49 protein-coding genes (1 of these 49 running past the window's edge) are annotated in these 57,671 nt (G+C 64.0%); 26 read left to right on the forward strand and 23 right to left on the reverse strand.

The window, feature by feature from the left end; translation table 11 throughout:
- From L6Q67_RS12605 to L6Q67_RS12620, 4 genes are all read right to left on the reverse strand, one after another.
- Window positions 1–514 (reverse strand): amino acid ABC transporter permease (locus tag L6Q67_RS12605; RefSeq protein ID WP_296569815.1); only part of this gene is annotated, 514 nt, incomplete at its 3' end.
- Window positions 515–652: 138 nt separating this feature from the next.
- Window positions 653–1,729 carry an asparaginase gene (locus L6Q67_RS12610; RefSeq protein WP_296569817.1) on the reverse strand — a complete coding sequence of 359 codons (1,077 nt, stop codon included), beginning with the start codon at window positions 1,727–1,729 and terminating at the stop codon, window positions 653–655.
- 36 nt (window positions 1,730–1,765) lie between these two features.
- A complete protein-coding gene (locus tag L6Q67_RS12615) occupies window positions 1,766–2,854 on the reverse strand; it encodes a porin (RefSeq protein WP_296569819.1) in 1,089 nt (362 codons plus the stop codon).
- A gap of 57 nt (window positions 2,855–2,911) precedes the next feature.
- Window positions 2,912–3,808, reverse strand: coding sequence for a glutamate/aspartate ABC transporter substrate-binding protein (locus L6Q67_RS12620; RefSeq protein ID WP_296569821.1), 897 nt, complete (start codon window positions 3,806–3,808; stop codon window positions 2,912–2,914).
- Window positions 3,809–4,085: 277 nt separating this feature from the next.
- On the opposite strand from L6Q67_RS12620, the gene pyrC reads away from it, so the two are divergent.
- The 7 genes from pyrC to L6Q67_RS12655 all read left to right on the forward strand — a co-directional run bounded on the left by pyrC (window position 4,086) and on the right by L6Q67_RS12655 (window position 11,036).
- Window positions 4,086–5,117 (forward strand): dihydroorotase, encoded by a 1,032-nt coding sequence (gene pyrC, locus L6Q67_RS12625; RefSeq protein WP_296569823.1) that lies wholly within the window; start codon window positions 4,086–4,088, stop codon window positions 5,115–5,117.
- Between the two features lie 14 nt (window positions 5,118–5,131).
- The gene (locus L6Q67_RS12630) at window positions 5,132–5,581 is read left to right on the forward strand and encodes a hypothetical protein (RefSeq protein ID WP_296569825.1); all 450 of its coding nucleotides are present in this window, start codon (window positions 5,132–5,134) and stop codon (window positions 5,579–5,581) included.
- Window positions 5,582–5,628: 47 nt separating this feature from the next.
- Complete coding sequence (locus L6Q67_RS12635; RefSeq protein ID WP_296569827.1) at window positions 5,629–6,480, forward strand: DUF3025 domain-containing protein; 852 nt, start codon at window positions 5,629–5,631, stop codon at window positions 6,478–6,480.
- A gap of 98 nt (window positions 6,481–6,578) precedes the next feature.
- Entirely contained in the window at window positions 6,579–8,237 is a 1,659-nt protein-coding gene (gene gpmI / locus L6Q67_RS12640) for a 2,3-bisphosphoglycerate-independent phosphoglycerate mutase (protein WP_296569829.1), read from the forward strand.
- Between the two features lie 193 nt (window positions 8,238–8,430).
- On the forward strand, window positions 8,431–10,470 hold the full coding sequence (locus L6Q67_RS12645; protein ID WP_296569831.1) for a hypothetical protein: 2,040 nt from the start codon (window positions 8,431–8,433) through the stop codon (window positions 10,468–10,470).
- Between the two features lie 103 nt (window positions 10,471–10,573).
- Window positions 10,574–10,813, forward strand: coding sequence for a DUF4160 domain-containing protein (locus L6Q67_RS12650; RefSeq protein ID WP_296569833.1), 240 nt, complete (start codon window positions 10,574–10,576; stop codon window positions 10,811–10,813).
- On the forward strand, window positions 10,785–11,036 hold the full coding sequence (locus tag L6Q67_RS12655; RefSeq protein WP_296569835.1) for a DUF2442 domain-containing protein: 252 nt from the start codon (window positions 10,785–10,787) through the stop codon (window positions 11,034–11,036). Before L6Q67_RS12650 ends, L6Q67_RS12655 begins: the two co-directional genes overlap by 29 nt.
- A 66-nt stretch (window positions 11,037–11,102) precedes the next feature.
- Here L6Q67_RS12655 and L6Q67_RS12660 read toward each other — a convergent pair whose 3' ends face one another.
- The 6 genes from L6Q67_RS12660 to L6Q67_RS12685 all read right to left on the reverse strand — a co-directional run bounded on the left by L6Q67_RS12660 (window position 11,103) and on the right by L6Q67_RS12685 (window position 17,467).
- Window positions 11,103–11,912 carry an NYN domain-containing protein gene (locus L6Q67_RS12660; RefSeq protein WP_296569836.1) on the reverse strand — a complete coding sequence of 270 codons (810 nt, stop codon included), beginning with the start codon at window positions 11,910–11,912 and terminating at the stop codon, window positions 11,103–11,105.
- Window positions 11,913–12,109: 197 nt separating this feature from the next.
- Window positions 12,110–12,886 (reverse strand): enoyl-CoA hydratase, encoded by a 777-nt coding sequence (locus tag L6Q67_RS12665; protein WP_296569838.1) that lies wholly within the window; start codon window positions 12,884–12,886, stop codon window positions 12,110–12,112.
- 23 nt (window positions 12,887–12,909) lie between these two features.
- On the reverse strand, window positions 12,910–14,055 hold the full coding sequence (locus tag L6Q67_RS12670; protein ID WP_296569839.1) for a CaiB/BaiF CoA-transferase family protein: 1,146 nt from the start codon (window positions 14,053–14,055) through the stop codon (window positions 12,910–12,912).
- Between the two features lie 172 nt (window positions 14,056–14,227).
- A complete protein-coding gene (locus L6Q67_RS12675) occupies window positions 14,228–15,364 on the reverse strand; it encodes an acyl-CoA dehydrogenase family protein (protein WP_296569841.1) in 1,137 nt (378 codons plus the stop codon).
- Between the two features lie 44 nt (window positions 15,365–15,408).
- A complete protein-coding gene (locus L6Q67_RS12680; RefSeq protein ID WP_296569843.1) occupies window positions 15,409–16,605 on the reverse strand; it encodes an acetyl-CoA C-acyltransferase in 1,197 nt (398 codons plus the stop codon).
- 97 nt (window positions 16,606–16,702) lie between these two features.
- On the reverse strand, window positions 16,703–17,467 hold the full coding sequence (locus tag L6Q67_RS12685; RefSeq protein WP_296569845.1) for a 3-hydroxyacyl-CoA dehydrogenase: 765 nt from the start codon (window positions 17,465–17,467) through the stop codon (window positions 16,703–16,705).
- Between the two features lie 226 nt (window positions 17,468–17,693).
- Between L6Q67_RS12685 and L6Q67_RS12690 the strand changes: the two genes are divergently transcribed.
- Together L6Q67_RS12690 and L6Q67_RS12695 are read left to right on the forward strand one after the other, a co-directional pair.
- Entirely contained in the window at window positions 17,694–18,716 is a 1,023-nt protein-coding gene (locus L6Q67_RS12690; RefSeq protein WP_296569846.1) for an AraC family transcriptional regulator, read from the forward strand.
- A gap of 21 nt (window positions 18,717–18,737) precedes the next feature.
- Complete coding sequence (locus L6Q67_RS12695) at window positions 18,738–21,665, forward strand: HD domain-containing phosphohydrolase (protein WP_296569848.1); 2,928 nt, start codon at window positions 18,738–18,740, stop codon at window positions 21,663–21,665.
- A gap of 89 nt (window positions 21,666–21,754) precedes the next feature.
- Here L6Q67_RS12695 and L6Q67_RS12700 read toward each other — a convergent pair whose 3' ends face one another.
- Entirely contained in the window at window positions 21,755–22,852 is a 1,098-nt protein-coding gene (locus tag L6Q67_RS12700) for an acyltransferase family protein (RefSeq protein ID WP_296569850.1), read from the reverse strand.
- 278 nt (window positions 22,853–23,130) lie between these two features.
- Entirely contained in the window at window positions 23,131–24,285 is a 1,155-nt protein-coding gene (locus L6Q67_RS12705; RefSeq protein ID WP_296569852.1) for a LuxR C-terminal-related transcriptional regulator, read from the reverse strand.
- Window positions 24,286–24,519: 234 nt separating this feature from the next.
- Between L6Q67_RS12705 and L6Q67_RS12710 the strand changes: the two genes are divergently transcribed.
- The 12 genes from L6Q67_RS12710 (at window position 24,520) to L6Q67_RS12765 (ending at window position 41,200) form a co-directional block, all read left to right on the forward strand.
- Window positions 24,520–26,652, forward strand: a complete 2,133-nt coding sequence (locus L6Q67_RS12710; RefSeq protein WP_296569854.1) for a hypothetical protein — start codon at window positions 24,520–24,522, stop codon at window positions 26,650–26,652.
- Between the two features lie 10 nt (window positions 26,653–26,662).
- Window positions 26,663–28,102: a hypothetical protein gene (locus tag L6Q67_RS12715; RefSeq protein WP_296569855.1), complete on the forward strand. Its 1,440-nt coding sequence runs from the start codon at window positions 26,663–26,665 to the stop codon at window positions 28,100–28,102.
- 37 nt (window positions 28,103–28,139) lie between these two features.
- Entirely contained in the window at window positions 28,140–28,976 is an 837-nt protein-coding gene (locus tag L6Q67_RS12720; RefSeq protein ID WP_296569857.1) for a hypothetical protein, read from the forward strand.
- Between the two features lie 13 nt (window positions 28,977–28,989).
- On the forward strand, window positions 28,990–29,919 hold the full coding sequence (locus tag L6Q67_RS12725) for a hypothetical protein (protein WP_296569859.1): 930 nt from the start codon (window positions 28,990–28,992) through the stop codon (window positions 29,917–29,919).
- Between the two features lie 29 nt (window positions 29,920–29,948).
- Complete coding sequence (locus tag L6Q67_RS12730; protein ID WP_296569861.1) at window positions 29,949–30,875, forward strand: hypothetical protein; 927 nt, start codon at window positions 29,949–29,951, stop codon at window positions 30,873–30,875.
- Window positions 30,876–30,886: 11 nt separating this feature from the next.
- Complete coding sequence (locus L6Q67_RS12735; protein ID WP_296569863.1) at window positions 30,887–31,807, forward strand: hypothetical protein; 921 nt, start codon at window positions 30,887–30,889, stop codon at window positions 31,805–31,807.
- A complete protein-coding gene (locus L6Q67_RS12740) occupies window positions 31,804–32,421 on the forward strand; it encodes a hypothetical protein (protein ID WP_296569865.1) in 618 nt (205 codons plus the stop codon). Before L6Q67_RS12735 ends, L6Q67_RS12740 begins: the two co-directional genes overlap by 4 nt.
- A 25-nt stretch (window positions 32,422–32,446) precedes the next feature.
- Window positions 32,447–33,913 carry a protein phosphatase 2C domain-containing protein gene (locus L6Q67_RS12745; RefSeq protein ID WP_296569866.1) on the forward strand — a complete coding sequence of 489 codons (1,467 nt, stop codon included), beginning with the start codon at window positions 32,447–32,449 and terminating at the stop codon, window positions 33,911–33,913.
- An 11-nt stretch (window positions 33,914–33,924) separates the two neighbouring features.
- The gene (locus tag L6Q67_RS12750) at window positions 33,925–35,973 is read left to right on the forward strand and encodes a bifunctional serine/threonine-protein kinase/formylglycine-generating enzyme family protein (RefSeq protein ID WP_296569868.1); all 2,049 of its coding nucleotides are present in this window, start codon (window positions 33,925–33,927) and stop codon (window positions 35,971–35,973) included.
- A 119-nt stretch (window positions 35,974–36,092) separates the two neighbouring features.
- Window positions 36,093–37,934 carry a bifunctional serine/threonine-protein kinase/formylglycine-generating enzyme family protein gene (locus tag L6Q67_RS12755; RefSeq protein ID WP_296569870.1) on the forward strand — a complete coding sequence of 614 codons (1,842 nt, stop codon included), beginning with the start codon at window positions 36,093–36,095 and terminating at the stop codon, window positions 37,932–37,934.
- Complete coding sequence (locus L6Q67_RS12760; protein WP_296569872.1) at window positions 37,931–38,959, forward strand: SUMF1/EgtB/PvdO family nonheme iron enzyme; 1,029 nt, start codon at window positions 37,931–37,933, stop codon at window positions 38,957–38,959. The genes L6Q67_RS12755 and L6Q67_RS12760 overlap by 4 nt, the downstream gene beginning before the upstream one ends.
- A gap of 231 nt (window positions 38,960–39,190) precedes the next feature.
- Complete coding sequence (locus L6Q67_RS12765) at window positions 39,191–41,200, forward strand: bifunctional serine/threonine-protein kinase/formylglycine-generating enzyme family protein (protein WP_296569874.1); 2,010 nt, start codon at window positions 39,191–39,193, stop codon at window positions 41,198–41,200.
- Window positions 41,201–41,318: 118 nt separating this feature from the next.
- On the opposite strand, the gene L6Q67_RS12770 is transcribed toward L6Q67_RS12765, so the two are convergent.
- From L6Q67_RS12770 to L6Q67_RS12795, 6 genes are all read right to left on the reverse strand, one after another.
- Entirely contained in the window at window positions 41,319–42,566 is a 1,248-nt protein-coding gene (locus L6Q67_RS12770; protein ID WP_296569876.1) for an SH3 domain-containing protein, read from the reverse strand.
- Between the two features lie 108 nt (window positions 42,567–42,674).
- Window positions 42,675–43,769, reverse strand: coding sequence for a hypothetical protein (locus L6Q67_RS12775; RefSeq protein WP_296569879.1), 1,095 nt, complete (start codon window positions 43,767–43,769; stop codon window positions 42,675–42,677).
- Window positions 43,766–44,674, reverse strand: coding sequence for a hypothetical protein (locus L6Q67_RS12780; protein WP_296569881.1), 909 nt, complete (start codon window positions 44,672–44,674; stop codon window positions 43,766–43,768). Before L6Q67_RS12780 ends, L6Q67_RS12775 begins: the two co-directional genes overlap by 4 nt.
- A 47-nt stretch (window positions 44,675–44,721) precedes the next feature.
- Window positions 44,722–45,807: a hypothetical protein gene (locus L6Q67_RS12785; RefSeq protein WP_296569883.1), complete on the reverse strand. Its 1,086-nt coding sequence runs from the start codon at window positions 45,805–45,807 to the stop codon at window positions 44,722–44,724.
- Between the two features lie 358 nt (window positions 45,808–46,165).
- Window positions 46,166–46,489: a hypothetical protein gene (locus L6Q67_RS12790; RefSeq protein ID WP_296569885.1), complete on the reverse strand. Its 324-nt coding sequence runs from the start codon at window positions 46,487–46,489 to the stop codon at window positions 46,166–46,168.
- A gap of 125 nt (window positions 46,490–46,614) precedes the next feature.
- Window positions 46,615–47,742 (reverse strand): ISAs1 family transposase, encoded by a 1,128-nt coding sequence (locus tag L6Q67_RS12795; protein ID WP_296569887.1) that lies wholly within the window; start codon window positions 47,740–47,742, stop codon window positions 46,615–46,617.
- A gap of 398 nt (window positions 47,743–48,140) precedes the next feature.
- Here L6Q67_RS12795 and L6Q67_RS12800 point away from each other — a divergent pair, with 398 nt between their 5' ends.
- Window positions 48,141–48,656, forward strand: coding sequence for a PEP-CTERM sorting domain-containing protein (locus tag L6Q67_RS12800; protein ID WP_296569889.1), 516 nt, complete (start codon window positions 48,141–48,143; stop codon window positions 48,654–48,656).
- 102 nt (window positions 48,657–48,758) lie between these two features.
- On the opposite strand, the gene L6Q67_RS12805 is transcribed toward L6Q67_RS12800, so the two are convergent.
- The 5 genes from L6Q67_RS12805 to L6Q67_RS12825 are packed head-to-tail and all read right to left on the reverse strand — an operon-like array spanning window position 48,759 to window position 52,169.
- Window positions 48,759–49,325 carry a YceI family protein gene (locus tag L6Q67_RS12805; protein WP_296569890.1) on the reverse strand — a complete coding sequence of 189 codons (567 nt, stop codon included), beginning with the start codon at window positions 49,323–49,325 and terminating at the stop codon, window positions 48,759–48,761.
- A gap of 51 nt (window positions 49,326–49,376) precedes the next feature.
- Window positions 49,377–49,940 (reverse strand): YceI family protein, encoded by a 564-nt coding sequence (locus L6Q67_RS12810; RefSeq protein WP_296569892.1) that lies wholly within the window; start codon window positions 49,938–49,940, stop codon window positions 49,377–49,379.
- 23 nt (window positions 49,941–49,963) lie between these two features.
- The gene (locus tag L6Q67_RS12815) at window positions 49,964–50,503 is read right to left on the reverse strand and encodes a cytochrome b (protein WP_296569894.1); all 540 of its coding nucleotides are present in this window, start codon (window positions 50,501–50,503) and stop codon (window positions 49,964–49,966) included.
- Between the two features lie 2 nt (window positions 50,504–50,505).
- Complete coding sequence (locus tag L6Q67_RS12820; RefSeq protein WP_296569896.1) at window positions 50,506–51,321, reverse strand: class III extradiol ring-cleavage dioxygenase; 816 nt, start codon at window positions 51,319–51,321, stop codon at window positions 50,506–50,508.
- Window positions 51,318–52,169, reverse strand: coding sequence for an NAD(P)H-binding protein (locus tag L6Q67_RS12825; RefSeq protein WP_296569898.1), 852 nt, complete (start codon window positions 52,167–52,169; stop codon window positions 51,318–51,320). Before L6Q67_RS12825 ends, L6Q67_RS12820 begins: the two co-directional genes overlap by 4 nt.
- A gap of 102 nt (window positions 52,170–52,271) precedes the next feature.
- Here L6Q67_RS12825 and L6Q67_RS12830 point away from each other — a divergent pair, with 102 nt between their 5' ends.
- From L6Q67_RS12830 to L6Q67_RS12845, 4 genes are all read left to right on the forward strand, one after another.
- On the forward strand, window positions 52,272–53,180 hold the full coding sequence (locus tag L6Q67_RS12830; RefSeq protein WP_296569900.1) for a LysR family transcriptional regulator: 909 nt from the start codon (window positions 52,272–52,274) through the stop codon (window positions 53,178–53,180).
- Window positions 53,181–53,337: 157 nt separating this feature from the next.
- Window positions 53,338–55,959, forward strand: a complete 2,622-nt coding sequence (locus tag L6Q67_RS12835; RefSeq protein WP_296569902.1) for a cytochrome c — start codon at window positions 53,338–53,340, stop codon at window positions 55,957–55,959.
- A 14-nt stretch (window positions 55,960–55,973) separates the two neighbouring features.
- Complete coding sequence (locus L6Q67_RS12840; RefSeq protein ID WP_296569904.1) at window positions 55,974–56,849, forward strand: hypothetical protein; 876 nt, start codon at window positions 55,974–55,976, stop codon at window positions 56,847–56,849.
- Window positions 56,850–56,873: 24 nt separating this feature from the next.
- Window positions 56,874–57,671 carry the 5' portion of a hypothetical protein gene (locus L6Q67_RS12845; RefSeq protein WP_296569906.1) on the forward strand. 1,269 nt of this gene lie beyond the right edge of the window, so 798 of the gene's 2,067 nt are visible here — the first part of the coding sequence; it begins with the start codon at window positions 56,874–56,876; its stop codon lies beyond the right edge, outside the window.

The following is a 57,671-nucleotide window of genomic DNA, read 5'->3' on the forward strand; positions in this document are numbered from 1 at the left end:
GGGGCGGAATGACCAGCCGGAAGGCCATGGGCAGGAGTACGTGGCGATAGGTTTGCGGCAGCGTGAAGCCGAGGGCGAGGCCGGCGTTCTTCTGGCCGCGGGGCAGGCTGCTGATGCCGGAGCGGACCTGCTCGCAGACCCGCGCGCTGGTGAAGAAGCCCAGGCACACCATGGCCGACACGAATTGCTGGGTGACGGGGTTGAGATCCTGCTTGAAGCGATCCCCCAGTCCGAAGGGGAGCAGCTCCGGCAGCACGAAGTACCAGATGAAGAGTTGCACCAGCAGCGGGATGTTGCGAAAGACCTCGACGTAGGCCGCGGCGATGCCGGAAAGGCCCTTGTGGGGCACGGTGCGCAGTACGCCCATCAGGCTGCCCAGGGCCAGGGCGATGACCCAGGCCGACAGGGACAGCAGGATGGTGGTCTGCAGGCCGGACAGCATCCAGCCCAGATAGCTGCTGTCACCGGAGGCGGCGGGGCTCAGGAAGATGCCCCAGTTCCATTGGTAACTCATGCTTGTTCCTTTTCTTGTAGGGGCAACCTGTAGGGGCGACTTCAGTCGCCCATCCGTGCCTAATGCCAGGCGCCGCTCGTTAATCGAAGTCTGCGGGCGGCTGAATCCGCCCCTACAGGCCCCAGCACACCCGTGCGATCAATACTCCATGAACATCCGCTGCAGTTCCTTGCTGTCCTGGGTCCGGGTCAGGGCCACGGCGGCGAGGATGCGGGCCTTCTGGGGGTTGAGATCGTGGGACACCACCCAGTCGTACTTGTCGTCGGGCTGCTCGGCGTTGCGCAGCACGAAGCCGCCACCCACCACGCGGGACGAGCGGATGATCTGCACGCCCTTGCCGCGCAGTTCCTGCAGGGACGGCACCACCGCGCCGCTGACCGAACCGTTGCCGGTGCCGGCATGGATCACCGCCCGGGCGCCGCCTTCGGCGAAGGCTTTGTAGGCGGTGGGGCTGGCGTTGCCGTAGCCGTAGGCGATATCCACCGGGGCCAGCTTGTCGAGGCTGTCGATGTCGAACTCGCTGGCGGTGGTGTGGCGCTTGGCCGGGGTGCGGAACCAGTAGGTCTTGCCCTCGACGATCATGCCCAGCGGGCCCCAGGGGCTCTTGAAGGCTTCGGTCTTGATGTTGACCGCCTTGCTCACGTCGCGGCCGGTGTGGATCTCGTCGTTCATGGTGACGAGCACGCCCTTGCCGGCGGCGTCCTTGCTGCCGGCCACGGCCACGGCGTTGTACAGGTTGAGCATGCCGTCGGCGGACATGGCGGTGCCCGGGCGCATGGAGCCCACCACCACCACCGGCTTGCTGGTCTTGAGCACCAGGTTGAGGAAGAAGGCGGTCTCTTCCAGGGTGTCGGTGCCGTGGGTGATGACGATGCCGTCCACGTCGGCCTGGCGGGCCAGGGCGGCGACGCGCTTGCCCAGGGTGATCAGGTGTTCGTTGGTGAAGCTCTCGGAGGCGATCTGGAAGACCTGGTCGCCGCGCACCTCGGCCAGGTTCTTGAGTTCGGGTACGCCGGCGATGAGCTTGTCCACCGGCACCTTGGCGGCCTGGTAAGAGGCGCTGTTGGCTACGCTGGCGCCAGCGCCGGCAATGGTGCCGCCGGTGGCCAGGATGACCACGCGGGGCTTGTCGGCGGCGTGGGCGGCGAGGCTGCCGGCAAACCCGGCGGCGAGCAGACAGGAGAGGGCGATGGGGCGGAGGCTGAAGACGGTCATGATCGGATTCCTTTGCAAGTGTGGGGGTTGGGGCGATCAGAAGTTGTGGCGGATGCCGAGGGCGACAGAGCTGTTGTCCAGGCCGGGGGCGGTGCCGAGGAAGCTGTAGGCACCGCCGCCGCCGGTGCGCCTGGCGGCGTCGTTGTCGATCTTGGTGTAGTAGGTATAGAGCTTGGTGCGCTTGGACAGGTTGTAGTTGTAGGCCAGGGTGTATTGGGCGGCGGCGGTGTCGTTGGTGCCGCTGTAGTCGCCGGCGCGGCCGTAGTTGGCGTGGAACTCATGGGGCCCCATCGGCACCATGGCCGAGACGCGCCAGTAGTTGCGGGTCATGTCTTCGGTGAGGGTGCTGCGCTTGGAGCGTTCGAACAGGCCGCCGACCACCACCGGGCCGAAGTTGTAGGCGCCGCCGGCGGTCACCGCGCGGTCGTTGTTGAAGCGCACGCTGGCGCCGGTGCTGTCCAGGTTGGTGGTGTTCTGGGTGGAGGCGTAGCTGACGGCGGCATGCAGCGGGCCGGCGTCGTAGCTGGTCACCAGGCCCAGGTTGTGGGGCGTGCGGGCGGAACCGCTGGCGGCGGGCTCTTCGGCCAGCAGGGCGTAGGTGGCGTCGAAGGTGAAGCCGCCGAGCTTGGGGCTGGTGTACCAGATCTGGTTGTTCATGCGCCCGCCGGCGGCATTGGAGTTGCCGAAGATGGCCGACGACAGCAGCGCGTCCGACGAGGTGCCGGTGTCGTGGTTGTGCATGCTGATGTAGTCGTACAGGGCGTAGTAGATGGGGCCGAGGGAGCGGCCCAGGCGCAGGGTGCCCTGCTGGGTGCGCAGGCCGACCCAGGTGTCGCGCGTGGCCAGGGCGGTGCCGGCGTCGTTGCCATCGACGCGGATGCGGCTCTCGATCTGGTAGATCACGGCCATGCCGCCGCCCAGGTCTTCGGTGCCGCGGAAGCCGATGCGGGAGGCGTTGTCATTGACCATGGTGCGGGAGTGGCCGCCGGAGACGCTGACGTTTTCGAAGGTGGCGTTGAGGCGGCCGTAGATCACCACGCCGTCATCGGCGAGGGCCGGCAGGCTGGCCAGGGCGGAGAGGGTGGCCGCGGCGGCCAGGCTGAGGTGCTGAACGGTCTTCTTCATGATCTTGTTGGTCTCGTGCAAGTGGATGGGGAGGGAGTGCGGGGAGCGGAGCGCGACTTACTCAAAGGCCTTGTCGTTGGGGGCCTTGAACAGCTTGAGCATGGCGTCGGAGGGGGGGAAGTTGAGGTTCAGGCCCTTGGGGGGGATGGGCTGGGTGAACCACTTCTTGTAGATGGCCTCGGCCTCGCCGGAGGTCATGGTCTTGGCGATGGCGGCATCGACGATCTTCTTGAAGGCGGGGTCGTCCTTGCGCAGCATGCAGCCGTAGGCTTCGAAGCTCTGGGGCGTGCCGGTGACGGTCCAGTCGGCCGGGCGCTTGGCCTTGGCGAGTTCGCCGTAGAGGAGGGCGTCGTCCATCATGAAGGCGACGGCACGGCCGGTTTCGAGGGTGAGGAAGGATTCGCCGTGGTCCTTGGCGGAGATGATGCGCATGCCGAGGCTCTTCTCCTCGTTCATCTTGCGGATCAGCCGCTCGGAGGTGGTGCCGGCGGTGGTGACCACGTTCTTGCCGGCGAGGTCGGCAAAGTCCTTCACGCCGGAGTCCTTCTTGGTCATCAGGCGGGTGCCGATGATGAAGAGGGTGTTGGAGAAGGCGACCTGGCGGGCGCGCTCGGCGTTGTGGGTGGTGGAGCCGCACTCGATGTCGACGGTGCCGTTCTGGATCAGGGGGATGCGGTTCTGGGAAGTGACCGGGGTGAGCTTGACGGCGAGGGTGGGGAGCTTGAGCTCGGCCTTGACGGCGTCGACGACCTTGAGCATGAACTCCTGGGAGTAGCCGACGACCTGCTGCTTGTCGTCGTAGTAGGAGAAGGGGATGGAGGATTCCCGGTGCCCCAGGGAGATGGTGCCGCTGCTCTTGATCTTGGCCAGGGTCGGAGATTCCTGGGCCAGCACGGGCTGGGCGAGGAGGGCGGTGGCGATACAGGTGGCGGCGAGCTGGAACGAAGTACGCATGGTTCGGTTCTCCTGCTGGGGTTGAGGGTCCGTCGGCGACCGGGCCGCCGGGTGTCCTTTCCATTGCAGGGGGCGTGCCAGCCCGAAAGGCGCCGGGCCATGTTTGCAAGCCGTTGATTTTTAATGGATGGATTCCGCCGTGTGGTGGCGGACGTTCGGATTTCCGGATACACCTCCGGCGAGGCGCGCGGAAATCCGCACGCTTTCCCGAACGGGTCCGGTGCCCGGGGCTGGTAAAATGCGCCATTCAGCCCTTCGCCCTGTGGACCGACACGCCATGACGCTTACCCTCACCCGCCCCGATGACTGGCACCTGCATGTGCGCGACGGCGCCGCCCTGGCCGCCGTGGTGCCCGACACCGCCCGCCGCTTCGGCCGTGCCCTGATCATGCCCAACCTCAAGCCCCCCGTGACCACGGTGGAGCAGGCGGCAGCCTATCGGGCGCGCATCCAGGCAGCGGTGCCGGCCGGGCTCAAGTTCGACCCGCTCATGACGTTGTATCTCACCGACACCCTCAGTCCTGAAGAGATCGACAAGGCCGCAGCCAGCGGCTTCATCCCCGCCGCCAAGCTCTACCCGGCGGGCGCAACGACCAATTCGGACGCGGGCGTCACCGACATCGCCAGGATCTATCCCGTTCTCGAACGGATGGCGGAAAAGGGCGTAGCCCTGTGTGTTCATGGAGAGGTGACCCATGCTGACGTGGATATCTTTGATCGCGAGCGTGTCTTTATCGATCGCGTACTGGCGCCGCTTGCAGCGCGCTACCCGGCCCTGCGCATTGTCTTCGAGCACATCACCACGGCCGAGGCGGCGCAGTTCGTGACCGAGGCGGGCCCCAACGTGGGGGCCACCATCACGGCTCATCACCTGCTGATGAACCGCAACGCCATCTTTGCCGGCGGTATCCGGCCCCATCACTACTGCCTGCCGGTGCTCAAGCGCGAGACCCACCGGGAGGCCCTGATGAAGGCCGCCACCTCGGGCAGCAACAAGTTCTTCCTGGGCACCGATTCGGCCCCCCACGCCAAAACCACCAAGGAAGCCGCCTGCGGTTGTGCCGGTTGCTACACCGCCCACGCCGGCATCGAGCTCTATGCCGAAGCCTTCGATCAGGCCGGCGCCCTCGACAAGCTCGAGGCCTTTGCCAGCTTCAACGGCCCCGATTTCTACCGCCTGCCCCGCAACGCCGACACCATCACCCTGGTGAAGGAGAGCTGGGACGTGCCCGCCGGCCTCGACTACCTGCCCGGCGACCCGCTGGTGCCCCTGCGCGGCGGCGAACAGATTCACTGGAAGCTGGCCTGACCTCCGTCCCCACCATGTCACCCAAGCTCAAGCCCCTCCTGCTCCTGCTGGCCCTGCCCGTGCTCGCTGCCTGCGAGTACGAGGGCGCGGCCTTCATCGTCAATGGCAACAAGGACGAGAACATCAGCCTGGTGCGCGAGCAGCGCTGGTTCTGGAGCAGCGAGGTGGAGCAGGCCGTGGTCGTGTCGCGCATGCCCACCTGCATGCGCCGCCATGACATCAAGTCCGGCGTGGCCGGCAGCGTGAAGATGGAAGTCTTCGAGGCCGGCAGCAATCTGTGGGCGCTCAAGCAGGGCAAGAACTGGTACCTGGCGAGCACCGAAAAGTGCGAGTTCCAGCGCTGGGCCGAACCTCCCGACGAGCCCCCCGGCCGCCTGGTAGGTACTTTCAGCCGCAAGAACGACAAGCTCGAATTCATCCCCGCCGACAAACCCGCCAAGCCCATCCGCCAGGCGGAGGAGTGATCTGCCTGCGGTATGGGCGTGCCGTTGATCCAGCGGACGCTGCCTGAATGAGCCTGTCCATGCCGGGCACCCACGGCGATTCCCCCGCCGCCTACGCCCACCGCCCCCTCTTCGAACCCATCGCCCACCTGCTGTCCGGATTTCCGGATGGCCTGCCCGACGCGGCGGCGCTGACCGGCTGCCTGCGCGTCCACGCCCCTGGCGCGGTGAGCGGTTCGGGGCATCCCCTGCGCTTCGTCCTGCCCCCCGAGGGGCTCGATGCCTACGAGCAGCACATCCACGCCACCGGCCACGTCCCCACCCGGCCCGGTGACTGGCACGACTTCTTCAATGCCCTGGCCTGGTGTGTGTGGCCCCGGGCCAAGGCCGCCTGCAACGCCCTGCACCTGCGGGAGCAGGCGGCGCGGGCCCAGGCCGGCCTGCCCGGCCGCGGCCCGCTGCGCGATGCCCTGACCCAGTTCGACGAATGCGGCGTGCTGGTGGTGTCCACCGACCCGCACATCCCGGCGCTACTGGCGGCCCACGCCTGGGAGGAGGCCTTCTGGACGCACCGCGCCCGTCTGCTGGAGAGCACCCGCTTCCTGGCGTTGGGTCACGGCAGCTGGGACCAGCTCCGTCAGCCCTTCTTCGGCCTGTGCGCCAAGGCCCTCTACCGGGTGGTGGATGACGGCTGGCTGGCCTTGCCCGCCGCCGCGCAGCAGGCCGATGCCGATGCCTGGCTGGCCGCCCGTCTGCTGGACCCGCTCCAGGCCTTCGGCAAGGCCGGCCTGGCGCCGCTGCCGCTCCTCGGCATCCCCGGGGTGACGCCCGACAACGCCTGTGCCGACTACTACCGGGACACCCGCCAGTTCCGCCCGCCGCGTGGCATCCATCGCAAAGTCTTGCACGCGGGGCTGTGATCGCCCCCCCGATTTGAAGGAAAATAGCGGGCTTGCCGGATGCCGCCCGGGTGAAGCCCGCCGCGCCGGCCCCCGAATTCATCCTTCAGGAACCCGCCATGCTGCAGAAACTCTCCACCTTCCCCGGCGTCACCGGCCCGGTTGTCGTCATCGTCATGGATGGCTACGGCATCCCCAAGAACGACGCCGGCAGCGCCATCGCCGCCGCCCGCAAGCCGACCCTGGATGCGCTGTTTGCCGAATGCCCGCATATCACCCTGCGCGCCCACGGCACCGCGGTGGGCATGCCGTCCGATGACGACATGGGCAACTCGGAGGTGGGCCACAACGCTATCGGCGCCGGCCAGGTTTACAGCCAGGGCGCCGCGCTGGTGGCCAATGCCATCGCCGACGGCGCCATCTGGGCCGGCGACGCATGGAAGGAGATCGTGGCGGGGGCCAAAGCAGGCGCGAACGGCAAGGAAGGCGTGATCCACTTCATCGGCCTGTTCTCCGACGGCAATGTGCACAGCCACATCGACCACCTCAAGGCCATGGTCGCCCAAGCCAAGGCGGAAGGCATCCGCACCGTGCGCATCCACGCCCTGCTCGACGGCCGCGACGTGCCCGAGACCAGCGCCCTGGAATACGTGGTGCCCTTCGAGGCCTTCCTGAAGGACATCAGCAGCGATGGCTTCGACGCCCGCATCGCCTCGGGCGGCGGCCGCCAGTTCATCACCATGGACCGCTACGACGCCAACTGGCCGATGGTGGAGAAGGGCTGGAAGACCCACGTGCTGGGCGAGGGCCCCCAGTTCGCCAACGCCACCGATGCCGTCAATGGCCTGCGCCAGCACCACCCCGGCACCATCGACCAGGACCTCCCCGAATTCATCATCGCCGACGGCGGCAAGCCCATCGGTACCATCGAGGACGGGGATGCGGTGGTGTTCTTCAACTTCCGTGGCGACCGGGCCATCGAGATCACCCGCGCCTTCGTCGAAGACCGCTTCGACAAGTTCGACCGGGTCCGTGCCCCCAAAGTGACCTTTGCCGGCATGCTCCAGTACGACGGCGACCTGCAGCTGCCCAAGCGCTTCCTGGTGGCCCCGCCGGCCATCAAGGACACCTCCGGCGAGTGGTTCAGCAAGGCCGGGCTGGCCCAGTTTGCCTGCTCCGAAACCCAGAAGTTCGGCCACGTCACCTACTTCTGGAACGGCAACCGCTCCGGCAAGTTCGAGGGTGAAACCTGGCAGGAAGTCCCCAGCGACGTGGTGCCCTTCGAGCAGCGCCCGTGGATGAAGGCCGCCGAGATCGCCGACGCCATGATCGCCGCCGTCCAGTCGGGCCAGTACAAGCTCCTGCGCTGCAACTTCGCCAACGGCGACATGGTGGGCCACACCGGCAACTTCCGCGCCGCCACCATGGCCGTCGAGGCCGTGGACCTGGCCCTGGCGCGCCTGCTGCCGGCCATCGAGGCCGCCGGCGGGGTGGCCCTGATCACCGCCGACCATGGCAACGCCGACGAGATGTTCGAGCTCGACAAGAAGACCAAGCAACCGTCCCTTAACAAGGATGGCAGCTTCAAGGCCAAGACCGCCCACACCCTCAACCCGGTGCCCCTGGCGCTCTTCGACAAGGTGAGCGGCGGCAGGCTGGGCCTGCGCCAGACCGACGCCGCCGGCCTGTCGAACATCGCCGCCACGGTGGCCAACCTGGTGGGCCTGGAAAAGCACGCCTGCTGGGACGACAGCCTGCTCGAGATCCGTCAGCCCTGAAAGCGCCCGGTTGACTTGCCCTGCCCGGCTCAGGGCAAGGGGCATCCCGGGCTTCCTCCCCCACCCCGGCTCCCGGTGGTGGGGCATTATTTCGCTCTCCCCGGCTTCCGGCGCTTGACCCGCAAGGGGACGCACCGAATACTCGTCGGCAAATTCGGCTGCCGTTCCGGCTAAACGAACCCCGGTTACTCCCATGCGTCTGCCCTCATCCCTGCGCACCTTGCTCGAACACGACGTGACCCCCGCCGCCGATGCCCAGGCGGCCGCACGGCGCAGCAACCGGCGGCGCCTGCAGGTGTTTGCCGTGGTCTTCCTGATCGTGCTGATCCCCGGCCTGCTGTGGAATTTCCTGCGCCCTGCCGAGTTCCGTGCCACGGCCAGGGTGCAGATCATGCCGGGCAGCACCGAGCCCCGGCCGGGGGCCGCCCCCCTGGCGCTGGGAGGCGGCAGTGGTGGCAGCGAGATCCCGCGCAGTGCGTCCGAGCTGCTGACCCAGGTCCAGGTACTCACCAGTCGCCCCCTCCTCGAGAAAGTGGGGGCCGCCCTGGCCCGTGAGGGCGAGCCCCTGCCCGGAGGCGATCCGGCGGCACGGCTGCGGGAGATGATCAGCGCCGAGGCCGTTGAGGGCACCGAGGTGGTGGAACTGCAGGCCACCGGCACCCGGCCCCGACAACTGGCTGCCGCCCTCAACACCCTCGTGGACATCTACCGGGAGGACATGAAGGCCTCCTACGGCACCGCCGCCGGTGAAGGCCTGGCCCAGGCCCGCCAGGAGGCGGAGCGTCTGGCGGCTGTCGTGCAGACCCGGCGCCAGCGCCTGGATGCCTTCCGCAACTCCACCGGTGTGCTCTCGCCGGAGCGGGAGGAGAACGAGGCCGTAGCCCGCATCAAGGGTCTGACCACCTCCCTCAACGCCGCCACCGAGAAGCTCGCCGTGGCCGAAGCGCGCTTCAAGTCCATGCAGGCCGGTGGGCGGGGTGCTGCCGCCGGCGCCGATGACCCGACCCTGGCCAACATGGAGGCCCGTGCCTCCCAGATTGCCGAAGAGATCCGCCAGATGGAGCGGACCTACACCCCCGAGTTCATGCGCATGGACCCCCGCGCCAAGTCCCTGCAGATCCGCCTGACCGAGATGGAGCGCCAGATCGAGGCCCAGCGCGCCACCAGCCGGCAGGCCGCCCTGGGCGCCGCCCAGGATGAAGTGGCCACCGCCCGGGCCACGGCGGAGCGCCTGCAGGGCGAGATCCGTGCCCAGCGTTCGACCATGCAGGACTTCTCCCAGCGTTTCACCCAAGCCAAGTCCCTCGAGGACGATCTGGCCCAGATCGAGAAGGCCAGCCGCGAAGCCCAGGAGCGCCTGGCCAAGCTGGAGGCCAGCGAGCAGAGCCGCCTGCCCGCCCTCAAGCTCGTGGAGGCCGCCAGCCTGCCCGGCACCCCCTTCCGCCCCGATTACCTGCTCGACGCCCTGATCGTCCTCGGTGCGGCCTTCGGCCTCGGCCTGGCGGCCATCTGGTTCGTCGAGATCTTCAATCGCCAGGTGCCGCTCCAGACGCCCGCATCCACCACCCTGATCATGCCCCCGCCGTGGGCCGGCATGCCGGGCTCCGGTGGTGCCGCGCCGCTGCTGTCCGAGCCCCCGGTCGGCCTGGTTCCCGGTGCTGCCTCGGCCGGCCTGCTGGCGTCCGCGCCCCGGCCTCCCCGAGAGCTCGCCCAGGAAGAAGTGGTGGATCTGCTTGCCGCATCGGCCGGCGAAGGGCGTTTCGTGCTGGGCCTGTTGCTCATGGGGCTCTCCACGGATGAAGCCGCAGCCCTGCGGCAGAGCGATTTCGATGGTACCAGCGGTGTGCTGCAGGTGGCCGGAAACGCTTCCCGCAGCCTGAAGGCCCCCGCCTGGATGGGCGATTGCCGGCCCTCATCCATCGGTGGCATGGACGCTCCCCTGCTGCAGGATGCCGCGGGCGCCCGCCTGCGCCCCGAGGACATCCAGTCCATCCTGGCCTGCGCCGCCTTCGACGCCGGCCTGAGCAGCGCCGGTGGGGTGACCGCCGAGGTGCTGCGCCACACCTGCATCGCCTGGCTCGTCCGCCAGGGCCTGCGTTTCTCCGAGCTCGGCAAGCTCGTCGGCCGCCCCAGCCCCGAAGCCCTGGCCCTCTACGCCGCCATGGCCCCCGAAGGCCCCAAGCTCAGCGCCACCGAGATCGACCCCCTGATGCCGGCACTGCGGGCGATGTAGGGCGACGACAAGGAAGGGCCGTGGGGTAGTACGCATCCATCGACCTCGGGCTTAGCGTTAAGTGCGCTTGGACACATGGCATGGATTGGCTAGAGTGATCGGTATGGCACCTACAGTTGTTCGTGATGGACCGTTCAGGCTGTTTTTCTTTTCCCGTGAGGAGCCGCGCATCCATGTGCACGTCGCACATCCCGACGGTGAGGCTAAATTCTGGCTTACGCCGACGGTTTGCCTGGCAACATCTACCGGCCTGACTCCTCGTCAGATCACGGAGGCGGACGCTGTCGTCAATGCACACATCAAGGAAATAGAAGATGCCTGGAATCACCACTTCGGCAGTTGAAGTCACCAATATTTCCCGATATGGCTTCTGGGTTCTTCTTGACGAAGAGGAACTCCTGCTTTCGTTTGAGCAGTTCCCGTGGTTCAAGCAGGCTACGGTTGGTCAAATCACCCATGTCGAGCGACCTGCTCCCGACCATCTCTATTGGCCCAGCTTGGATGTTGATCTTTCTGTGGCTTCCATTCGCCGGCCTGACGATTTTCCGCTCGTGTCTCGTGGGTGAAGAAGTAGAGGGGCTCCTTTGCAGTGGCTAGCGCTGCCGAGGATGTCTTGACGCCCCTGATTGCGTCTATTGTCTGGCTTTGATGTAAAGCTGCCTGGCTGCGCTTCCGGGGGCACTGCGTTCTTCGGTAGTGAAGAGGTCTGAGTGTCCGCGAATGAGGTCTGATAGTTTCTTGAACCCGTAAAGCCGGGAGTCGAAGTCGGGCTGGATCTTCTGGAGGTAGCTGCCGAATGTGCCAAGGTGGGCCCATCCATGGTCGTCGCTGGATTTTTCGAGGGCCTCCATCAGAAACTCTTTCGGGAATGCTGGCAGATGGATTTCACCTACAGGAGCGAGGCTGGTTCCGGACTGCTGTTGGGGTGGCGCTTCAGGTTCGGTCTTGTTCTTCTCGCTGCCAGGCTCAATAGGCTTTCTCAGAACCTCCGTGAATACAAACTTGTGACATGCATTGCGGAAGGCTTCGGGCGTCTTTTGCTCGCCAAAACCGTAAACGACCAGACCTTCCTCGCGAAGACGAACAGCCAGACCGGTGAAGTCGCTGTCGCTGGTGACCAAGCAATATCCATCAAATCTGCGGGTGTATAGAAGATCCATTGCGTCGATGATCATCGTGCTGTCGGTCGCATTCTTGCCCGTTGTATAGGCGAACTGCTGAACAGGTTTGATGGAGTGACGATTGAGAACTTTCTTCCAGGATGAACTCGACGGAGAGGTGAAGTCACCGTAGATGCGCCTGACGGTTGCTTCACCGAAACGAGCGACTTCTTCCAGCAGTGCTTCAATCACTGCTGCCTGAGCGTTGTCTGCGTCGATTAGGACGGCGAGTCGCTTGGCAGGCTCTTCGGCTTCAACACGGACGATGGTCTTGGGTTGCATACAGAATTCCACGAGATTTTTTTGTGCTACGAGCATAGCTGACGGGCTCGAGGCTGTCCGCTTTCTTTAGCTTCCCGGAGCTGAGGGTTACAGGGAAAGTGACTTTGCCCCCCGTCTCTCGTCAAAATGTTATCCAGCTCTGAAAACGAAAGGGGGCCGAAGCCCCCTTAGTCATTCCTGTTGCTGCGAACCCCGGATTACTGGTTCTTGAACTCGGCCTTGCGCTTCTCGACGAAGGCGGCCATGCCTTCTTTCTGGTCTTCGAGGGCGAAGGCGGAGTGGAAGACGCGGCGTTCGAAGAGCAGGCCTTCGTTGAGGCTGCTTTCGTAGGCGCGGTTCACCGATTCCTTGATCATCATGACCACCGGCAGGGAGAAGCCGGCGATGGTGGTGGCGGCCTTGAGGGTTTCTTCCAGCAGTTGCTCGGCGGGGATCACGCGGGCGACGAGGCCGGACTTTTCGGCCTCAAGGGCGTCCATCATGCGGGCGGTGAGGCACAGGTCCATGGCCTTGGCCTTGCCCACGGCACGGGGCAGGCGCTGGGTGCCGCCGGCGCCGGGGAGGATGCCCAGCTTGACTTCGGGCTGGCCGAACTTGGCCGTGTCGGCGGCGTAGATCATGTCGCAGCTCATGGCCAGCTCGCAGCCGCCACCCAGGGCGAAACCCGCCACGGCGGCGATGACCGGCTTGCGGCAGGTCTTCACGCGTTCCCAGTTGCGGGTGATGTAGTCGCCCTTGTAGGCGTCCATGTAGCTGAAGTTGGCCATCATGGTGATGTCGGCGCCGGCGGCGAAGGCCTTTTCGGAGCCGGTGATGACGATACAGCCGATGGCCTCGTCGGCCTCGAAGGCGTTGAGGGCCAGGCCCAGTTCGTCCACCAGGGCGTCGTTGAGGGCGTTGAGGGCCTTCGGACGGTTGAGGGTGATGAGGCCGACCTTGCCGCGGGTCTCGACGATGATGTTCTGGTATTCCATGCTTTCTCCTGTTGCTGCTGTTATTAGACGGCCCCCGCGCTGCGCAGCCGGGCTATCGCCTCGGGGGTGAAACCCCAGTCGGCGAGCACGTCCTCGCCGGTGGCACCGACGACGGGCGGGCGGGGCTGCGCGGGAATGCTGCGGCTGAAGCGGGGGGCCGGAGCCGGCTGCATGACGCCGCCAAGCTCGATGAAAGTGCCGCGAGCCCGATTGTGCGGGTGTTCGGGCGCTTCGTCCATGTCCAGCACCGGTGCGACGCAGGCGTCGCTGCCTTCGAGCAGGGCGCACCATGCGTCGCGCGTGCGGGTCTGCAGATGGGCGGCCAGGCGGGTCTTGAGCTCGGGCCAGCGGGCGCGGTCCCACTGCTGGCTGAAGTCCGGGTCGTCGAGGCCGGCTTTTTGCAGGAACAGGGTGTAGAACTGGGGTTCGATGGGGCCGATGGAGAGGTACTTGCCGTCGGCGCAGCGGTAGGTGTCGTAGAAGTGGGCGCCCCCGTCGAGCAGGTTGCTGCCGCGCTGCTGGGTCCATTGGCCCATGGCCTTGAGGGTGTACATCATGGTCATCAGCAGGGCCGAGCCGTCGGTCATGGCGGCATCCACCACCTGGCCCTGGCCGGAGGTGCGGGCCTCGGTGAGGGCGGCGAGCACGCCGACCACCAGCAGCATCGCGCCGCCGCCGCAGTCGGCCACCAGGTTGAGGGGCACCACCGGCTTGCCGCCGGGCTCGCCGATGGCGTGCAGGGCGCCGGACAGGGACAGGTAGTTGATGTCGTGGCCGGCAGCCTGGGCCAGCGGGCCGCTCTGGCCCCAGCCGGTCATGCGGCCATAGACGAGGCGCGGGTTGGCCTCGAGGCAGGTGTCGGGGCCCAGGCCGATGCGCTCCATCACACCGGGGCGGTAGCCTTCGACGAGGATGTCGGCGCCGGCCACCAGCTGTTTCGCGGCATCCAGCCCTTCAGGCTTCTTCAGGTCGAGGGTGACGACGCGGCGGGAGCGGTTGAGGATGTCGATCTTCGGGTCGAACAGATCGGAGGCCGGCTTGGCGCCAGGGGCCGGTTTGCGCTCGATGCGCACGACCTCGGCGCCCAGGTCGGCGAGGATCATGGCGGCCATCGGGCAGGGGCCGAGGGCGGCGAATTCGATGACTTTGATGCCGTGCAGGGGGCCCACACTTTCTCCTTTCACACCTATTGTTTTCGGTCCTGCAAATGCACCAAGAAGCTGTAAAGGGTACAGCGGGCGTAGTGAGCGGGCCGAGGTCGCGATGAGGAGCACAGCCGTACTTGAGTACGGCGAGCACCGCAATTGCGAGATCGACCCGCGCAGTAGCCCGATGTGCCCTTTACTCGGTGGCGATGCTGCGGCCGATGACCAGGCGCTGGATGTCGTTGGCGCCTTCGTAGATCTGGCTGATGCGCACGTCGCGGTAGATGCGCTCCACCGGGAAGTCGCTGGTGTAGCCCACGCCGCCGTGGATCTGGATGGCGTCGGAGGCGATCTTCTCGGCGGCTTCCGAGGCGAACATCTTGGCCATCGAGGCTTCCTTCAGGCAGGGCTTGCCGGCGTCCTTGAGCTGGGCGGCACGCCACACCATCAGGCGGGCGGCGTCGAGCAGGGTGTTCATGTCGGCCAGGCGGAAGTTGACGGCCTGGTGCTCGATGATGGGCACGCCGAAGGTCACACGTTCCTTGGCGTAGCGCACGGCGGCTTCGAAGGCGGCGCGGGCCATGCCGATGCTCTGGGCGGCGATGCCGATGCGGCCGGCTTCCAGGTTGGAGAGGGCGATCTTGTAGCCTTCGCCTTCCTTGCCGAGCAGCGCGCTGGCGGGCACGCGGCAGTTCTCGAGAATGATCTGCACGGTGTCGGAGGCGTGCTGGCCCATCTTGTCCTCGGTGCGGCCGACGATGAAGCCGGGGGTGCTGGTCGGGATCAGGAAGCAGGAGATGCCCTTCTTGCCGGCAGCCTTGTCGGTGACGGCGAAGACGATGGCCATGTGGGCGTGCTTGCCGGTGGTGATGAACTGCTTGACGCCGTTGAGCACGAAATCGTTGCCGTCACGGTCGGCGCGGGTGGTGATGGCTGCCGCATCCGAGCCGGTGTGGGGCTCGGTGAGGCAGAAGCAGCCCAGCTTCTCACCGCGGGCCAGGGGCTTCAGCCATTCCTCCTTCTGCTGGTCGGTGCCGTACTTCTGGGTGATGCCGCAGGCCAGGGAGTTCTGCACCGAGACGATGGTGGAAGTGGCGCCGTCGCCGGCGGCAATCTCTTCGAGGGTGAGCACCAGGCTCATGTAGTCCATGCCGGCGCCGTCCCACTCTTCGGGCACGCACATGCCCATGGCGCCCAGCTCGCCGAGCTCCTTGAGGGCCTGGGCGGGGAAGGTGTGGTGCTTGTCCCATTCGGCGGCGAAGGGGGCGAGGCGCTCCTGCGCGAAGGCGCGCATGGAGTCGCGGATCATTTCCTGTTCTTGGGTGAGGATCATGGTGTGGATTCCTGAATATCGTCGATCGGGCCCGGAGACGGGCTTTAGAGCATTTCCACGGCCAGGGCGGTGGCTTCGCCGCCGCCGATGCACAGGCTGGCGATGCCGCGCTTGCCACCGGTCTGCTTGAGGGCGCCGAGCAGGGTGACGATGATGCGGGCACCGGAGGCGCCGATGGGGTGGCCCAGGGCGCAGGCGCCGCCGTGGATGTTCACCTTGGCCGGGTCGAGCTGCAGGTCGCGGATGGCGGCCATGGTGACGACGGCGAAGGCTTCGTTGATTTCCCACAGGTCCACGTCACCGGCAGCCCAGCCAGCCTTGTCGAGGAGCTTCTGCATGGCGCCCACCGGGGCGGTGGGGAAGTTGGCGGGCAGGCCGGCGTGGTTGGTGTGGCCGACGATGCGGGCGATGGGCTTGGCGCCGAGCTTGTCGGCGGTGGAGGCGCGCATCAGCACCAGGGCGGCGGCGCCGTCGGAGATGGAGCTGGAGTTGGCGGCGGTCACGGTGCCGTCCTTCTTGAAGGCCGGCTTGAGGCTGGGGATCTTGTCGATGCTGGCCTTGGGCGGCTGCTCGTCGTCGGCGATGGTCACGTCGCCCTTGCGGCCGGCCACGGTGACGGGGGCGATCTCCCACTGGAAGGCGCCGCCCTTGATGGCGGCCTGGGCGCGGGTGGTGGAGGTGATGGCCCAGGCGTCCTGCTCTTCACGGGTGAAACCGTAGTTGCCGGCACAGTCTTCGGCGAAGGTGCCCATCAGGCGGCCGTTGGTTTCCTTGCCGTAGCGGTCTTCCAGGCCGTCGAAGAACATGTGGTCGAGCACCTGGCCGTGGCCCAGGCGCATGCCGCCGCGGGCCTTGGGCAGCATGTAGGGGGCGTTGGACATGGACTCCATGCCACCGGCAACGGCCACTTCGACGCTGCCGGACACCAGCAGGTCGTGGGCCAGCAGGGTGGCCTTCATGCCGGAGCCACACACCTTGTTGATGGTGGTACAGCCGGCGCTGAGGGCCAGGCCGCCGTTGAGAGCAGCCTGGCGGGCCGGGGCCTGACCGAGGCCGGCGGGCAGCACACAGCCGAAGATCAGTTCCTGCACGGCATCGGCGGGCACACCGGCGCGCTCGATGGCGGCCTTGATGGCGACGCCGCCCAGCTGGGGCGCGGTGAGGCTGGCGAAATCACCCTGGAAGCCCCCCATCGGGGTGCGGGCGGCGGAGACGATGACGATCGGGTCTTGGTTGCTCATGGTGAAACCTTTCTGAATCGGGGTGAGGCGGCGCCGCTACCGGAGGGCGCGCAGCCGTGGGGTCGAATTCATCCGACCAGGGAAGCGTGTGGCCGCCTTACTTGGCCGCCATGCGGATGGCGCCGTCCAGGCGGATCACCTCGCCGTTGAGGTAGCTGTTGCCGAAGATGTGCTCCACCAGCGCGGCGTACTCGGCCGGCTTGCCCATGCGGGAGGGGAAGGGAACCATCTTGCCGAGGGCGTCCTGCACGTCGGCGGGCATGCCCAGCAGCATCGGGGTTTCCATGATGCCCGGGGCGATGGTCATGACGCGGATGCCGGAGCGGCACAGCTCGCGGGCGATCGGCAGGGTCATGGCAACCACGCCGCCCTTGGAGGCCGCGTAGCCGGCCTGGCCGAGCTGGCCGTCAAAGGCCGCCACCGAGGCGGTGCTGACGATCACGCCGCGCTCGCCGCCGGCATCGGCTTCGTTCTTGCTCATGATCTCGGCGGCGAGGCGGATCATGTTGAAGCTGCCCACCAGGTTGATGTTGATGGTGCGGGCGAAGCTCTCCAGCTTGTGGGCGCCGTCGCGGCCGACCACCTTCTCGGCGGGGGCGATGCCCGCACAGTTCACCAGGCCGCGCAGGCTGCCCATCTCGACGGCTGCGGCGAAGGCGCCTTTGGCACTCTCCTCGCCGGTCACGTCGGTGGCGACGAAGCGGGCGTTGGCACCCAGTTCGGCGGCCAGGGCCTCGCCGGCCTCCTTGTTCACATCGGCCAGCACGACCTTGCCACCGCGGGCCACGATCATGCGCGCGGTCGCTGCACCCAGGCCGGAACCGCCACCGGTCACCACGAATACGTTGTTGTTGATCTCCATGTGTTCTCTCCTCTTTTTTCTGGCTGATGGACTATGCGCAGGATGCGCGACGTGGGGCGCAGTCTAGGCACAAGCGCCCTGGCGCTCCATGCCTAAAACGCTCATTGTGGATGGTAGAATTTGCCATACCAAAGGAATGCGAAGACCCGTCGTTTCATGTTGCGGCGCAGCGTCGCAAGGCCCGTCCTCCGTGGCGCCCCACCTCCTTTCCCCCTGTCTGCCCCCGATGAGCGAGCGCACGCCCGACAAGGGCACCATCTCCATCCGTTTTGTCCGCGAGGCCCTGGTCGGGGTACGGGAGCATGGCCTCGATGTGGACGCGCTGCTGCAGCACGCGGGGATCTCGCCGGAGCTCCTCAATGCACCCCAGGCGCGGGTCTCGTCGGCCCACTTCGGTGTGCTCTGGCACCGGGTCGCCCAGGGCATGGACGACGAGTTCTTCGGCATGGACAGCCACCGCATGAAGGCCGGCAGCTTCACCCTGCTGTGCCACAGCGTGATCCACTGCGTGTCCCTGGAGCGGGCCCTGCGCCGGGCCCTGCGCTTCTTCCGCCTGGTGCTGGACGACTTCGAGGGCGTGCTGGTGCGCGACGGCGATACCGCCCGGGTGGTGCTGGCCGAGGGGCACGGCGAACCGCGCCGGGCATTTGCCTACGGCACCTTCCTGATCATGATCCATGGCCTGGCCTGCTGGCTGATCGGCCGGCGCATCCCCCTGGACCACGCCAGCTTCCGCTGCCCCGAGCCGGATTTCAGCCCCGAGTGGCGGGTGCTGTTCTCCCCCGACCTGCGCTTTGGAGAGGCCGACACCCAGATCGCCTTTCCGGCCGAGTTCCTCGACATGGCCAACGTGCAGAACGAGCGCACCATGAAGGTCTTCCTGCGCAGCGCGCCGGCCAACTTTCTGGTCAAGTACCGCAACAGCGATGGCCTGGTGGCACGCATCCGGCGCCAACTGCGGCACATTCCGCCCGACACCTGGCCCGATTTCGAGACCCTGGCCCAGCAGCTGCATTTCTCGGCCTCCACCCTGCGCCGCCACCTGATCGACGAGGGCCAGTCCTACCAGTCCATCAAGGATGACCTGCGCCGTGACCTGGCCATCAGCCAGCTCAGCCATTCCGACAAGTCGGTGCTCGACATCGCCCTCGAACTGGGCTTTGCCGAAGCCAGCGCCTTCCACCGGGCCTTCAAGAAGTGGACCGGGGCCCGGCCGGGGGAATACCGGCGCGCCCTGGCGGGGCAATAGCCCAGGAAAAGGACCACACCCATGGCCGCCGATCTTCCCGAAAGCCCGTCGTCGCGCCGTTTCCGATTTCCGCTCCACGTCCATATCTCGACCCTGTTCTTCCTGCTGGTGCTGCTGGCCGGGGGCAGCATCGCCGCCTTCTCCTACTTCCGCAGCGCCGAGATGCTCGAACGGGCCGCCGGAGATCTGCTCACCCGCATCGCCCGCCAGACCGTGGTCGAGACGGAGAGCCTGCTGCGTCCGGTGGAGGCGAGCGTCAGCCTGCTGGCCCTCAACGCCGTGAGCGAGGCCGGCACCCTCGCCGAACGGCGTGCCGGGCTGGCGGTGCTGCGTGAGGCCCTGCGCGCCACGCCGTCGGTGTCGGCCTATTACGTCGGCTATGCCTCGGGCGATTTCTTCATGCTCATGCGCCTGGCCGACGACGCCGACCGGCGCCTGGTGGGGGCGCCCGCCGGTGCCGCCTACCTGATCCAGAGCATCGCCGGGCCCCAGGGGCAGTTCATCTACCTGGATGCCGACCTCCATGAGCTGCGCGCCGACCCGCGGCCCGATTACCCGGCCACCTACGACCCGCGCCAGCGCAGCTGGTACGTGCAGGCCCAGGGCCGTGCCGAACCGGTGCAGACCGAACCCTACCTGTTCGCCTCGACCCGGCGCCTGGGGGTGACCGTGGCCCGCCGGACGGCCAGCGGCCGGGCCGTGGTGGGCGCCGACATCCGTCTCGCCACCCTCGACGACACCCTGCGGCGCCAGCGCATCACCCCTGGTTCGCAGCTGGTGCTCTTTGACGGGGCCCAGCGGGTGGTGGCCTGTTCCGAGCCGGACTGGCTGTTGCCCGAGGCGGCCGGGGGCGAGATCGAGCGGCCTCGCGTGTCGGGGCTGACCCACGGTGGCGTCGCGGCCCTGGCGCGCCAGGCGCCCCAGGCCGGCATGCGCGCAGATCAGGCCCTGGCCGCCTTCGACGGTGCCGGCCGCAGCTGGCATGGTGCCGTGGCCAGCCTGCCGGTGCGGGGCGGGCAAACCCTCTACCTGGGGGTGGCCATCCCCGATGACGAACTGCTTACCGACGCCCGTAGCATCCGTGACCGGGCCATCCTGGTGACGGTGCTGGTGATCCTGCTGGCGCTGCCCTTCACCTACGGGGCTGCCCGGCTGGTGTCGCGGCCGATCCGCGAGCTGGCCCGCGAGGCGGCGGCGATCCGGCGCTTCGACTTTGCCGATGAGGTGGTGACCCGCTCGGTGGTGCGGGAGGTGGACGATCTGGCCCGGGATCTGGCCTCCATGAAGGGATCGGTGCGGCGCTTCCTCGACATTGCCTCGGTGATGGCCGAGGAGCCCGACTTCGAGCGCCTGCTGCCGCGCCTGGTGGACGAGACGGTGGGCGTGGTGGGCGCCCGCGCCGGCGTGCTCTACCTGGCCCGGGACGACGGCGACGGCCTGGATGCGGTGAGCGTGCGGGATGCCGCCGGGCACAGCCTGCCTCTGGGCGATGCGCCGCCGGGGCCGGCCATGGCCAGCCTGGTGCCCGAGGGCGAGCGCTCCGGCGTGGGATGCTCGGTGGGGGACATCGGCGGCGCGGGGCTGTTCGCCGCCCTGGGCGCCCGCGCCATGGCCTATCTGGCGGTGCCTCTGCTCGACCGCAAGCACGACCGGGTGGGCCTGCTGGTGCTGTGGTTCGACGAGGCCCCCGACCGGGATCTGGTGCATTTTGTCGAGGCCCTGTCGGGGTCGGCCGCCGTGTCGGTGGAAACCCGTGCCCTCATCCGGGCCCAGAAGCAGCTCTTCGAGGCCTTCATCCAGCTCATCGCCGGCGCCATCGACGCCAAGAGCCCCTACACCGGCGGCCATTGTGCCCGGGTGCCGGAGCTCACCAAGATGCTCGCCCGGGCCGCCTGCGACGCCACCGACGGGCCCTACCGCAATTTCAGCCTCGACGACGAAGACTGGGAGGCCGTGCATATCGCCGCCTGGCTGCACGACTGCGGCAAGGTCACCACCCCCGAGTACGTGGTGGACAAGGCAACCAAGCTGGAAACCATCCACGACCGCATCCATGAAATCCGCATGCGCTTCGAGGTGCTCAAGCGCGACGCGGAGATCGCCTGCTGGCAGGCCGTGGCCCGGGGGGGCGACCTGGCCGTGGAGCAGGCGGCGCTGGCCGAAAGCCTGGCCGTCCTCGACGCGGAGTTCGCCTTCGTGGCGGCCTGCAACGCCGGCGGCGAGGCCATGGACCCGGCCGACGTGGCGCGTCTGCAGCGCATCGGTGCCCGTACCTGGCTGCGCACCCTGGATGACCGCCTCGGCGTGTCCACCGAAGCCCTGCGCCGCATGGGCCCCGGCCCGACCCTGCCGGTGCGCGAGGCGCTGATCGGCGACAAGCCCGAGCACCGCATCCCGCGCAGCCTTGAAGATGCCATCCCCGCCGACAACCCCTGGGGCTTCCGCCTCAAGGTGCCGGAGCTGCTCTACAACCGGGGCGAGTTGACCAACCTGTGCATCGATCGGGGCACCCTGACCGAGGAAGACCGCTTCAAGATCAACGAGCACATCGTGCAGACCATCCGGATGCTCTCCGAGCTGCCTTTCCCGCGCCATCTCCGCGCCGTCCCCGAGATCGCCGGCGGGCACCACGAGAAGATGGACGGCAGCGGTTACCCCCGCGGCCTGACCCGCGAGCAGATGAGTCCGATGGCCCGCATGATGGCCATCGCCGACATCTTCGAAGCCCTCACCGCCGTCGATCGCCCTTACAAGAAGGGTAAGCACCTCTCCGAAGCCATCCGCATCATGGCCCGCATGCGCGACGCCGGGCACATCGACCCCGAGCTGTTCGCCCTGTTCCTGCAGTCCGGCGTGTACCGCCGCTACGCCGACCGCTTCATGGCCCGGGCCTGCGTGGATGAGGTGGACGTGGCGGCCATGCTGGCGCCGGCCGCTCCGGGCGCCTGAGCTGTGCTCCCCGCAATCTCATTTTCTACCCGAGCCAATGACGCACAAAGGGCGGCCGCAGCCGCCCTTTGGGTCGGTCCCCGGCTGCCTTAGCCGGCCAGGTTGGCTGCTGCCAGCGCGGTCAGCCATCCCCCGGCCACCACGCCGGCCGGAAAGAGCAGCCGGGTGCGGGTGCGGAAGGGGTAGCTTTCTACCCGGTAGTGGAACTGATGCCCCCCGGCGACGCTTGCCGCCACCGCCAGCACCATCCCCATGGCGTTGATCACCGGGTTGGCCGGGAAGGCCAGGCTGACCAGCATGTTCACCAGCAGGCAGATGGGGAAGTGCACCAGAAACACCGAGTAGGAGATCCGGCTCAGGTGGCTCACTGCCGCAGGCACCGGCAGGGTGTGCAGAAAGCCGTGCTGGCGCGCCAGGCCCAGGAACAGCATGACCCCCGTGGCCACGGCGATGCGGGCCCGGAAATCCACCACCAGCGCGGCCACGGCCAGGGCGGTCAGCAGGGCCAGCCAGCGGCCGGCGCGGGGCTGGCTGCTCGCCCACCAGGCCAGGATGCCCAGGCCGAATGAGCCGAAGAAGTACAGGGCGGTTTCGTCCCAGTAGGCGTCGCGGTTGAAGCCGAACAGGGAGGCCAGGGTCAGCAGGCCGATCAGCAGGGGGGCCACGATGGCCAGTTCCGGCCGCTGGGCGGCGAGGCGTGAGGGCAGCCACAGCAACAGGACGGCGACGGCGAAGAGCTGGAAGTCGATGGCCACATACCAGACCCCGGCGGACAGGGCTTCCTGATCCAGCAGATCGTGGAGCAACAGCACGTGGGACAGCAGCTGTCCGAGATCCGGCGCTGCGGAGATGGAGCGGTGCTCCATCCATACGCTGGCCACCGCCGAACAGGCCACCGCCAGCAGCAGGGCCGCGGAGTAGGGCACCACCAGGCGGGTGTAGCGCTGGAGCAGCACCGGGAGCGGCGCGAGCTTCACCGGCAGCCCGGCCGGGGCAAACTTGGCGGCGAACAGGAAGCCGGAGACCACCAGGAAGACCTGCACGGCCATCCGGGCGTATTCATCGAGCCACTGCACCAGCGTCGGCAGCAGGGGTTTGGCCACGTCACTCATGGGGCCGTAAAAGGCCAGGTGGTGCATGACAATGGCCAGGCAGGCAAAGGCCTTCAGCGCATCGACGGCGGGCATTCTTGTTGTTTGTCTGGGCATGGACGGCAAGGTGGAACCGGGCATCAAAAAGCACCGGGGCAGACCATGGGCCTGCCCCGGTGGTGACAGTGTGCAGTGCACAACGGTTCAGGTCCAATGAAAGATGACCGGATGTCTCGGAAATTCCGCGGAGGAGGAGAGTTTTCGCTGATTTGGGCCACGCTGTGCGAGTCTCGAGCCAGATCGAGGGGACCGAAGCTGGCAGGCGGGTTGGCGGGATCTTACGTCGAACTGTCAGGCTGCCAACTTTCGCGGGGTCAGAAACAGCGGTCAATAAGCCGGTGCCTGCCACACAAGGTGCAGTCACCTCTGTTCATCAGCGGAGGAACCCCCGGGATCAACCGTGCGCGCATCAGCAGCTCGACTTTGCTTGAAACACCGAATTTCCCATAGGCCCGCTTGAGGATCATTCGTACCGAGTCGGGTTTAATTCCCAATTTTGCAGCAGCTTTGGGTACGTCATTGTCGTCAAGCAGCACGTGGATCAACTTGGCCTCGGTATCTGTCAGCGACAGCGCTTGCTTCAATCGCAGTTCGCTCGGCACCGGCTGTTCTGTCGGAAAACTGATGCTCTGGAACCCGGAGGCATAGCCTGCCTTGTGGCTTGGCTGAATGATCAAGGGTACATGGCCTCGCCCGCGACCCTTGATGCAAATGATCATCGGATCGCCGGTGCAGGCTTGAATCGCCGTTTCAATTGCCTTACGCGAGCGAAAGTCGGACGTCCAGAGCTGCTCGTTCCGGGTGGTGACGATGTTCCCGTTCTTGAGCATGTGGCAACCCGCCCTGTTGGCAAAGATGATCTGTGCCGTCCGCGTGCAGATCAACACCGGTGTCGGCGACTCGTCAGACCAGTTGCTTTGTTGTGAGCTGACCGAAAGGGCATCCGCCAGATATCTGAGAGTCGATGCCGCGGCGCACGCGGAAAGTTGGCGCTTCAAGTCGGCGTCGGCTGCCCCGACCTGAGGCAATCGGGGAGGGGTGTCACTCCAGTACAGAATCAAGAACGTGTGGATTTCATATTCGCGGCAAAGAAGTGTCGCGAATATGTGCCTCCTGGCGCGGAAATGGGCGTGGTCCGCCAATGGCCCTTGGGCGGAGACGAAAGGTGGATCAGTCCGTAGGTCGGCCCGCATGAAGCATTGATCGGGGGCCGAGAGAACCCATTCGAATGTAGGGTCAATGAACTGGCCGGAAACCACGTAATCGCGTTGATGAGCGGGCTCGACTCCCGCCGTTGCCAGATGGATGAGTCTGCCCGCATTTCCATTTCTGGCCAGGAGCCAGGCTTCGTGGGCACCCGTATGGTGCAGCAGCTCCGACAGTACGGCTTCCCAGCGGCCATGGGTGGCTGCTTCCAGAGCGGCTTCAGAGATCGGGCAAGGCTTATGTGACTCGGTTGGGGCGGTCATCCGGACCTCGCTGCAAGGGTATCTGCCTCGTATGTACCTACTTGGGTACAGCGAGAGAGCGTGCTACATCTGTAGATTGTCATCGTCTGTACGCATCCGTCGTTTATCTATGGGGCATCCAGTTACCCTTTGTCAAGCGTTACGGGCTGGCCGGGGTTTCGGGCTCGTTACTGCGCCGCAAGCCACGAGTTGTGACAATTTTCGGTGCGTCGTTAGGCTGCCAGGAGATGACAAATGCTGCCCGCACACATTCAAGGCGCACTCGACGAGTGCATGTCAGGCGCTGCACGATTCGCGTTTCCCGAGACGGGCAACGCATTCGCGGACATGGTTGCCGCCGAGACTGAGGATATACAGCGACGCTTCGTGACCTGTCTGGTGATCTTGCCGGACCATGATGAGTCCATGTCGCTTGAGTGCTTTCCCGACACTGTCATTGGCTTCCTGAAGAGCGAGTCAGCAAGCGGCGGGCGGATGGTGCTCTGGGAGAGTGGGTACAGCGATCTGAGCCGCAAGTTCGAGAAGCTGCGCGAGCATCGCAACGCCAGCCAGAAGCTGGCAGGACACTCCGGCAGCGAAGCCGGGTGGGAATGGAAGGCCATCCACGACTCCCCTTGGGGAGTTCCCCAACTTCGACTTGTTGTTGCCCGCTATTCGCCTGAGCACCTCTTCGATCCGATGATTCTGGAGTTGCTGAGGTCCAGCATTGATCTGATTTTTTTCCTTGAGCTATCGCGGAAGCATGAAGCGACGTTCGCTCCTGAGTTGCATGGATTGTCCCTCGCCACGCTGGTGGTGGCACGTGAGCGTGATCAAGGCGGGTTCTTGTCAGCTTTTCAGGCGGCCCCTGAAAAACTGATAGTGCTCGATCGCGATGGAGAGGCTGCCCTGATCGAAGCCTTTAAGCGTGCCGGCCAGGAGCTTGGTGAGACCTTGCAGCAGTGCCGGGCGCTGAGTTTGCTCGTTTGCATTAAGAAAGAACTTGGTATCGAGCAGGATCGACTTGCCGCCATCATCGGGATCAGGGAAAAGGCAGGGAAAGCAGGCAAGGCACTTAACTTGCGTGGTGACGACGACTGGCTCAGGCGTAAGCAGCAGGCGAAGGAAAGAACCGAATTTCTTCTCGCACAAATCGAATCCAGGCTTGTATTGGACGATCTCGGCGTCAAGGCCGAGCAACTGGTTTCCGGAATTGAAGTGGACAGCCTGGAGGTTAGAGAAATCATCTCCCCGGCGGCCATGAACACCATCGGTGGCCGAAGCCGGATCCGGGTGCTCTTCAATCGTGATTATCAGATATCGATAACACGCGAGTGTATTGACTCCATTGCCAGGAAGATCTCAAAGGTATGTAGCAAGCAGATCGAGAGGGACGCCGTGATTGTTTCCAAGGAGCTCGGCATGATCGAAGAAGAGGTCAGGGCCATCGTCTCCGGCATCGTCGAAAATGATGATGCACTTCGCAGGATCGAGCTGCCTCGACTTGAGAAGAACACGTATGCCAATTATGGAAATGATCTTGATCTGGCCTTTTATGTGGAGGAGAAATCCGTAAGAAAAGGATTGTTCGGGCATTTTCTTGAGGGGCAAGGTGTTGCAATGCGTTTGTTCAGCGTTGCTGGGATGCTGTTCATGGGTGGCGCCGCATTGAATGGCGTCTTCCTGTGGGTCGGGGGCATGTTTTCCCCCGACGCTGGTGTATCCGCTGCAGAGTTGCTAAAGCCAAGCAGAGGGGTAATGCAACCATTTCTGAGCCTTGTTGTAATCATAGCCATCTTGATCTTCGCTTTCAGGATAAGGAACAGCAAATATGTTGAGGCTGACCAAAAGGCGCAGATCCTCGGCAAGCTTGTTGAGCGCCTGGCAGGGAAAGCCAATGAGCTGCTGAAGCAAGTTACCAAGACGCGTGAGCAGATCCACAAGCAGCACTTGAGGCGTGTCAAGGATGCCCTCGATAGGTACTGGACTTACATCGATGATGTAGTCAGGGCTCAGCAGCAGGAGCTCGCCAATGAGCAGAATGTCCTGGCGCAGTCAAATGCGGCGGTGCTGGCCAATTTCAAGGACAAACAGGTACGGGTGCAGGCCCTTGTTCAGCAGGTTGCCCAATGCGCCAATGGCCTTCAGAAAGCACCGGATACCCTTCGGTCACAGCTCAGGATCATCTTGGCAGCCATTCACGCGTCTTCGTCACAAGCGGCTCTCGAGAGTCAGTCCGACCCCGCATCTCCATTGCAAAAGCCACCCGGCTCAGGGCCCGACACGGCAAGCACGCTCGCGGACAGTGCGAGGGCTGCGCCACCGCAGCCCATTGCGGAGGTCATCCCGCGGCGGAGCAGCGTTTCCTTCCAGCGTCCACAACGGTGAGGAGTCAACAATGAGCCACCTTGCCATCATTATCTCGGGCCATACTCACCTGGCGGCATTCACCGATCCATCGGGTGCGCCTGTAAGTGTCCTTGATCCCGACTCGCGGCGCGAGACAAGACCAAACGACTTGGCCTTTGACGCCCAAGGATACTGGGGTGGCTTTGCCGCCGTGAAAGCGTCCCTCGCCGGCATTGCGTCTTCCGCCTACGCCTTTAGCGCAGACGACTTGAGGGGGTTCGGTGATGCGGTGATTTCTTCGCAAGAAGGAAATCTGTCAGCCGAGGGAGCATTGGCGCTGCTGTTGCGCAAAGCCGTCGCCGATGCACGCCCCTTGGGCGGTGCCATCAAGGCCGTCAGTGTGGCGATGTTCTGCCCGCTTCCGTTGGAGAGCAGGGCGCGACTGTCCTCCTTTCTATCCGACGTTCTGGATATCCCCGTGGTGCTGAAAGAACCCACCTGGGCCTTGGAGTGCTATTTGAGAGCCAGTCAGCATGCCAACGCCGGGCGCTCGCAACTTGCGGTCGTGATCCTGAGGGACGCGGTGATGGTGGGGAAGGTGCACTCCGCTGACTTGAAAGTCATCACTTTGAATGGGGTCAAAAGTCTGGCGTTGATCGACAGCGCCCTGTCCATGAACGCGCTTGGCGGTCTGTCCGCGAGCGCTTGGTCTCGCTACCGCCTGTGGGCTGATTTCGTTGCATGGTACGAGCAGCAGAGGTGCACTCCGGTGGGCGCGCGGGAGCTGTTTCTTCCCTATCTCGTTGATCGACGCTTGCCGCCTGGCGCCATCAGTTTCCGGAAGGCTGAGAGTGTGGCGGAAACATTGTTCGGACCGCTTTCAGCGGCGGTAGCCGGGGCTGCCGACGCCATCCCTCCTGGGACGGACCTGCACATCATCGGCGACGATGCTCTACGAATGGGCATCAGGGAGCGATTGAACTCAGTGATTCAACAGCGGAGTCTCCGGGTGCCCCCCTCGCGCGCCGACCGCCTGGTGATGGCGCTTGCCCAGCATGGGGTCGATCTGGACGCCCCACGTTGCTCCACGGCGAGATTCGGGCTTCTGGTCCGTGACCGGCCCAATGCGGAGAAGCGGATGCGGGCCTTGTTGGAGAGTGGTGTGTCTTTGCCGGCAGTGGGGCAATCCAGGCTTGAGGTCGGCGCCAATGGTCAAAGGCGCTTCAAGTGCGATATTGCGATCGAGCGTGATGGTTCTCCCCCGGAATTGTTGAAGCAACTGTTCTTTGAGCAAAAGGGCGTGAGCCAGGACATACGCGGGATCGATGTTCGTTTTCAGGTTGATGCCTTGCAGAACGTCAGGGTCGACGCAGTCGATAGTCAGTCGAGGGAGCCCCTTTCCTTTGTGGAAAGCCGCATTCCCTCGCAGGAGGGTCAGTTTGTCATGGGGCCGGAGTTGATCGCCCGGATTCCATTGGCAGGAGTTTGAACCGGCGGGCGTGAAGTTCAATTGGAGGAGAGTGGCGATGGCGGGAGCGGGAAGTATTGGTGAAATGGTGTTGCTGATTCGAGGGGCGCTCAAGGAGCACTGTATCGATGTGCTTGAGCAACTGGATCAGCGAATCGAGGCTGATGAGGCTGCCTTTGAGGCTTTGGCAGACCAATATCAAGAAGGTCTAAAGGGACTCCGCGGACAGGTGGAGCAAGGAGGGGCTGAGGTCACGGCCGAGCTCGATGCGCTCCAAAGCGTCATAGATGCCGAAGCGAATCGGTTTTTTGAGGTGATTGAGCAGGTATCTCAGGCCAGCTCAACATTTGATGATGTCATTGCCCAGGGGGAGCAGCAGTTCTCAGACCTTCAAGCCGAACTGCTCGCCGCACTCGATGAAACGGAGCGATTGGTCGAGGATGCGTCGAGGGTACTCTCCGAGCACCATGACCGACTGGCCCAGGTGACCGGAGACCTTCTCGACACGGCGGGTCAGGGCGTTGATGCTGTCGTGCAGGCAATAGGTGACTTCGGCAAGGCCCGTGATGCGGTTTTCGAGGAGCTCGGCGCCCTCATGCAGCAGGTGGCCGATGCGCTCGGACAGAGCGACAGCGTGCTGCTGAGCGACTGGGGTTCGAGCATCGAGCAATTGGGGCAGGGGGCTGATCAGCTATTCGTCCAGGATCTCGGCTCAAGCCTGCGCAGTGATGCCGATCAACTCACCCAGGCCCTGGGCTTCCTTCAGGGCAACGCCGATCGTCTCTCCGACGTCTTTGGCGGTGATGTGGGTGATCTGCTGAATGCGCTCAAGGAGATCTCCGGCCTGATCGAACGCATCAAACCGCTGCTGGAGCAGGTTGAAATGCTTATTTAATGGGGGCCGAATCATGAGTTACATGGAACTTCAGGCAAATATCGATAGCCGCTTTAACCAGCTTCGCAACAGTCACCTTGAAGGGCTGGATGTCTTTCAGGCCCTGCAGTCTGTCGAACTGGTTGGCATTGATGAATCCATGACGGGTGTTGATCCCATCACGGACGCGATCTCCCACGCAGATGAGGGCTTCGCGAATCATCTGAGCAGCGTGCAGACGTTGAAGGATCAGGTCATTCCCGATGGCTTTGCCGCTGCCGAGATCCCGATCGCCCCTGCATCCGACGAATTGCATAGTCGATCCGATCAATGGGCGCAGGGGGCTGCCCAAGTGCAAGAGCACGTGCAACAGGCGATTACCGACGATCAGCGCTTGCGCGATGCCGATGTGAGTGTCTACGACGAGTTTCGGGCTGGTGTCGAGCAATTTGAGCAGGGTTTCAAGACCAGTCTCGACGCATTGGCGCAACAGCTTGAAGCCTTTCGCAGCGACACCCAGGACACCCGACAGCCAGCCTACCTTGACGTCCTCCAGAATTTCAACGACACGCTCCGCGAGATTGGTGATGCACGCATACCCGATGCGGATTCAGCCTTCCGGGGGAGCTTCGATGCGAGTCAGGAAAACTTCATGCAGGTCGCCGAGTCCGTGGGCAACGCTTACCTGCAGTTTGCCCAGTCCACGCTGATCGATCTGGAGCGGTTCACTTCAGATCAGTTCTCGAATGTGTGGCAGCGCGAGGTCGAGCGATTGCAGGACGCCGTTCTGCAACGCGCCTCCGACGAAATAACCGATTCGATCACCGAGACGGAGCTCAGCGTGGCGATCTCGGGGGCGCTCACGCCAATCATGCCCGAGCTGATTGCCTTCCATAAGGCGGTTTCCGCACTGGAAGACGCCATTCAGATCTTCAAGGACGCCAAACGTCTTTTCGGCGGCTGAGCCCTGATACCCAAACCTGGAGAACGCTCATGAACGAGCAATCGGAGAGATTACTCAAGGACGGCGAGATACTCGTCGCCGACATCGATTCACTGGACGACGCCGCAGCACGCCTGAGAGAGCGCGTTGCAGCCCTGCAGGATCAATTACTGGAGGATCGTGAGGCGATTGCGTCCGAGGCCGCGTCCCTTCAGCAGGAGCTCGAAACCCTGCGCGAGGAGGCCGACCAACACGCGTCACGGCTTGCCGACCTTGCATCCACGCTTGCCGCTGAAGTGCAGGCGGCAGTCAACGAACTCGACGCGGCGGCGCAGGACATCGCCGCTGCGTTGGACGAAACCCGCACAACATTTGAAGGCGAAAGTGGGCGGGTCGAAAGCGCCAGATCGGCCTTTGCGCAGCAGCACGAAGCGCATGTGGCCTCCGCAGACCAACAGAACACCGCCGTACTGCAGGCCCATGAGGATACGCGCGGCCGATACGAAGCCTCCGAGCGGCGCATTGCCGAGAGTACGGAACACGCCAGCGCGACCCAGAGCCGACTCGCCACCATTGCAGAAGAGTTCGGCGCGGCCACCGGAGAGCAACAGCAGCAACTGGCATCCTCCACAGAAGAAGAGGTGTTCCGTAAGTCCGAGGAGATTGTCCGGGAGCTGGTCGAGAAGCTGAAGCAGCTCACGGACGAGGTGATGCGGGCGAGGACAGAAGCACATCAGGAGGAACTCGGCGACGCCTTGAACACCCAGGTGCAAGACGTGCTCGACGAGCTGCTGGGCAGGGTGACGCAGACGCTCGAATCCGTCTCCACGCGCATCGCTGGCGGCTGCGACGGCAATCGTGAGTGCCGCAATGCCATGGCGCCCGTACGCGAGGCGCTGGACGACCTCGTCGAACCGATCAAGACGGTGCTCGAGAACGTCAAGCACATCGCCGGCATCGTCGGCTTTCACGCATAGGGAGAACGAACATGGCGGAAGATGTACGCGACCAGGCGGACCAGGAACTTGCCGAGTTCCAGCAATTTGTGGATGACTGCCGTGGATACCAGACAGCCCTTGCCCAGGATGTCGAAGCAGCCGAGCACCTTCTCGATGCGGTGGCGCAGCGGTCAAGGGCGTTTCGCTCGGCGGCCGTGCAGCGGATCGCGACGTTGCGTCAGGGTATTGATGAAGTACGCAGCGAGTTTCAAAGCCAACTGAGCGCGGTGGAGGAGCGCAGCCTTGAAACGGCCCAGCATGCGCGCCAGGCTGCCGAGACCTTCCGGGGCAGGATAGACGAAATGGCGAGCCGGCTTGCCGAGTTGCGTGGTCGGCTGGAGTCTGCAGCAGCCCTCGTCGAGACCGGCGTCGAGGCCGTGTCGCAACGGGCAGGCCAGCTCGACTCCGCCCGCCAGCAGATGGTGCAGCGGCTGCTCGAACAGAAGGCAAACGTCGAACAGACGACCGAAACACGCGTCGAGAATGACGCCGCACGCCATATTCAGACCTTCGACACCGAAGCCGACCGGTTTGAAAGCGAGTTCCGAAACGGGTTTGACCGGGCTATCGAGGCGGGCTCCCGGCAGTTTGTCTCCGCCTGCCAGGCGACGGTCTCCCAGCTTGAGGGCTCGGCCACACAACTGGTCAGCGAGTTTGAACAAACCGTTGAACGCACTCTGCAGCAGTTTGCCGAGATCCAGGCGCAGCAGGTACAGGCCCTGCAACGCACCATGGAGCAAACCCGGAACACCGTCACGAGCGTAGCCGACGCCTTCGACTCCCACGCCGCGGAGTTTGAAACGGCAACCGAGAACGTCAACGACGCGATGGATCAGACCCAGGTCGGGCTCAAGGTCACGGTCGGGACGCTCGAGAAGGTCAAGTCGATCCTCGAAGAGATCCGGCTGTGAGTATCGCCCTGGCCGGAACCTCCCTAGCTGCTTGTCGCAAGCTGGCAGCTTGGGCCTTGGCGTTTCTGCTGCCGGCATCTGCGTTTGCCGGGCCTCACCGCGTCGTCGACCTGCGCAACCAATCCGATGCCAGTGGTGAGTACGAGATCTCCTTCTGTGCAAGGCCCAGCCCTGCAGCTGGCGGTTTGCCGGGGCACGCCTTTGTTGCCTTCAGTCACCTGCCGGCAAGCGGGGCACGGGCATTCACGGCGCTTGGTCACACCACACACGCAGGGCCGGTTCGTGCATTGCTCAGTTACGGGGGGAGTTTCAGCGTGCCCGGCGTGCTCCAGGAAGAGCACTACACCGCCGTCAAGGAGGCCTGCCTGGTGGTCAAGGTCAATCAACCCGACTACGAGCGCGCCCTGAGCAGTAGCCAATCTGTGTTGACCAAGCTGGGGCTTGCCACCGGACAGGGGCCCGTGCTGCTGGCCTATTCCCTCGGTGCGCAAGACTGCATGAGCTACATGATGACCGTCGCGAGGGGGTTGCGCGCGCCCGGTTTGACGGTGCCGTCACGGGGCAAGACCGAGCTTCCCCTGCACTATCTGCGCCGATTCATCGACGCCAATTGAAACGAAACCTGGAGGTCGACGCGTCGTGAGCAAAGCCAATGCCCTTACTGGTGGCGCGGTGCTTACCCTGTCCGGAGCTTCGGACCCGGGCAAATCCCGCGATCACAACGAAGACAGTCTGTTGCTGGACCCCGAACTCGGCCTGGTGGCCGTGGCGGACGGGCTCGGAGGCCACAACGCCGGCGAAGTGGCCAGTGACATCGTCACTCAGGTGCTGGCTTACGCCGTACGGAGAAGGCTGTTGGCCATCGGTGGCGAACACCTTAACGCCGTTGAACTCGAAGCCGAGACCCTCGAACTGGTGCTGCGTGCGGCGCTGGTAGACGCGCACGCCGAGGTGCTCGAAGCAGCCAGGGCTGCGCAGGGCCGATCGGGGATGGCGTCCACGGTCGTGGCGTTGCTTGTACACGGCGGAACGGCGGTGCTGGGCTGGGTGGGTGACTCCCCCGCCTACCGTTTCCAGGGGGGGCGTCTGGGCTCTCCGCTTACCCGAAGCCACAACCTGTCCCAGGATTCGGGGCGACCACCACGAAACGGCGGGGCCGGCAAGTCCTTGCTGACCCGCGTGATGGGCGGCGGCGACAACATCTTCATGCCCGACACCCTCATCTTCCCCGTGTCTGCCGGTGAAACCTACCTCTTGTGTTCCGACGGGCTGACCGACATGGTCAGTGATACCGAGATCGGCGAGATCCTGCGCGCATCCTCTTCGGATCTGGAACACGCTTCCGGACAGCTCATCCAGGCAGCCAACCGTGCCGGAGGCGAAGACAACATCACTGTCGCTCTGCTGCGGATAGACCAGGCACCCCAGAGCCTGATCGAAAGGGGTGAGCAAGCCGGACACCGCGCGACGGATACGACGACCGACCACGCCCGCGGAGAGCAGCGGGCCACGCGCTCGGGAGTGTGGTTAGGGCTTGCGGGGGGGCTTCTGGTCATCCTCATGGCAGCGAGCGGAGGCTGGTGGGCTGGGGCGAAGTCCATGGTGTCTGATCACCGGCAGTCCAGGGCGGAGGATGCCGCACGCATCGCCGGCCTTCAATTGGAGCTTCAGGGCACCGAGCGGCAGCTGGGCAAACTGCGAGCCGAACTTGATCAGCGTCGCCGTGAAGAATCAAGCCCGCCCCGCGCAGGCGTGCCAAACGGCGTCATGAACCCTGCAGCTCTTTTCGGTGACGGAGCAAAGGCAACACCCCCCAATAAATCGCCTGTCGAGTCTCGGGCCAAGACAGATGCAGCGAGGGCAACAGCCGAATCCGGAAACCCGGTCTCTCGCCGGCCCAAGGCGCGTGAAAGCTCGGCGGCCCCGCACGATAGCCAGGCAAGCACCTCTGCTGACAGTAAAAAAGATAAGGGCGCGGCGGCGCCGGACAAGCCAAAGGCGCGAGATCCTGAAAAGAAATCCGATCACGCCAATGCAAGGCCAGCGGCCAAGCCAGAGGGCACCTCGGGCACCCGGCCCGGCCCGGCCTCGTCCGAATCCCCATAAGGAACACGACAATGTCCGATTCAGACAGCGTGTATGTGCATCACAGCGTGCAAGCGGAAGCCGGCGACGACGATATCCTGCGTCTGCCGGTGGGCACGGTGCTGATCGATCGACTCGAGATTAGCGGCTTTCTGGGCAGCGGCGGGTTCGGCATTGTCTATTCGGCGCTGGACCGTGAGCGGCAGGGGCGCGAATGCGCGCTGAAGGAGTTCCTCCCGAGCCAGCACGGCTGTGTCCGGGTGGGCTCCCGGGTGAGCGCGCGCAACCGCCGGGACGAAGCCGTGTTTGAACAGGGCCGCGCTGCCTTCATCGAGGAGGCGCGCCTGCTCAAAGCCCTGTCCCACCCGGCCATCGTGCAGGTGGATGAATGCTTCGAAGCCAATGGCACGGCGTACATCGTCATGGAACGATTGCACGGGGAAACCCTGGACACACGCCTGGAGCGGCACGTGTCGTGGGACGAAGAGACCCTGCGGGGCCTGCTCGAGACACTGCTTGGAGCGCTGGACTACCTGCACAGCAAACGGATACTTCACCGTGACCTCACCCCGCGCAACGTGTTCCTGGTCGAGGGCCGTGGCCCGGTGCTGATCGACTTTGGGTCTGCGCGGCAGTGCATCGGCAAGGTGTCCCATTCGCTCACGGCGATCGCCAGCCAGGGCTACGCGCCGATCGAGCAATACGACGACCATGGCCTGGAAGAGCAAGGCCCGCCAACCGACCTGTATGCCCTTGGGGCAACCTTCTACCACCTTGCCACGGGCAACCGGCCCATTGCGGCAACGAGCCGAACCGTGAAGGACAGGCTGCGCCCGGCGACAGAGGTGGCGGCGGGCCGGTATGGCGCGGTGTTCCTGAAGAGCCTGGACAAGGCCCTGAAGGTGAGCGCTGAGGAGCGCTGGCAAACGAGTACCGAGTGGGCCAGGGCCCTCAATGAAGAGTCGACGCCCCCAAAGCGTCCGCAGTCCCCTCGTCCGGATGGGGATCCGCCTCCTGACCGAAAGGCTTTGTGGATTGGCCTGCTGGTGGTGCTTTGCGTGATCGTTGGCGGAGTCTTTGGTTACCGGTACTACCAGGAGGTTCAGGCGATGGAGGCGAAGTTGCGTGCTGAGCGTGAGGAAAATGAGTCGAAAGCCAAGACCCTGCGCGCGGCTGCCGATCTCAAGGCCCGTCTGGAGCTTGAATTTCCGCCTGGTCGACACTTCAAGGAGTGTGAGGATTGCCCGGTGCTGGTGGTGATTCCATCAGGGAGCTTCGACATGGGAAGCCCGGCGGGTGAGAAGGGCAGGCAAAAGGATGAGGGGCCGATCCATCGGGTCACGATCGCACAGCGCTTTGCCATGGGCAATGTGGAGGTGACGGTGGGGCAGTGGAGAGCCTTTGTGCGAGCGACGGGCTATGTGAGTGATGCGGAAAGGAATGCTCACGGAGGAAAAGGCTGCATTTCATGGGACGTGAGTCGCGGAAAGGATGCCTACGTTCAGGGCCGGCAATGGGGCAAGCCGAGCTATGCGCAGTCGGACGAGCACCCCGTCGTCTGTGTGAGTTTTGACGATGTGGGCGCCTATCTGAAATGGTTGAGTGATCGCACCGGCAAGGCCTACCGGCTGCCAAGTGAGGCGGAGTGGGAGTATGCGGTGCGGGCGGGTAGTCAGTCGTCACGTCCATGGGGCGAAGCACGAGATGATGCCTGTCGTTTTGCCAACGTCTCGGATCGGAGCAAGGAGCCAAAGGATCTCTTCTTTTTCTCGGACAAACACGACTGTGATGACGGGCACTTCTACCCGGCACCGGTTGGGAGCTATCTGCCAAACGGCTTTGGATTGCAGGACATGATCGGGAACGTATGGGAATGGGTGGAGGACTGCTGGAACGAGAGCTTTGGGGGCGCCCCTGCGGACGGGAGTGCGTGGAGGACGGGGGACTGTGGTCGGCGCGTGTTGCGCGGTGGTGCGTGGGGCAGTGGCCCGGACGTCGCGCGCTCCGCCAACCGCAACGGGGACTTTTCCGGATACCGGTTCGACGTCATTGGTTTTCGGGTGGCGAGGACGCTTTTTTAGATCCTGAATCCTTACCCCCTTACCTCCTGCACCACGAAGGCCGCCCACCGCCAGCGCACCATGCCGCCGCTGGCAACCGGGGTGGGCCCATGTTCAACTTGATTGAGGCTTGATCGCAGATGGATACCAATGATCCCCATAGTATGTATGTCGGCGGTGCCCGCCCGCCGGATGACGATCCGCAGGAGGGGCTGCCGCCTGGCACGCTGGTGGGTGGTCGCTACGAGATCAGGGGGCTGCTCGGCTCAGGCGGCTTTGGCGTGGTGTATGAGGCCGTGGATCGGCAGGGGCGCGGGCTGGTGGTGGCGCTGAAAGAGTTCTTTCCAGTGCAGAGCAGTCAGCGCAAGCCGGATGGGTCTGTCTCGGCGCGCAGCAAGCAGGAAAAGCCCGTGTTTGCCGCCGGTCTGGAAGCCTTTCTCAGTGAAGCGCGGCTGCTGCGGGAGCTGGAGCACCCGGGGGTGGTGCGAGTGTACGACTGGCTGAGCGACCACGGCACCGCCTACATGGTGATGAAGCGCCTGAAAGGGCGAACCCTGCAGTCGATTGTCGAGGCGAAGGAGCGCCCGGACGAAGCCACCCTGCGGGGTTGGCTGAGTGCACTGCTCGATGCCCTGGGGGCCGTGCACGAGCGCGGCATCCTGCACCGGGACATCAGCCCCAGGAACGTGGTGGTGACGGATGAGGGCACGCCGGTGCTGATTGATTTTGGCGCAGCCCGGCAGTGCATTGGCAAGGTGTCCCAGACACTCACGGCGATAGCCTGCCCCGGCTACGCGCCGATCGAACAATACGACGAGAATGGCCTGGAAAGGCAAGGCCCGCCGACCGACCTCTACGCCCTGGGGGCCACCTTCTATCATCTGGTCACGTCCAACCGCCCGATGGCGTCCACCTCACGCGTGTACAAGACCAAGCTGCGCCCGGCGGCCGACGTGGCAGCAAACCACTATGACAAGACGTTTCTGCAAGGCATCGACAAGGCCTTGGAGATGAACTTCGATGCCCGCTGGCAGACCGCTGCCGAATGGCGGAAGGCACTGGAGCCGGGTCAGCGGTGGCGGCGTGTGCTTTACTGGCTTGCGGGGGCGGTAGTGGCAGTGGGCGTGGTGTATGGCTATCTGGTGGTGTATGGCTATCTGGTGGTGGATGTGTCAGAAGAGCCGCACCCCCCGGCCCCTGACCTTGTGCCTCCCCCCCCTCCCCCCCCCCCACCAGAGGAGTTTCCGCCGGGGAAGGTCTTTAGTGATTGCACCGGGTGCCCCGAGCTGGTGGTCATCCCCGAAGGGCATTTCCAGATGGGTAGCCCAGATGATGAAGCCGGGCGCGACCAGGACGAGGGCCCGATGCACGACGTGAGCATCGCGAAGCGTTTTGCCCTGGGCCGGTACGAGGTGACGTTTGCGGAGTACGACCAATGTGTGTCGGGAGAGGGCTGCGACCACCGCCCGGATGATGGAGGCTGGGGGCGCGGCAACCGCCCAGTCATCGGTGTGAGCTGGAATGATGCACAAGCCTATGTGCAGTGGCTGTCGAGCAAGACGGGCAAGGCCTACCGGCTGCCGAGCGAAGCTGAGTGGGAGTACGCGGCGCGGGCGGGGGGCTCGGCGGCCTATCCCTGGGGCGGTGAGATTGGCAGTGGGCTCGCCAACTGCGATGGCTGCGGGAGTGAATGGGACAACAAGCAGACGGCGCCGGTGGGGAGTTTTGCGGCCAACAGTTTCGGCATTCACGACACGGTGGGCAATGTGTGGGAATGGGTGGAGGACTGCAGGAATGGAAGTTACGACGGGGCGCCTGAAGACGGGAGCGCGTGGGCCACGGGTGAGTGTGGGCTGCGGGTTGTGCGTGGCGGCTCGTGGTTCGACTTCCCGGGTAGGGTGCGCTCCGCCTTTCGTCTCTTGAGTGACTCGGATGCCCGGAACAGCGATCTGGGTTTTCGTTTGGTGAGGGAGCTGGAATGAGTCGTGCATTTGCACTGATCCGTGGCATGTTGGTGCTGACGGCCTTGTATTCCCCTGCGTTGTACGCGCAGTTCGAGGATTCGGTGCAGGTGGTGCCGAAGGAGGTGTCGAAGCCGACACAAAAGCCCCCTCCGGATAAGTCACGGCAGGGGCGGGACTCGGCGGAGGCCGAGAGAAAGGCACAAAAAGCAATGGCGCGCCTTGAGGCCGCCGAAAAGGAGCTTGCCGCGCTGAAGGCACAGCAACAGCGTGAGCGCGAGGCGGTGGACAGGCGCACGCGTTCAGAAGCGGACTATCCGGCGGGGCGGCAGTTTCGGGATTGCCCATCGTGCCCGGAGATGGTGGTGATTCCGTCGGGGAGCTTCGACATGGGGAGCCCGGACCACGGGGGCTCGGATGAGGGGCCGGTGCGTCGCGTGACACACCCGAAGCGTTTCGCGCTTGGGCGGTTCGAGGTGACATTTGTGGAGTACGACCAATGCGTATCGGAGGGGGGCTGCGGCCATCGTCCGGATGAGTGGGGCTGGGGGCGCGAGAACCGGCCGGTGATCAACGTGAACTGGGATGACGCGCAAGCTTATGTGAAGTGGCTGTCGGGCAAGACAGGCAAGCCCTATCGTCTACCGAGTGAGGCGGAGTGGGAGTATGCGGCGCGGGCAGGGAGCACGGCACGGTATCCCTGGGGTGATGAGATTGGCAGCAACCGGGCCAACTGTGATGGCTGCGGGAGTGAATGGGAGCGCAAGCAGACGGCGCCGGTGGGGCGTTTCGCAGCGAACCGGTATGGCTTGCATGACACGGTGGGCAATGTGTTTGAATGGGTGGAGGACTGCTGGAACGGGAGCTACGGCGGTGCGCCTGCGGACGGGAGTGCGTGGAGGAAGGGTGAGTGTGGGCAGCGTATGGTGCGTGGCGGCTCGTGGTTTTACGGCCCGTACATGGCGCGCTCTGCCAACCGCCTCAGGTTCGACACCGGGGACCGGAGCAGCTTCTTGGGTTTTCGGGTGGCGAGGACGCTTTTTTAGGTCCTGAATCCTTAAGTCCTTAAGTCCTTAAGTCCTTAAGTCCTTAAGTCCTTAAGTCCTTGATGCCTTTGCGGCGGCATGTGAGGGGCGTGGGGGATGGTCGTTTGGGGGGGGGGGCGGGGGGCGAACCCCCCGCTCGCGCAAGCGGTCTTGGGCGCAGGGTGGCTGGCGGCCCTCGCGGCCGGTGATGGGCTTGGAATGGCTTGAACGAAGAATGGATGGGTTGCAACGATGAACGATGGAAGCATTTATCTCACCGGGTCGACACCCGCGGACGGGGATGGAGATCTGCGTGCCCTGGCGCCCGGCACGCGCATCAACGAGTTCGAGATTCGGGCCCACCTGGGCTCCGGGGGCTTCGGCATTGTTTACGAAGCCTGGGACCACCACATTCAGGTGCCCCGGGCGATCAAGGAGTTCTTGCCCAACACCGTCTGCCTGCGCACCAACACCGGGCGGGTGGATGCCTTGGGCAAGTCCCACCGCCTGGCCTACAGCAAGGGGCTTGAGGAGTTTGTAGCCGAGGGGCGGCGTTTGGCGGGCCTCTCCCACCCGGGCATCGTGCGGGTGTGGCAGCTACTGGAGGCCAATGGCACCGCCTACATCGTGATGGACTTGCTGCAGGGGCACACCCTGGCGGCATTCATGGAGGAGGCCAAGGAGGCTTCTGCCGAGCAGATCACCGATTGGCTGGCGCAATTGCTGCGGGCCCTCGTCTACCTGCACAGCGCCCCCAACCACTTGCTGCACCGGGACATCAAGCCGGCCAATGTCTTCGTCCTGCCCGATGGGCGCGTGGTGCTGATGGATTTTGGCGCCGCGCGGCAGCGCGTGGGCGAGGCCACCCAGACACTGAGCGCCATCATCAGCCCTGGCTACTCGCCCATCGAGCAATATGACGAACATGGCCTGGAGCAGCAGAATGCGCGAACCGATCTGTACGCTCTGGGCGCAACCTTCTACCACCTGGTGAGTGGGGTGCGGCCCTTGCCATCCACACAGCGGGTCATCAAGGATCGCCTTCGCCCCGCCAGCGAGTTGCTGGCGGGTAAGTTCCCCCCTGCGCTGCTCGCGGGCATAGACCGTGCCATGGGGGTAAGGCTTGAAGCGCGTTGGGCGTCGGCCGAGGAGTGGCTCAAGGCATTGGCACAAAAGCAGAAGCGTGCGCGGGTGCCCTTAGCGGCCCCTGCCGATCCCGATGCCGCCACCGGGGCGGGTGCCACCCAGGCAGCCCGAAAGCCTCGCCCGGCGGTGCGGGTGGCGGGGCTGCTTGTGGCGGGCCTGGTTGTGGGCGGTGCCACCTGGTCTTTCATGTCGAAAAAGGAGACTCCACCGCGTCCCCCTGAGCCGCCCGCTGCGGCGGACATCCCCGCTCCGCCGCCCCGGAAGATCGAAAAGAGCCCGCCCCGCCCGAGTCTGAAGGGGGGCGCCCTACCCGAAGCGGCGTTCCAGGACTGCCCGGATTGTCCCTGGATGGTGCCCGTGCCGGGTGGAACGCTGCTCATTCCTCCCCCAAAGTCCGCCAGCGGGGCGAAGGCACGCGAGCTGCGCGTCGGGCCGGTGGCAGTGGGAGCTTTCGAGATCACCCGTGCCGAATGGCTGCGCTTTGCAGAGGCCAACAAGCGTGCCGTGCCTGGGTCGGGCTGCTATGGCCTGGATGAGTCCGATCTCACGTTCAAGATGCAAAGCAAGCTGAACTGGAAGACCCCGGGATATCCGGTGGGGGACGATCAACCGGCAACGTGCGTGAACTTCCACGATGCCAGCGATTACGCGGTGTGGCTTTCCGGGATCACCGGCAAGCGCTACCGCCTGCCGACCGAAGCCGAGTGGGAATACGGGGCGCGTGCCGGCAACACCACGCCATTTCCGTGGGGCCCCGGTGCCGATCAGGCTTGCACCCACGCCAACGTGGCCGACTCCAGCCCCGCCCCCGGGACGAAGCACGAACGCAAGACCGTCTTTGCCTGCAAGGACGGCAGCTTTTACCCCACGCCGCGCGGAAGTTTCGCGGCCAATGCCCTGGGCCTCTTCGACTTCATCGGCAACGCGGGCGAATGGACTGCCGACTGCTGGCGCGAAACCCCCGACGCCGGCAAGCAGGATTGTGACCTGCGGGCGGTGCGCGGCGGCAGCTGGTTTGCCGGGCCAAGCGCTGCCAACGCGGAATTTAGGGGTGGGCTGAACACCAGCACCCGATCCCAGCAGATGGGGTTCCGGTTGGTGCGGGAGGGGGAGTGAGGGCGACAAGTGGCATCGTGTGTAATGCAGACTATCAGTATGGCTTGCGCATGCATCAGGGCAAGACTGCTCGTGGTATCGTGATCAATGACCTTTGCGTGATGCGGCCAAGCATCGATCAAGGCATGGATGCCATTACTTCTACCAATGCAGATTGAAGCCTTTTATTGGAAGTCGAACGACCGGTGTCCGCAAAAAAACGTTTTGTGACTTGTCGATCGGTAGAAAAAGTTGCTGCCAATCGGAGGGCAGACACAACTTCCGTATCGTTACCGTCTGCCGTCCGGCTTGAAAGGTAAGCGGCCAACATCAGCCAAGTATTTGTACTTCGAGGCGCGACCACGAGTGCATGAAAGGCAGTAGACTCATCAACGGCTCCGGTCATTCGTAGCTGCGTGATGCCCCACCCGTGCACATCGGCTACGCTCTTTGGATTAGAAATCGCGGCCGCACGATAATAGACGGAGGCCTCCCTAAGATTTCGACGAGACGTTGCTTCCTCCGCCAGATAATGAAAGAAGCGAGCCGAAACGTCGTCGCTGCTTGTCTCGATAATGGCGGCGCGGAGAGGAGGGTCGAATGAGTTTGAATGGATCTCGCTATAAAGTGTTGACGCAAAAAGAGAAAATTGAAGCTCTCTTGCTACTCTCAGGATCGCATCGCGACGGTCGTCAGCAATCGTCTGCGCTAGACCAAGTGAATCCCCCGACCCGAGTTCACGGACGCGTGCCGCATCGCCTGCAACATCCTTGTGAATGTATCCGTTTTGACCGTCAACGACTCGTACCTCAAGGAAGTCACCGGCCTGTGACAACCCGACAAGCTGCGTGCCAAACGGCAGCGTCGAAAGTACGTTGTCTTTGAGTAATGCAGGCGTTCTGCGAAGATTTGCCTTTCTCGACAGGATTGCCAAGTCCTGAGTCGTCGCGGTGGCGCTGGCCTCTAACGGTTTCGCGGAATACTCATGTGAAAGCTGCTGAAATATGAAATATCCTACCACCCCAATCAAGACTGCCGAAGCAGCATTCCAGTAATGAGACTTCTCCTTGCCTGTTTGTGAGGGTAGGATCTTCCCGCCTTCGCCTTTGATCAGGATAGCCGGGTTGCTATCCTTGTACAGTTCCTTGCCAATGTCGTTAAATAGTCGAACGCGAACTCTAGAATGTACGGTGCTGGGCGGTAGAACGACTTTGCTCCCCGCCCTTGTCGCTGTCACCTGGGATGCCCATGAGCCATCCAAAGTCTCGGCAATAAACTCTACTGCCGGGCAGTCTTCTGCGACCGCTCCTACTGACAGGATGTAGCTGCCATCATCGCCTGATTGCACGTTGAAAGAGACACAGCCAATCTCACTACTCATCGTCATGGACACTCGATTTTGAATTGACCCGAAAGCGCCGCGGCCTTCAGTTCAAGACTGTTAGAGACACTTAGTGTGAAGGAAAGCTTTCTGCGCTTCCAGGAGCTAATTCGATTACTTTTTTGGTGGCGGCGACTTCGGTGCGATTGCCTCCATGCCCGCTGGAGTTTCACTATCGGTTGGCGGGGCTAGGTCTTTGTGGCGGGTTGCGTGGAGCTGCTGGATTGATTTGAATTGAGCGGTTGCTTCAGAACGCCAGGTGTACAAAAAGTACGAAAAGATGACCAGTAGCGCTGTCGTAATGCCCGTTCCGACAAGTGATATGTATTTCCAGTGCGTAAGCGTACTCTGTACTTCAGAAATCATCTTCGTGGTCTTTTCGTCGCGTCTGTCAATAAGCCGCTCCACTTCCCTGAGCTGCTCTGTGCTGAGCGACTTTTCACTTGCATTCGAGCGTGGGGAGTGCTCTTGAAGCTGTGGCCTTGGTTGCTGAGCAGTTGTTGCTGAGTATGTTGGCGGACGTATGTCCGCTTGTGCTGCGCGTACAGGCCAGGCTGCAACGCGAAACTCATGATGAGCACTCTTCACGTCACCACTGGCGCTCGTATCGAACAGGAAAAAATCCGTTCCGTATGGCAAATAACTGCAGATTCGATTGAAGACAAGTGTGAGGGGGGACTGATCATCCGATAGAAATACAGCGCCTCTTTGCGCTTGATGACTGTTGAAGATGGATCGGCCGGAGGGACTGTAGCTGGATTGCAGGTCTTCAAGAATCGGCGAATTTTCGCCCAGAAATGCATTGATGACCTCGATATTTAACCCAGAGGTGAAGCGATACCCATCTGAAACACGCTCAACCAGATCGGACAGCAGGTTGTGAAGAACAGGCCCGATATCATTGGAGGTGCAATCCAGCTCTTCCTGCGTCGCGATGCCGATCGCAAGAAAGGACCCAACCCTGTTTGCATTGGGCTCTGATAGCCCAATAAAAGCTGAATACACAACTGCTGCAAACTTTCCGTCCTTCCCTTTAAGTGCCGTTCTCCTGAAGCCCCGTCGTCCCGGTCTCAAGGAGAGGGATTGGGGCATGTCCAGTTCGGATGCAGAGACCGTTATCGCCTCCTTTATGGCTTGAGTGCCGAAGGAGTGACACTTGTATCCACTGACGGTATACGAAACAAAACCACCGAAGTCCATGATGTTCACCAAAACTTCCAGGTTTTTTTCTTTTCGCTTGATATGCCTGTGAATGTTTCGTAAATACGTGAGAACAGGCGTTGGCTGGCGGAGTAGTCAAAAGTGGCAATGATGTCGCCCTCCCCGCCATCAAACGGAACAATTTTACCAACGGAAAATGGCTGAATTATGTTGCGTTTTTCGGCGATCTTGTTGTAAGTGCGAGGCATCTTTTGTTTGACAAAGTCGTCAATTGATGTCGACTCTCCGCCTGAGTAGGTGTCCCATTTTGTTACAAGAAGAATTATCCTGTTTTCGATGAGATGCGGTGCTGTTTCATTGACGAAGCTCAGAAAGTCGTCAATCATCGCATCATCCTTGGATGCATCCTGCCAAGGCGTTGTAATAAGAAAGGCTATCTTGAGTTGCGGAATTCTTAGAAACTGACCGATATGAAAAGGTAAATTTCGACCGCCCTGGTCGGTGATCATCACCTTCTTGAGATCTTCCCCGGCCATTTCCAGAAATACGAGATCAAGAGGTGTACTCTTGTTTCCGTTATTTGGCGGCTTGTATTGGGCGTGAAGCTGAATGGTTCCGCCAGCCTTGGTTCGTGGCGGGAACTGCTTTTTCTCGAATGCGCGGCGAAGCTGCTCCCATAGCGCGAGTCCATGCTTGAAGTAGCCGTCACCCGCACCATGCACAAATAGCCTCCCTTGCACCTCAGGGCGTTGCATCGCTTGAATGACTGAGCCAAGAACGACGGTTTTTCCAGCAGCAGGGGAGCCGAACAGGAAGACAAAATGCTTGTCTTCACTTGCTTCCAATAGTCGAAGTAGTTCGGCCCGGGCGTCAAATGGTGGGGCGCTTGGGCTGTCTTGCCTGCCCTCGTCAGGGCTGACCTGAAAGATTGGATTTGGATTTTCAGCTGACATTTGGCATCCTTCGTCTGATCTACTTAAAATGAATTCACTCTATTCTGTTAGCCGCGTACTGAGGGGCCGACTCTCTTGCCGCCGGATGTCCAGAAGACTCCATCTTGGGAGTTCGCATCAACACGAACGAGAAGATAGAGTGCAAGAGGGACGAGGAAATCTATGAACAGGGAAATCAGCACTACTGCGACAGTGCCTCCATCACTTAGGGTTGCCCATACTGACTTGAACGTGTGAGAGAACGTGTTCAGTTCTACGTTCGGCGACGAATAGGCCGGGTTGCAGCGGAATTCAGATTTTGTCTTGTCGCCGTGGAGGGCTTGATTTTTCTTCTCATCCGCAAGTAGCGACATGGCCTTCTTGCACGAATCGCGATAGCCTTTTATCAGATCCTCTACGTATGCGGGAACCTGCTTTATCTCTGTTGTGTCGGCAAGCGTTTCATCGATTTTTCTGCTGAATAGCGTGTAGTAATCTTCGGCTTGCCGTATATCGTTCAGCTTGTCGACATATCTATTTTCGCTCAATTTTGCCTGGAGCGCATTTTCAATGAGTTCTGCGTAATCTCTGGCGCACCGATCCCAGTCTTCTTGAGTGCTGCCAAGACGCAGTCTGGTAAAGCTTCGTCCAAGTTCGCTCTCAATATCCTTCAGTACCTGTTCTGTCAGAGGGCCGAATCCTCGCATTTTGCACTGCTTTTGCAACTGGCCGGATTTTTCTCGTACCGATGCGGCCATGGCATTCAGTTGAACATCCTGAAATGCCGTTTTAATCGATTCTCTAAGGTCGCCTAAGTCAGTTCTATGTTGCCGGAGTTCTTCTCTTATCAGCGAGTTGGCCCGGTAATTGGGATAAAATGAGTTGAGATTGCAGACGAAAGTTATGGCTGCGCAGAGCAAATAGAATCCTAGGCCAACGGCTGACCCTTTGATCGCCTTGTTGTACGCAAGAATCATGATCAATAGAAGGCCGGTCGCGAGAACAAATCCGCCGTATTCTGAGCCTAGTATTCTGTAGTTTGAGAGGCCTTGCCCGGTATGAAACCACCCAATCAAGAAGCAGATGGTTGCGGCTATCATTGCCAATCTTTGATGTCTTGATAACGCAACTGAGTGCGAAGGTTCTGTGGGCATTGTTTTTCTCCTAAGATTGCGGATGTAGATAAATTTGTGAAATTCGACAGCAGCCATTCGAGGGTGAAATCGGGAGTGCTATGCTATATCCCATATAGCATGTTTTATACTAGGTCGGGAGGTGGCAGTCAATGCAGTTGATCGTCATTTTCGCCTTCGTGAGTTTGCGGGCATACACTTCGGTTTGCTCGTTGATGAAGGCTGATGTGGGGGCATTGCAGCGGCGATGGAAGCGCTCCGGACGGCTTTCTGTGCTGGATGGGTGCCTGCAGACCTTGGTTGAGTTTTTGGGTCATTTCACGTACTTGCTATTAGCTGTTTGTAATACGCAAAAGACATTTTTATTTGATAAAATACGTTAATAATTAACGGCTTGTGTAAGCACATTGTAAATATTGTCAAAGAAGGCGTCTGCCCTCGTCTTTTTGACGACAAGCACGGGGGAACATCTGCACCTATTCCGCTGATGAGCCGCCTTGCCCTGGTTGACGAGCCTCGCCGTGCCGGCTATGCGCGCCGGTAAGATCTTCGGGAGATCCAGGCGATGGCTGTCCGTGCGGTGCTTTGCGACATGAACACCTTCGAGGAAATCGCCTTCTGGGCCGAGAGCAAAGAGGCCTGGCTCAGGCGCTTTTTCTAACTCCAGCAGGTTGATGCAAAACCCAGTGAACGATCCGGCCACCCACCTGTCCTAGCCGTATCCTCGAACCCCAGGCAGAACAACGAGGCGCGGCGAAGTTGATCCCCAGTCCTCGATGTTTTACTATTTCTCGGTCGAGTCCCGGATTCCGGCCAGGGCCATTGCACTTACCTGCCATGCGCCAGTCTGATCCCCAGCATCGCCTCCCTGTAGCCATCCTCCCAGGCGGCGAGCTTGCGCTTCATGCGCATGCTGATCTTTCCAAACTTGGCTTGGGTGGCGGTTTCGGTCTTGAGCAGATTGAGAACGATGCGCTTCAGCCGGGAGAGGTTGTCGGCGGCGTAGTCCTTGCGCACGGTGGCGGCGTCTTCCTGGAAATTGACGTCCAGCATCCAGTGCACGCCATTCTCAATGCCCCAGTGCGCCCGGACGGCTTTGGCAAAGTCGATGGCCGGCATGGCTCGGGACGCGATGTAGTAGCGCCGTTCTGGCGCAGAGGCCTTGTCGCCAACCATCCTCAGCGATTCGACCATGCCCAGCATCTTGCACCCTGGCCAGTGTTCAACATCCACTTCGCCTGCATTGGCAGCCACCCAGAACTCCTGCCACACGAAGCGGCCATGGGCTTCCTCAGAGAAGCGGGCGTATTGCCCGGCCTGCTGCAGCGCCTCGCGCTGGGCGAGGCCGAAGCGCTCCTGGAGCATGACTTGAAGGGACGGCTGGTTGCCTTTGACGGCCAGCAGGTAGTCGGCCTTCTGTGCCAGGATCTTCGCGGCGATCTGGCTCTGGCAGCCCATTGCATCGATGCAGACCAGATAGCCCCGGATAAGCAGGTTGTCGAGCAGTTCGGGGATGGCGGTGATCTCGTTGCTCTTGTCACTGACCTTCTCCTGGCCCAGCACCAGCCCACATTCGGTGGCGAAGGCGCTGACCATGTGGATCGGCCTGTTCTCGCCATCACCCGAGCCTCGTATCGTCTTGCCATCGACCGCCAGCGAGCCCGTGCTCACCGCGGGCACCAGGCCACCCGCCCAGCGCCGGAAGGCCGACTCGAAGGACTTCGGGTTCAGGATGCGGAACACCCGGTTGAAGGTGTCGTGGGACGGGATGCCACCCTCGAGTTTGAGAAAGCGCCTGAGCCAGGCCTCCTTGCTCTGGGCCCAGAAGGCGATTTCCTCGAAGGTGTTCATGTCGCACAGCACCGCGCAGACGGCCATCGTCAGGATCTCCTGGAGATCATGCCGGCGCGCATAGCCGGCACGGCGAGGGTCGTCGACCAGGGAGAGACAACTCATCAACGGCATCGGTGCGGGCGTTTCCATGCTCATCGTCCAAAAGACGAGAGTGGACGCCTTTTGGAAGAAGTTCACAATGTGCTTGCGTAAGCTGTTGAGTGTGAACGGGTTTTAGTGTTGTGGAGTGTTGTTTGAGTGCGCGGGGGGCGGGTGACGGGCAAATGCAATGGCCCTGCGCCGATCCCTGGTGCCGTTGCTGACGCTCACTGGAACATGTCGAATGACTTTACAGAATGTTTCAGGCGTGTCGGGCTGGCCGTGTCAACTGGTTGATTATATGGATGTTTCAAATCAGGGAACGAATTTTGCTGGAGTGGCTGGCGCGGTTTGCTGCAAATGGGTCAGGGGACTTCGTGCCTGTCCGCTGCAATGCGGCTTCAATTGAAATGGGAGAATCCATGAAAGCGATTATCAGAGCTCTGAGTGCCGCCAGTCTTGCGTTCGCCCTTGGCGCGCCTGTTCAGGCGGCGCAGATGACCTGGGGCGTCAACGCGTCCATCGGGGCAAATTCCGTCACTGGATCGGTGGTTTTTGACGACGCCCTGGTACAGGGTTTTTATGACGGGATGGCTGACCCGAACGATACTCACCTCACCGGTGACTTCGTGCTTTCGTCTGCAGGTTTGGGTTGGTCGAACGTAGTGTTCAGCGGAATCCTTTTTCAGCCCTATTTCTACAGTGACCAAGGGGATGGGCCGCATATCGACGACAGTTTTTCGGACAATGGCTGGACCCTTTTACTCACTGATCTCAACAACGCATACGTGGTCGACTCGGCCAGCGGCAATTTTCAGCAAGGATCATGGTCATTTGACCGAGGCTTGCACGTTCCGGAGCCGACTTCGCTGGCGCTGGTGCTGACGGGGCTCGCGGCGGCGGGCGTGCGCCGAGGGAAGGGCGGGCGCGTGCTGTGAGCTAGCGAAGGCGCAGTTCGGGATGTGTCGCCGTCTTCCGGGCAGGCGGTACCCGATAACTGCAGAAGCCCCCCGCGCGCCGCGCGGGGGATGGCGGTCGGCTTACGGTTTGTAAGCTTCCACGGCGATGGTCAGCTTCACGTCGTCGCCCACGTAGGGGGCGTACTTGCCGGCGTTGAATTCGCTGCGCTTGATGGTGGCGGTGGCGTTGGCGCCACAGGCGTCCTTCTTGAGCATGGGGTGGGGCATGCAGTGGAAGGAGGTGACGGTGAGGGTGACGGGCTTGGTGACGCCCTTGACGGTCAGGTTGCCTTCGATGGTGGCCGGCTTGTCACCGTCGAAGTTCACCTTGGTGGACTTGTAGGTGATGGTGGGGTACTTGGCGGTGTCGAAGAAGTCTTCGCCCTGGATGTGCTGGTTGAACAGGGGGTAGCCGGTGTTCACCGAGGTGGTGTCGATGGTCACGTCCACCGAGCCGGTCTTGGCAGCCTTGTCGAGGGTGATGGTGCCGGTGGTCTTGTCGAAGCGGGAGAGCTGGGTCGAGTAGCCGAAGTGGCTGTACTCGAAGCGCGGGAAGGTGTGGGTGCCTTCGATGGTGTAGGTCTCCGGCGCGGCGAAGGCGGCGGTGGACAGGGTGGCGGCGATGGCCAGGGTGATGAGTTTCTTCATGCTGTTCTCCGTTTTACAGGTTTGGTTTGGTTGGGGTTGAGGCTTGATGGCTTACTTCTTGGCGGCGTTGGCCACCATATGGAACTTGATCTCGATCTCGTTGGCGACGGCGGACACGTCGGCCCAGGGGCCTTCGCCGATGTTGTAGTCCATGCGCTTGAGCACGAAGGCGCCGTCGAAGACGCCGCTGGCACCTTCCTGCTTGAAGGTGAAGGGGGCGACCACGTCACGGGTCTGGCCCTTGATGGTCATCTTGCCCAGGGCTTCGTAGCGGTTGCCGCCCAGGGCCTTGACACCGGTGGACACGAACTTCGCGGTGGGGAAGGCCTTGACGTTGAACCACTGCTTGCCCACCACCTCGTCGTTGGCGTCCTTGGAGCCGGCGTCGATGCTGGCCAGGTCGATCTCGAGGGTGGTGCTGGCGGCGGTGGGCTTGGCCGGGTCAAAGGCGATCTGGCTGGTGAAGCGCTTGAAGCTGCCGGGCACGGGTACGCCCATCTGCTTGGACGAGAAGGCCAGGCTGCTCTTGCCAGCATCCACCTGGTTGAACTCGACGGCGTGGGCGGTGCCGGCCATCAGCACGGCGGCGGTCAGGGCGAGGGTACGGATCTTCATGGTTTCTCCTTGGAGTCGTTCGTTCATTTGCCAAAGGGCAGCATGCGGCGCAGGGTGCCATCACGGTCGATGATCACGTGCTTGAGGGCGCCGGCCACGTGTAGGCCGACCAGCACCAGCAGGCCGAAGTTGAGGGTTTCGTGCACCGCCTTGAGCAGGTCGCCCAGGTCGTCGCTCTTGCCCACCAGGTCGGGCAGGGGCAGCACGCCGAAATACACCACCTGAAAGCCCTTGGCCGAGCTCATCAGCCAGCCGCTCAGGGGCACCAGGAACATCAGCAGGTAGAGCAGGTGATGGGTGCCTTCGGCGATCTTGTGCTGCCAGGCGGGCATGGGCAGCGGGGCCGGCGGGCGGTGGGTGATGCGCCACAGGATGCGCGGCACGAAGAGCAGCAGCACGGTGATGCCGATCCACTTGTGATACGAGTAGAGCTTGAGCTTGTTGGGCGACAGGGGCAGGTCGTGCATGTAAACGCCCAGGGGGAAGGCCACCAGGATCAGGGCGGCGATCAGCCAGTGGGCTGCGATGGCCGGGCCCGTGTAGCGCGGGGTCGGGAAGTTCATGGTCAGTGCTCCGGGTGATAGGGGGCAGGGCTGGCGTCCTGCCAGAGATAGGCGTCCATGGCCAGACCACCGTAGGTGTATTCCGGTTCCAGGCGCAGGGGGATTTCCCCGGGGCTGGCTGCGCCCAGGGCCGAGAACAGGGGCAGCAGGTGCTCCTCGCTGGGGTGGGCGGCGGCGCCTTCAGCCGACATGCGGCGGTATTCGAGCAGGGCCGGGCGGTCGTCCCGGGCCAGGGCGTCGCCCAGCCAGTCGGCAAAGGCCCGGGCGGCGCTCACCGGCGCGCTGTTCTCGCCCCAGGTGAGCCAGCCGAAGTTGTGGGTTACCGAGCCGGAGGCCAGGATCAGCACCCCTTCGTCCCGCAGGGGGCGCAGGGCGGCGCCGATACGGCGGTGCCAGTCGGTGCCGGCGAAGGGCTGCAGGGCGAGCTGCACCACCGGGATGTCGGTCTGGGGGTACATGGCCTTCAGGGGAATCCAGGCGCCGTGGTCGAGACCCCGGTCGGGGGTGGTGGCGCAGGGCAGGCCGGCCGCGGCGAGCAGATCGCCCACCCGGGCGGCCAGTTCCGGCGCGCCGGGGGCCGGGTATTCCATGGCGTAGAGGGCCGGCGGAAAGCCACCGAAGTCGTGGATGGTGTCCGGCCGGGCAGCGGTGCTGACGGTCGGCTCCCGGGCCGCCCAGTGGGCCGAGATCACCAGGATCGCCCGGGGGCGGGGCAGGGTGGCGCCCAGGTGCTGCCAAAGGGCCACGGTGGCGCCGGGCTTGAGCAGCACGTCCGGAGCGCCGTGGGAGACGAAGAGGACCGGGTGACGCGGGTTCATGCAAGACTCCTCGGGGCGAAGTATTCGTGGATCAGGCAGTCCAGGGACTTGGGCGGGTGGCCCACCAGGGCTGCAAAGTCGCGGCTGAGGGGGGAGAACTGCCCGGCGGCGATGGCGGCAAACAGGCTGGCGCGGGCGTCCAGGGCATCGACCGGGCCGTTGGCGCTGCCGGCTTCGTAGCGCAGCGGGCGGCCGCACACCCGGGCGATGCGGGCGGCGATGTCGGCCAGGCTCAGGGCGGCCTGGCCGGTGAGCCGGTGGATGCGCTGGTCGAGGCGCGGGGCCAGGGCGGCGGCGGCGATGGCCTGGGCCAGTTCGTCCCGGGAGACCAGGCTGAGTGCGCCCTCACCGGGCGGCACGGGCAGGCTGCCATCGCTCAGGGCCGGCGCGAACCAGTCGGTCAGGGCATCGGCACAGGGCGGGCAGCGCAGCACGGTGTGGGGCAGGGCGCTGTCGGCCAGCAGGGCCTCGGTGTCCCGATGGACGCGGGAGAAGGGCGTGGCCGGCGCCATGTCGGCCTCCAGGCCGCCGACGTACAGCACGTGGCCGACCCCGGCCGCCACGGCGGCCCGGATGGCGTTGCCATGACGCTGGATGCGCAGGGCCGCCGGCCCGTCGGTGGGCACCAGCACCAGGCGCAGGGCGCCTGCGAAGGCCTTGGGCAGGGTGTCCGGCTGGTCGAAGTCGCCGTGCCGCACGGTCACGTCGCGGTTAGCCAGGTCACCGGCCCGGGCGGGCTCCCGCACGCTCACCGCCAGGCGACGGCCGCGCAGGGCGGGCTCGCGGGCAATGAGGTGCTGGACGATGCGCCGGCCAAGCTGGCCATTGGCGCCGGTGACGAGGATCACGCTGCTCTCCTGGGTTCAAGAATTAGATGGGCGTACTTTAGGCTTTCGATTCGCCTTGAAATAGCCTTTAATGGGAAATTATTTGTTGCTGGATTTGAAACAATGGATCGACTCGAGGGCATGTCCACCTTCATCCGCGTGGCCGAGGCGGGCAGCTTCACGGCGGTGGCCGAGCGCCTGGGGCTGGCCCGCTCGGCCATCACCCGCAGCATCGCCGCCCTGGAGGCCCACCTGGGCGTCAAGCTGATCGCCCGCAGCACCCGCAACCTGCGCCTCACCACAGCGGGGGAGGTCTACCTGGAGCGCTGCCGGGAGATCCTGGCCCTGGTGGATGCCGCCGAGGGCGACCTGGCCGGCGACGAGCGGGCGCCCCGCGGGCCCATCCGCATCAGCGTGCCGGTGAGCTTTGGCGTGCGCCACCTGGCGCCCCTGGTGGCCGATTTCATCACCACTTACCCCGGGGTGCGCCTGGACGTGGATTTCAACGACCGCCAGGTCAATCTGATCGAGTCCGGCCTCGACATGGCCATCCGCATCACCACCGAGCTTGATCCGACCCAGGTCGCCCGGCGCCTCAGCACCTCGCGCCTGCTCACCCTGGCTTCCCCCGAATACCTGGCCCGCCACGGCAGGCCCCGGGTGCCGGACGATCTGCTGATCCACCAGTGCCTGGGCTACACCGGCACCGCCCGCAGCGCCTGGCCCTACCAGGTGGGCGGGGCGCTGCAATGGGTGCCGGTGCAGGGCCGTCTGCAGGCCAACAGCGGCGACGCCCTGCTCGATGCCTGCCAGCGGGGGCTGGGCATCGTGCGCCAGCCCAGCTTCATTGCCGCCCCCGCCGTCCGCGCCGGGCTGCTCGAGGTGGTGCTGGCCGACTACCCGGGGCCCGAGCTGGGCATTCACGCGGTGTTTCCCAGCAACCGCTACCTGCCCACCCGGGTGCGGGCCCTGGCCGACTATCTGGCGGAGCGCATCGGGCCGACCCCGTACTGGGATGAAGGCCTGTCTTGACGTAGCGTCATGTTGCATTGCGGGGAGAGAGATCTTTGCTATAACGATTCCATAACCGGCCCCCGCAGAGAGCCCCGCCAGCACACAAGAACGCATTCAGCATCCCGTGGCGGAGGGAGGCGCCGGCATGCAGTCTTCCGGAACAGGAGATGCATCCATGAAGCGCACCGTCATTGCCGTGCTGGCTTTGTTGTCCTCGCTCCTCCTCATCCTGCATTTCGCCTCGCCGGACAGCCCGGCGCCAGGGCCCGCGCCGGCCCATGCGGCGGATGCGCCGGCCGCGCCCCCGTCAGCCCTCGCCCAACTGCCCGACCCCGGCATCCAGGACCAGGACCTGCCCTACCGGGAAGCCTGCGCTCGGGAGGGGCTCAATGAATCCGAATGCGTTGGCCGCCTGATCTGGTTCAAGGCCACCGGCGGCAACGAGCGCTTCCACACCTACACCTTCCAGCAGCGCGTGGGCGTGCTGGTGGACTGGTTCCGGGTGCTGCGGGCCGACCAGCGCAACGACCGCTTCTGGGCCTGGGGCATCATCAACGACCCCGCCTGCTGCACCCCGGGCGCCGACGGCTGTCCGGCAAAATCCCTCGACGAAACCTACGGCTTCGACTGGTGCCCTGGCGACGACGTACTGCTCAAGCACGTGGGCCAGACCGGCTACGTGGACCCGGCCTGCGGCCTGAAGGACGCCGCCCTCGACCCGGACGACCCCCACAGCCAGGGCGGCAAGACCGACCAGCGCCACAGCGCCTGCGACCTCCATTTCGGCACCTCCACCGGCGCCCTGGGCATCCGCAAGTTTCCCAACCCGCGCTTCGACCCGGACAAGTGGAAGGCCGTCAATGGCAGCCTGGGCACCTGGGCCGGCTTCAACCGCAAGATGGACAGCGTCACGGGCCTGGAATCCGACAGCCGGGTCAGCAAGCTGGCCGATGCCTCCGTCGAGCCGCCCTTCCTGATCGGCACCTCCTGCGGGTCCTGCCACATCGCCTTCGACCCCCTCAACCCGCCGGCCGACCCGGCCCACCCCAAGTGGGAGAACATCAAGGGCCTGGTGGGCAACCAGTACACCCGCATGTCCGAGCTGCTCGGCTCCGGCATGCACAAGACCGCCCTCGAATACCAGATGTTCGCCCACGCCCGCCCGGGGGTGACCGACACCTCGGCCATCTCCCACGACCAGGTGAACAACCCCGGCACTATCAACGCCCTGATCAACGTGGCCCAGCGCCCGGTGTTCAAGGGCGAGGCGGTGAGCAAGTGGCGAAAGGTGGCCCAGTGCGGTGCCGAGAAGGACGAGGCGAAATGCTGGTGCGAGCCCGGCCGCCAGGGCAAGTGCTGGCAGTTCGGCACCCGCAACGACGACGTGACGCCGGTCTTCCTGGGCGGCACCAAGGTCAATCTGCCCGGCATCCACCACATCCTGAAGGGCGGCGAAGACTCCACCGGCGCCCACGAGGCCATCCAGCGGGTGTATTTCAACATCGGCTCCTGCGCCGAACAGTGCTGGGTCAATCACTTCACCGACATGCGCCAGGTGGACCCGGAGCAACGCGGCTTTGGCCAGACACCCTTCAACGTGGGCCAGTGCCGGCGTGACTGCCCCAGCTTCCGGGCGGTGGAGGACCGCCTGCAGAACCTCCTGGATTTCTTCGCCTCGGCCGAATCCGACGAGACCGACCTGCACGCCGCCCGCGCCAATGCCCGCAAGGCGAAGAACCCGGCGGCGGCCTACACCCGCGCCGACCTGGTGGCCGATCTGGAGAAGGAGTTCGGCAAGGGGGCCGTGGCCCGGGGCCAGGCGGTGTTTGCCGACAACTGCGCCCGCTGCCACTCGAGCATCCCCGAGGCCGAGGGTGGGCCCTTCAAGAGCCGCGACTTCGCCGCCCCCAACGAGGCCCACCCCCGCAAGGTCCGCGCGGACTTCCTGAGCAACGACCAGACCGTGCCGGTGACCGAGGTGGGCACCTTCCGCTGCCGGTCCCTGCACTCCAACCACATGGCCGGCCACCTCTATATGGAATACGGCTCCGACAGCCTGCGCGGCCGCGGCGTGATGGCCGACATCCCCGAACCCGAGGCCCTCAAGAACGGCGGCCGGGGCTACCTGCGCAACATCTCCCTGGTGAATGTGTGGAGCACCGCGCCCTTCATGCACAACAACGCCATCGGCCCCGAGATCTGCGGCAAACCGGCCAACAAGGACAACGACTTCCACCGCGCCCGCTATGCCGATGCCGACAACCGCCTGCTGGCCAGCCAGCCCGAATGCCTGCGCTACGATCCCAGCGTGGAGGGCCGCTTCGAGCTCTACAGGCGCTCCATGCACGAGCTGCTGCACCCGGGCGAGCGGGGCCGCAAGATCACCCTGACCAACGCCGACCTGCTCATCGACCTGGGCATCCGCCCCGTCGAGGGCAAGACCGAAAAGCCCCTGGGTGGCTTCGGTCAGGTGAAGATCCCCATGGGCGTGAGCGCCGGCTTCCTCAACGGTCTGCTGCACAAGCAGCTCATCGGTGATCTCTTCCTGGCCAAGCGCGACCCGGCCCGGCTGGAGGCCGCCGGCCGGAAGGATCTGGTGCCCACCCTGCAGGCCATCGCCGACGACGTGCTCAAGAACCCGGCGCGTTTCGTGGAGATCCTGCGGGAGAAGCGCGACTTCCTGGCGGCCCACTACCAGACCTGCGACCAGCTGGTGGAGAACGAGGGCCACCGCTTCGGCGAGGACCTCTCCGAAGCCGACAAGAAGGCCGTCACCGCCTTCCTCGCCACCCTGTGAGAGGAGCCGCCGCCATGCCCGCCCGCCAACTCGCCCTGGCCCTGTGCGCCGTGCTGGGCCTCGCCGCCTGCAGCAAGGACGTGCCCCAGCCCAACATCGCCTTCGCCCCCTGGGACAAGGCCTACGCCTCCAAGCAGGACCTGGCCCAGGTGGACTATGCCCATCCCCTGTCCGCCGCCGAGATCGCCCGCATCACCCCGGAGTGGCTGGCCACCCTCGACCAGGAGCAGATCGACCAGATCTACGCCCGCCTCAGCGCCGGCCCCATCCCCGACGGCGCCTTTGACGGCAAGATCCTGCTGCCCCGGGGCGGCACCGGCAAGTTCCGCCTGTCGGAGATCGTCGGCGGTTTTACCGGCATGGGCCTGCACCTCAAGGGCCTGGTGCTGGAGGACGTGGGCGAGACCCTGTGGCGCGGCAAGGTCTTCTACCGCAACGACCGGGTGCTGAGGAACCGCATCGAAGATCTCTCCCTGCTCAAGAAGATGGGCCTGGTGAAGGGCGACCCGGCAAAGATGAACTTCGAGGGCAAGGAGACCTGGCTGCTCTTTCCGGCCAAGCTCTACTGCGGGCAGAGCCTGCTCGACGCCCGGCGCGAGTCCATCATCATCGACTACTTCTTCACCGACGAGATCGCCGGCTACCAGGAGAACCCCGACTTCCTGGCCGGCCGCCGCGGCCTGCGGGTGCGCGACGAGATCCGCATGATCCGCCCCGGCTTTTACCTGGGCCGGGCCTATCTGGACAAGGCCTTCGCCCTCAACTTCACCCTCTACAACAAGGCCATGGACGAGCAGGGGCGCGACGCCTTCGTCAAGACCGGCCAGGTGCAGGAGGACTGCTGGCCCGGCACCCAGCCCCGTAAGCTCGTGGTGGCGGCCGGCGGCTGAGGGCCGGTGGGGTGGGGCGCCATCATGGACCATCGCCGGGCCAGCCTCGGGTGGGTGCCGCTGCGGGGGGCCCTCGGCGCCCTGACGGCACTGCTGGCGCTGGTGACGATGGCCTGGGGCGCTGAGCCTCCCCCGCCCGGGCCCACCTGGGTCGTTGACCCGGCCGGGCCGGGCCCGCAGCTGCCGCCGGCGGGCGCCTCCCTCTTCGACATGCTTTTTGCCGGCCCGGGCGGGCGGCACGCGCTGCCCTTTCCCTTCGAGGCACTGGTGGCCCGCATCGGCGCCGAGCTGGTGGCCGACCCCGGCAGCACCCTGCCGCCCGTCAAGGCGGTGCTGATCCCCCTCGGCCGTTCCCTGCAGCGCAGCGCGGCGGCCCCCGACTATTTCCGCTTCCCCCGGGTGGTCATCGCCGCCGACGGCGCGCCCGCGCCGGGCTCCCCCTGGCTGCTCCGCGACCGCCTCTACATCGGCTACCTCGAGAAGGCGGCGGTGCTCGAGGTGATCAGCTACAACGAGGCCGCCGGGCGCTTCGAGTTCCAGCTGGTCAGCGACTACCGGGCCGGCGGCCAGCCCCGGGTGCGCTACGCCAACCGCAACGTGTGCTTTGCCTGCCACCACAACGGTGCGCCCATCTTCTCCCGGGCCTTGTGGGACGAGACCAACGCCAATCCGGCGGTGGCCGCCCTGCTCGAAGCCCAGGGCCGCGATTTCCATGGCATCGCCCCGCGGCGGGGCGTGGACCTGCCCTACGCCATCGACAACGCCGTGCGCCGGGCCAACCGCCTGGCCTTGACCCAGCGCCTGTGGCAGGAGGGCTGCGGC

Source organism: Zoogloea sp. (genome assembly GCF_023150065.1).
Lineage (GTDB): Bacteria > Pseudomonadota > Gammaproteobacteria > Burkholderiales > Rhodocyclaceae > Zoogloea.

Bases quoted from the DNA above. Each gene is read 5' to 3' on its own strand.
- L6Q67_RS12815 (WP_296569894.1), bottom strand. From the start codon at position 50,503: ATGAACTTCCCGACCCCGCGCTACACGGGCCCGGCCATCGCAGCCCAC.
- L6Q67_RS12725 (WP_296569859.1), top strand. From the start codon at position 28,990: ATGAGTTACATGGAACTTCAGGCAAATATCGATAGCCGCTTTAACCAG.
- L6Q67_RS12820 (WP_296569896.1), bottom strand. From the start codon at position 51,321: ATGAACCCGCGTCACCCGGTCCTCTTCGTCTCCCACGGCGCTCCGGAC.
- L6Q67_RS12610 (WP_296569817.1), bottom strand. From the start codon at position 1,729: ATGACCGTCTTCAGCCTCCGCCCCATCGCCCTCTCCTGTCTGCTCGCC.
- L6Q67_RS12760 (WP_296569872.1), top strand. From the start codon at position 37,931: ATGAGTCGTGCATTTGCACTGATCCGTGGCATGTTGGTGCTGACGGCC.
- L6Q67_RS12650 (WP_296569833.1), top strand. From the start codon at position 10,574: ATGGCACCTACAGTTGTTCGTGATGGACCGTTCAGGCTGTTTTTCTTT.
- L6Q67_RS12750 (WP_296569868.1), top strand. From the start codon at position 33,925: ATGTCCGATTCAGACAGCGTGTATGTGCATCACAGCGTGCAAGCGGAA.
- L6Q67_RS12810 (WP_296569892.1), bottom strand. From the start codon at position 49,940: ATGAAGATCCGTACCCTCGCCCTGACCGCCGCCGTGCTGATGGCCGGC.
- L6Q67_RS12620 (WP_296569821.1), bottom strand. From the start codon at position 3,808: ATGCGTACTTCGTTCCAGCTCGCCGCCACCTGTATCGCCACCGCCCTC.
- L6Q67_RS12685 (WP_296569845.1), bottom strand. From the start codon at position 17,467: ATGGAGATCAACAACAACGTATTCGTGGTGACCGGTGGCGGTTCCGGC.
- pyrC (WP_296569823.1), top strand. From the start codon at position 4,086: ATGACGCTTACCCTCACCCGCCCCGATGACTGGCACCTGCATGTGCGC.
- L6Q67_RS12780 (WP_296569881.1), bottom strand. From the start codon at position 44,674: ATGTCAGCTGAAAATCCAAATCCAATCTTTCAGGTCAGCCCTGACGAG.
- L6Q67_RS12690 (WP_296569846.1), top strand. From the start codon at position 17,694: ATGAGCGAGCGCACGCCCGACAAGGGCACCATCTCCATCCGTTTTGTC.
- L6Q67_RS12705 (WP_296569852.1), bottom strand. From the start codon at position 24,285: ATGACCGCCCCAACCGAGTCACATAAGCCTTGCCCGATCTCTGAAGCC.
- L6Q67_RS12830 (WP_296569900.1), top strand. From the start codon at position 52,272: ATGGATCGACTCGAGGGCATGTCCACCTTCATCCGCGTGGCCGAGGCG.
- L6Q67_RS12730 (WP_296569861.1), top strand. From the start codon at position 29,949: ATGAACGAGCAATCGGAGAGATTACTCAAGGACGGCGAGATACTCGTC.
- L6Q67_RS12720 (WP_296569857.1), top strand. From the start codon at position 28,140: ATGGCGGGAGCGGGAAGTATTGGTGAAATGGTGTTGCTGATTCGAGGG.
- L6Q67_RS12660 (WP_296569836.1), bottom strand. From the start codon at position 11,912: ATGCAACCCAAGACCATCGTCCGTGTTGAAGCCGAAGAGCCTGCCAAG.
- gpmI (WP_296569829.1), top strand. From the start codon at position 6,579: ATGCTGCAGAAACTCTCCACCTTCCCCGGCGTCACCGGCCCGGTTGTC.
- L6Q67_RS12645 (WP_296569831.1), top strand. From the start codon at position 8,431: ATGCGTCTGCCCTCATCCCTGCGCACCTTGCTCGAACACGACGTGACC.
- L6Q67_RS12715 (WP_296569855.1), top strand. From the start codon at position 26,663: ATGAGCCACCTTGCCATCATTATCTCGGGCCATACTCACCTGGCGGCA.
- L6Q67_RS12735 (WP_296569863.1), top strand. From the start codon at position 30,887: ATGGCGGAAGATGTACGCGACCAGGCGGACCAGGAACTTGCCGAGTTC.
- L6Q67_RS12615 (WP_296569819.1), bottom strand. From the start codon at position 2,854: ATGAAGAAGACCGTTCAGCACCTCAGCCTGGCCGCCGCGGCCACCCTC.
- L6Q67_RS12770 (WP_296569876.1), bottom strand. From the start codon at position 42,566: ATGACGATGAGTAGTGAGATTGGCTGTGTCTCTTTCAACGTGCAATCA.
- L6Q67_RS12665 (WP_296569838.1), bottom strand. From the start codon at position 12,886: ATGGAATACCAGAACATCATCGTCGAGACCCGCGGCAAGGTCGGCCTC.
- L6Q67_RS12680 (WP_296569843.1), bottom strand. From the start codon at position 16,605: ATGAGCAACCAAGACCCGATCGTCATCGTCTCCGCCGCCCGCACCCCG.
- L6Q67_RS12755 (WP_296569870.1), top strand. From the start codon at position 36,093: ATGGATACCAATGATCCCCATAGTATGTATGTCGGCGGTGCCCGCCCG.
- L6Q67_RS12710 (WP_296569854.1), top strand. From the start codon at position 24,520: ATGCTGCCCGCACACATTCAAGGCGCACTCGACGAGTGCATGTCAGGC.
- L6Q67_RS12795 (WP_296569887.1), bottom strand. From the start codon at position 47,742: ATGAGTTGTCTCTCCCTGGTCGACGACCCTCGCCGTGCCGGCTATGCG.
- L6Q67_RS12800 (WP_296569889.1), top strand. From the start codon at position 48,141: ATGAAAGCGATTATCAGAGCTCTGAGTGCCGCCAGTCTTGCGTTCGCC.
- L6Q67_RS12785 (WP_296569883.1), bottom strand. From the start codon at position 45,807: ATGCCCACAGAACCTTCGCACTCAGTTGCGTTATCAAGACATCAAAGA.
- L6Q67_RS12765 (WP_296569874.1), top strand. From the start codon at position 39,191: ATGAACGATGGAAGCATTTATCTCACCGGGTCGACACCCGCGGACGGG.
- L6Q67_RS12630 (WP_296569825.1), top strand. From the start codon at position 5,132: ATGTCACCCAAGCTCAAGCCCCTCCTGCTCCTGCTGGCCCTGCCCGTG.
- L6Q67_RS12655 (WP_296569835.1), top strand. From the start codon at position 10,785: ATGCCTGGAATCACCACTTCGGCAGTTGAAGTCACCAATATTTCCCGA.
- L6Q67_RS12635 (WP_296569827.1), top strand. From the start codon at position 5,629: ATGAGCCTGTCCATGCCGGGCACCCACGGCGATTCCCCCGCCGCCTAC.
- L6Q67_RS12835 (WP_296569902.1), top strand. From the start codon at position 53,338: ATGAAGCGCACCGTCATTGCCGTGCTGGCTTTGTTGTCCTCGCTCCTC.
- L6Q67_RS12840 (WP_296569904.1), top strand. From the start codon at position 55,974: ATGCCCGCCCGCCAACTCGCCCTGGCCCTGTGCGCCGTGCTGGGCCTC.
- L6Q67_RS12700 (WP_296569850.1), bottom strand. From the start codon at position 22,852: ATGCCCGCCGTCGATGCGCTGAAGGCCTTTGCCTGCCTGGCCATTGTC.
- L6Q67_RS12675 (WP_296569841.1), bottom strand. From the start codon at position 15,364: ATGATCCTCACCCAAGAACAGGAAATGATCCGCGACTCCATGCGCGCC.
- L6Q67_RS12805 (WP_296569890.1), bottom strand. From the start codon at position 49,325: ATGAAGAAACTCATCACCCTGGCCATCGCCGCCACCCTGTCCACCGCC.
- L6Q67_RS12695 (WP_296569848.1), top strand. From the start codon at position 18,738: ATGGCCGCCGATCTTCCCGAAAGCCCGTCGTCGCGCCGTTTCCGATTT.